Annotated in this window: 46 protein-coding genes and 5 pseudogenes (2 of these 51 cut by a window edge); 29 read left to right on the plus strand and 22 right to left on the minus strand. The window is 62.3% G+C overall.

Annotated elements, in window-relative coordinates; translation table 11 throughout:
- From PQQ53_RS04195 to PQQ53_RS04215, 5 genes and pseudogenes are all read right to left on the minus strand, one after another.
- Positions 1 to 405 (minus strand): annotated as a pseudogene (locus PQQ53_RS04195) (transposase); its annotated part reaches 11 nt to the left of the window's first position; the annotation flags it as partial.
- Positions 406 to 618: 213 nt separating this feature from the next.
- Positions 619 to 2031, minus strand: coding sequence for an FAD-binding oxidoreductase (locus tag PQQ53_RS04200; RefSeq protein WP_408152238.1), 1413 nt, complete (start codon positions 2029 to 2031; stop codon positions 619 to 621).
- 116 nt (positions 2032 to 2147) lie between these two features.
- A pseudogene (locus PQQ53_RS04205) lies at positions 2148 to 3266 on the minus strand (alpha-hydroxy acid oxidase); the annotation flags it as partial.
- A gap of 37 nt (positions 3267 to 3303) precedes the next feature.
- On the minus strand, positions 3304 to 4395 hold the full coding sequence (locus PQQ53_RS04210; protein WP_408152240.1) for an ABC transporter substrate-binding protein: 1092 nt from the start codon (positions 4393 to 4395) through the stop codon (positions 3304 to 3306).
- 181 nt (positions 4396 to 4576) lie between these two features.
- Positions 4577 to 5515: a LysR substrate-binding domain-containing protein gene (locus tag PQQ53_RS04215; protein WP_408152352.1), complete on the minus strand. Its 939-nt coding sequence runs from the start codon at positions 5513 to 5515 to the stop codon at positions 4577 to 4579.
- 298 nt (positions 5516 to 5813) lie between these two features.
- Here PQQ53_RS04215 and PQQ53_RS04220 point away from each other — a divergent pair, with 298 nt between their 5' ends.
- From PQQ53_RS04220 to dapA, 6 genes are all read left to right on the plus strand, one after another.
- Complete coding sequence (locus PQQ53_RS04220) at positions 5814 to 6104, plus strand: hypothetical protein (protein WP_408141177.1); 291 nt, start codon at positions 5814 to 5816, stop codon at positions 6102 to 6104.
- Positions 6105 to 6298: 194 nt separating this feature from the next.
- Entirely contained in the window at positions 6299 to 7750 is a 1452-nt protein-coding gene (locus tag PQQ53_RS04225; RefSeq protein ID WP_408141269.1) for an FAD-binding oxidoreductase, read from the plus strand.
- Between the two features lie 49 nt (positions 7751 to 7799).
- On the plus strand, positions 7800 to 8906 hold the full coding sequence (locus PQQ53_RS04230; protein ID WP_408141178.1) for an ABC transporter substrate-binding protein: 1107 nt from the start codon (positions 7800 to 7802) through the stop codon (positions 8904 to 8906).
- Between the two features lie 33 nt (positions 8907 to 8939).
- Entirely contained in the window at positions 8940 to 10040 is a 1101-nt protein-coding gene (locus PQQ53_RS04235) for an ABC transporter ATP-binding protein (RefSeq protein ID WP_408141270.1), read from the plus strand.
- 97 nt (positions 10041 to 10137) lie between these two features.
- Positions 10138 to 11850, plus strand: a complete 1713-nt coding sequence (locus PQQ53_RS04240) for an ABC transporter permease subunit (RefSeq protein WP_408141271.1) — start codon at positions 10138 to 10140, stop codon at positions 11848 to 11850.
- A gap of 25 nt (positions 11851 to 11875) precedes the next feature.
- Complete coding sequence (dapA, locus tag PQQ53_RS04245; RefSeq protein WP_408141179.1) at positions 11876 to 12784, plus strand: 4-hydroxy-tetrahydrodipicolinate synthase; 909 nt, start codon at positions 11876 to 11878, stop codon at positions 12782 to 12784.
- Between the two features lie 32 nt (positions 12785 to 12816).
- Here the strand turns inward: dapA and PQQ53_RS04250 are convergent, their stop codons facing one another.
- Positions 12817 to 13644 (minus strand): IclR family transcriptional regulator, encoded by an 828-nt coding sequence (locus tag PQQ53_RS04250; protein ID WP_408141180.1) that lies wholly within the window; start codon positions 13642 to 13644, stop codon positions 12817 to 12819.
- A gap of 99 nt (positions 13645 to 13743) precedes the next feature.
- On the minus strand, positions 13744 to 14070 hold the full coding sequence (locus PQQ53_RS04255) for a c-type cytochrome (protein ID WP_408141272.1): 327 nt from the start codon (positions 14068 to 14070) through the stop codon (positions 13744 to 13746).
- Here PQQ53_RS04255 and PQQ53_RS04260 point away from each other — a divergent pair.
- The 8 genes from PQQ53_RS04260 (at position 13997) to PQQ53_RS04295 (ending at position 22774) form a co-directional block, all read left to right on the plus strand.
- Positions 13997 to 14272 carry a hypothetical protein gene (locus tag PQQ53_RS04260; protein WP_408141181.1) on the plus strand — a complete coding sequence of 92 codons (276 nt, stop codon included), beginning with the start codon at positions 13997 to 13999 and terminating at the stop codon, positions 14270 to 14272. The two genes, PQQ53_RS04255 and PQQ53_RS04260, sit on opposite strands and share 74 nt — an antisense overlap.
- Positions 14273 to 14451: 179 nt before the next feature.
- Complete coding sequence (gene ehuR, locus PQQ53_RS04265) at positions 14452 to 15849, plus strand: MocR-like ectoine utilization transcription factor EhuR (protein ID WP_408141182.1); 1398 nt, start codon at positions 14452 to 14454, stop codon at positions 15847 to 15849.
- A gap of 164 nt (positions 15850 to 16013) precedes the next feature.
- The gene (gene eutB / locus PQQ53_RS04270; protein WP_408141183.1) at positions 16014 to 17033 is read left to right on the plus strand and encodes a hydroxyectoine utilization dehydratase EutB; all 1020 of its coding nucleotides are present in this window, start codon (positions 16014 to 16016) and stop codon (positions 17031 to 17033) included.
- The gene (locus PQQ53_RS04275; RefSeq protein ID WP_408141184.1) at positions 17030 to 18031 is read left to right on the plus strand and encodes a cyclodeaminase; all 1002 of its coding nucleotides are present in this window, start codon (positions 17030 to 17032) and stop codon (positions 18029 to 18031) included. Before eutB ends, PQQ53_RS04275 begins: the two co-directional genes overlap by 4 nt.
- A 109-nt stretch (positions 18032 to 18140) precedes the next feature.
- The gene (gene doeB, locus PQQ53_RS04280) at positions 18141 to 19184 is read left to right on the plus strand and encodes a N(2)-acetyl-L-2,4-diaminobutanoate deacetylase DoeB (protein WP_408141185.1); all 1044 of its coding nucleotides are present in this window, start codon (positions 18141 to 18143) and stop codon (positions 19182 to 19184) included.
- Between the two features lie 7 nt (positions 19185 to 19191).
- Positions 19192 to 19683, plus strand: a complete 492-nt coding sequence (locus PQQ53_RS04285; RefSeq protein WP_408141186.1) for an Lrp/AsnC family transcriptional regulator — start codon at positions 19192 to 19194, stop codon at positions 19681 to 19683.
- A 143-nt stretch (positions 19684 to 19826) separates the two neighbouring features.
- On the plus strand, positions 19827 to 21335 hold the full coding sequence (locus PQQ53_RS04290) for an NAD-dependent succinate-semialdehyde dehydrogenase (protein ID WP_408141187.1): 1509 nt from the start codon (positions 19827 to 19829) through the stop codon (positions 21333 to 21335).
- A gap of 41 nt (positions 21336 to 21376) precedes the next feature.
- Positions 21377 to 22774, plus strand: coding sequence for an aspartate aminotransferase family protein (locus PQQ53_RS04295; protein WP_408141188.1), 1398 nt, complete (start codon positions 21377 to 21379; stop codon positions 22772 to 22774).
- A 158-nt stretch (positions 22775 to 22932) separates the two neighbouring features.
- Here the strand turns inward: PQQ53_RS04295 and PQQ53_RS04300 are convergent, their stop codons facing one another.
- Both PQQ53_RS04300 and doeA read right to left on the minus strand, forming a co-directional pair.
- Positions 22933 to 24030, minus strand: coding sequence for an alcohol dehydrogenase family protein (locus PQQ53_RS04300; RefSeq protein WP_408152242.1), 1098 nt, complete (start codon positions 24028 to 24030; stop codon positions 22933 to 22935).
- Positions 24031 to 24091: 61 nt separating this feature from the next.
- Complete coding sequence (gene doeA / locus PQQ53_RS04305; protein ID WP_408141190.1) at positions 24092 to 25312, minus strand: ectoine hydrolase DoeA; 1221 nt, start codon at positions 25310 to 25312, stop codon at positions 24092 to 24094.
- Positions 25313 to 25754: 442 nt separating this feature from the next.
- On the opposite strand from doeA, the gene ehuA reads away from it, so the two are divergent.
- From ehuA to PQQ53_RS04335, 6 genes are all read left to right on the plus strand, one after another.
- Complete coding sequence (gene ehuA / locus PQQ53_RS04310) at positions 25755 to 26657, plus strand: ectoine/hydroxyectoine ABC transporter ATP-binding protein EhuA (protein WP_408141191.1); 903 nt, start codon at positions 25755 to 25757, stop codon at positions 26655 to 26657.
- Positions 26658 to 26711: 54 nt separating this feature from the next.
- Positions 26712 to 27554 carry an ectoine/hydroxyectoine ABC transporter substrate-binding protein EhuB gene (gene ehuB / locus PQQ53_RS04315; protein ID WP_408141192.1) on the plus strand — a complete coding sequence of 281 codons (843 nt, stop codon included), beginning with the start codon at positions 26712 to 26714 and terminating at the stop codon, positions 27552 to 27554.
- A gap of 75 nt (positions 27555 to 27629) precedes the next feature.
- Positions 27630 to 28289 carry an ectoine/hydroxyectoine ABC transporter permease subunit EhuC gene (ehuC, locus tag PQQ53_RS04320; protein ID WP_408141193.1) on the plus strand — a complete coding sequence of 220 codons (660 nt, stop codon included), beginning with the start codon at positions 27630 to 27632 and terminating at the stop codon, positions 28287 to 28289.
- A 4-nt stretch (positions 28290 to 28293) separates the two neighbouring features.
- Positions 28294 to 28953: an ectoine/hydroxyectoine ABC transporter permease subunit EhuD gene (gene ehuD, locus PQQ53_RS04325; RefSeq protein WP_408141194.1), complete on the plus strand. Its 660-nt coding sequence runs from the start codon at positions 28294 to 28296 to the stop codon at positions 28951 to 28953.
- Positions 28954 to 28956: 3 nt separating this feature from the next.
- Positions 28957 to 29736: an ectoine utilization protein EutA gene (gene eutA / locus PQQ53_RS04330; RefSeq protein WP_408141195.1), complete on the plus strand. Its 780-nt coding sequence runs from the start codon at positions 28957 to 28959 to the stop codon at positions 29734 to 29736.
- Between the two features lie 81 nt (positions 29737 to 29817).
- A complete protein-coding gene (locus PQQ53_RS04335; RefSeq protein WP_408141196.1) occupies positions 29818 to 31209 on the plus strand; it encodes an MFS transporter in 1392 nt (463 codons plus the stop codon).
- A 160-nt stretch (positions 31210 to 31369) separates the two neighbouring features.
- On the opposite strand, the gene PQQ53_RS04340 is transcribed toward PQQ53_RS04335, so the two are convergent.
- Complete coding sequence (locus PQQ53_RS04340; RefSeq protein WP_408141197.1) at positions 31370 to 31771, minus strand: GFA family protein; 402 nt, start codon at positions 31769 to 31771, stop codon at positions 31370 to 31372.
- Positions 31768 to 32049: a hypothetical protein gene (locus tag PQQ53_RS04345; RefSeq protein ID WP_408141198.1), complete on the minus strand. Its 282-nt coding sequence runs from the start codon at positions 32047 to 32049 to the stop codon at positions 31768 to 31770. Before PQQ53_RS04345 ends, PQQ53_RS04340 begins: the two co-directional genes overlap by 4 nt.
- A gap of 307 nt (positions 32050 to 32356) precedes the next feature.
- Between PQQ53_RS04345 and PQQ53_RS04350 the strand changes: the two are divergent.
- Both PQQ53_RS04350 and PQQ53_RS04355 read left to right on the plus strand, forming a co-directional pair.
- Positions 32357 to 32584: pseudogene (locus PQQ53_RS04350) on the plus strand (glycosyl hydrolase family 28-related protein); the annotation flags it as partial.
- A gap of 3 nt (positions 32585 to 32587) precedes the next feature.
- Positions 32588 to 33940, plus strand: coding sequence for a glycoside hydrolase family 28 protein (locus PQQ53_RS04355; protein ID WP_408152354.1), 1353 nt, complete (start codon positions 32588 to 32590; stop codon positions 33938 to 33940).
- A 124-nt stretch (positions 33941 to 34064) separates the two neighbouring features.
- Here PQQ53_RS04355 and PQQ53_RS04360 read toward each other — a convergent pair whose 3' ends face one another.
- From PQQ53_RS04360 to PQQ53_RS04375, 4 genes are all read right to left on the minus strand, one after another.
- The gene (locus PQQ53_RS04360; protein ID WP_408141200.1) at positions 34065 to 34505 is read right to left on the minus strand and encodes a MarR family winged helix-turn-helix transcriptional regulator; all 441 of its coding nucleotides are present in this window, start codon (positions 34503 to 34505) and stop codon (positions 34065 to 34067) included.
- A gap of 21 nt (positions 34506 to 34526) precedes the next feature.
- On the minus strand, positions 34527 to 36422 hold the full coding sequence (locus PQQ53_RS04365; RefSeq protein WP_408152356.1) for an FAD-binding monooxygenase: 1896 nt from the start codon (positions 36420 to 36422) through the stop codon (positions 34527 to 34529).
- A 148-nt stretch (positions 36423 to 36570) separates the two neighbouring features.
- A complete protein-coding gene (locus PQQ53_RS04370) occupies positions 36571 to 37716 on the minus strand; it encodes an aminoacyl--tRNA ligase-related protein (protein WP_408141202.1) in 1146 nt (381 codons plus the stop codon).
- Positions 37717 to 38145: 429 nt separating this feature from the next.
- Positions 38146 to 39360: an ATP-binding protein gene (locus PQQ53_RS04375; RefSeq protein ID WP_408152358.1), complete on the minus strand. Its 1215-nt coding sequence runs from the start codon at positions 39358 to 39360 to the stop codon at positions 38146 to 38148.
- Between the two features lie 883 nt (positions 39361 to 40243).
- Between PQQ53_RS04375 and PQQ53_RS04380 the strand changes: the two genes are divergently transcribed.
- Positions 40244 to 40468, plus strand: a complete 225-nt coding sequence (locus PQQ53_RS04380; RefSeq protein ID WP_408141204.1) for a DUF3563 family protein — start codon at positions 40244 to 40246, stop codon at positions 40466 to 40468.
- 594 nt (positions 40469 to 41062) lie between these two features.
- Here PQQ53_RS04380 and PQQ53_RS04385 read toward each other — a convergent pair.
- On the minus strand, positions 41063 to 42064 hold the full coding sequence (locus PQQ53_RS04385) for a LysR substrate-binding domain-containing protein (protein ID WP_408141205.1): 1002 nt from the start codon (positions 42062 to 42064) through the stop codon (positions 41063 to 41065).
- A 235-nt stretch (positions 42065 to 42299) separates the two neighbouring features.
- Between PQQ53_RS04385 and PQQ53_RS04390 the strand changes: the two genes are divergently transcribed.
- The gene (locus PQQ53_RS04390) at positions 42300 to 43415 is read left to right on the plus strand and encodes an MFS transporter (protein ID WP_408141206.1); all 1116 of its coding nucleotides are present in this window, start codon (positions 42300 to 42302) and stop codon (positions 43413 to 43415) included.
- 322 nt (positions 43416 to 43737) lie between these two features.
- On the opposite strand, the gene PQQ53_RS04395 is transcribed toward PQQ53_RS04390, so the two are convergent.
- Both PQQ53_RS04395 and PQQ53_RS04400 read right to left on the minus strand, forming a co-directional pair.
- Positions 43738 to 46917, minus strand: a complete 3180-nt coding sequence (locus PQQ53_RS04395; RefSeq protein ID WP_408141207.1) for a bifunctional diguanylate cyclase/phosphodiesterase — start codon at positions 46915 to 46917, stop codon at positions 43738 to 43740.
- 361 nt (positions 46918 to 47278) lie between these two features.
- A complete protein-coding gene (locus PQQ53_RS04400) occupies positions 47279 to 47470 on the minus strand; it encodes a hypothetical protein (RefSeq protein ID WP_408141208.1) in 192 nt (63 codons plus the stop codon).
- Between the two features lie 572 nt (positions 47471 to 48042).
- On the opposite strand from PQQ53_RS04400, the gene PQQ53_RS04405 reads away from it, so the two are divergent.
- Together PQQ53_RS04405 and PQQ53_RS04410 are read left to right on the plus strand one after the other, a co-directional pair.
- Positions 48043 to 48435, plus strand: coding sequence for an FAD binding domain-containing protein (locus PQQ53_RS04405; RefSeq protein WP_408323333.1), 393 nt, complete (start codon positions 48043 to 48045; stop codon positions 48433 to 48435).
- Between the two features lie 95 nt (positions 48436 to 48530).
- Positions 48531 to 50661: pseudogene (locus PQQ53_RS04410) on the plus strand (xanthine dehydrogenase family protein molybdopterin-binding subunit).
- A gap of 98 nt (positions 50662 to 50759) precedes the next feature.
- On the opposite strand, the gene PQQ53_RS04415 reads toward PQQ53_RS04410, so the two are convergent.
- Positions 50760 to 51371 (minus strand): LysR substrate-binding domain-containing protein, encoded by a 612-nt coding sequence (locus PQQ53_RS04415; RefSeq protein WP_408141273.1) that lies wholly within the window; start codon positions 51369 to 51371, stop codon positions 50760 to 50762.
- Between PQQ53_RS04415 and PQQ53_RS04420 the strand changes: the two genes are divergently transcribed.
- A complete protein-coding gene (locus PQQ53_RS04420; protein ID WP_408141276.1) occupies positions 51334 to 51468 on the plus strand; it encodes a hypothetical protein in 135 nt (44 codons plus the stop codon). The two genes, PQQ53_RS04415 and PQQ53_RS04420, sit on opposite strands and share 38 nt — an antisense overlap.
- Positions 51469 to 51575: 107 nt before the next feature.
- A complete protein-coding gene (locus tag PQQ53_RS04425; protein WP_408152246.1) occupies positions 51576 to 52490 on the plus strand; it encodes a VOC family protein in 915 nt (304 codons plus the stop codon).
- Between the two features lie 33 nt (positions 52491 to 52523).
- Here PQQ53_RS04425 and PQQ53_RS04430 read toward each other — a convergent pair whose 3' ends face one another.
- Positions 52524 to 52742 carry a hypothetical protein gene (locus tag PQQ53_RS04430; RefSeq protein ID WP_408141211.1) on the minus strand — a complete coding sequence of 73 codons (219 nt, stop codon included), beginning with the start codon at positions 52740 to 52742 and terminating at the stop codon, positions 52524 to 52526.
- A 237-nt stretch (positions 52743 to 52979) separates the two neighbouring features.
- On the opposite strand from PQQ53_RS04430, the gene acnB reads away from it, so the two are divergent.
- A complete protein-coding gene (gene acnB / locus PQQ53_RS04435; RefSeq protein WP_408152247.1) occupies positions 52980 to 55565 on the plus strand; it encodes a bifunctional aconitate hydratase 2/2-methylisocitrate dehydratase in 2586 nt (861 codons plus the stop codon).
- Between the two features lie 500 nt (positions 55566 to 56065).
- Here acnB and PQQ53_RS04440 read toward each other — a convergent pair whose 3' ends face one another.
- Positions 56066 to 56833: a carbonic anhydrase family protein gene (locus PQQ53_RS04440; protein ID WP_408141213.1), complete on the minus strand. Its 768-nt coding sequence runs from the start codon at positions 56831 to 56833 to the stop codon at positions 56066 to 56068.
- 193 nt (positions 56834 to 57026) lie between these two features.
- A pseudogene (locus PQQ53_RS04445) lies at positions 57027 to 57671 on the minus strand (IlvD/Edd family dehydratase) (its annotated part continues 116 nt past the right edge of the window); the annotation flags it as partial.

Genomic DNA, 57671 nt, shown 5'->3' on the forward strand with positions numbered 1-57671 from the left:
CGGTTTCATAAGGGCTGTCGGTGTGCCGGAGGGTATGCCAGCAGATCAGGCAGCAACCGAGTTTGGGGATGGCCTCGTGAATGTCAGCACGGCGCTCGAAACGAATACGGAAGCGCGGGAAGTGATGCAGCCAGGCATGCGTGCGTTCAACAACCCACCGATATTTGGCACGGGCGCTGCCATGTTCGGTGCGATGCTCGCGATGCCGCTCGGAGTCGTAGCCGCGATCGGCGTAGATCACGCACGGGTGTTGCAGTGGATGGCCGCGCAATCCCCTAGCCGGCGGAGTCGCGTCGATCAGCGGCGCCAATTGCTGACGTCGTTGACGTTCGCGCCTGTCGGGATTGCCGCGAGTGGAGTGCCGTAGGCGTCGGTGACGATGCGGAGCCAGGAACCTCCACGGGCACAGAAGACACCTGCCTGGAAGGGCAGCGCTGCGGATAGGTGCGACGAGGCCGCTTAGTTGTGAGAGAAGCACCACTATTTGCTTACACCTCTGGGACCATCGAACCGTCAAACCGCAGCGGAAAAAAGCGGCTCAATCAGAAGTGAAATGAACCGACGCGCCGCTTTTCGTCGTAGTCGCAACGTTGCGTGAGAAAAGCGATACGCCGCAAGTCAGAGCAGCTTGCCGGGATTCATCCGGCCTTTCGGATCAAGCGCGCGCTTGACTGCACGCATCATGTCGAGCTCGACATCGCTCTTGTAATGTGACAACTCTTCGCGATGCGCCCGGCCAATGCCATGCTCCGCACTGATGCTGCCGCCGTACTGCACCGCCATGCCATTGACGATCTTGCCGATGGCATCCACTCGCGCATCTCGATCGGCAATCTGTGCCCATACCGCATGCGGAAACAGCACGATCGAATGAATGTTGCCGTCGCCCACGTGGCCGACGTACAGAAAGCGCGCACCTTCCACGAGGGCGGCGTCGAGCAGCTTCGCCTCGGTCTGCGCAAGGCACTGCGGGATCTGCGAAATGGGCACGGAGATGTCGTGCGTCACGCTGACACCGAAGCGCACGTTGGCTTCGGACACGATATGCCGGATATGCCACAGCGCGGCGGACTGCGCTTCGCTCGCGGGCAGTGCGGCATCGAGCGCGATGCCGTCTTCGAGCGCGGCGCCGATCACGTTCTCGAGCATCGTTTGCAGCGGCGCATCGTGCGACGGGTCGGCGAGTTCGATCAGCACGACCCAGGGCGAACTGCCGTCGAGCGGATCGCGCGTGTCGGGCACTTCCTGATAGACGACCTCGAGCTGGCTGCGCGACATCAGCTCGAACGAGGTCAGCGCATCGCCGCAGGCGGCGCGGCAGCGCGCCAGCAGGTCGATGGCGGCATCGGCGGATTCGAGCGCGACCCAGGCGCTCGCGTGCACGCGCAGCGCAGGAAAGAGCTTCAGCACCGCCGCGGTGACGACGCCGAGCGTGCCTTCCGCGCCGATGAACATCTGCTTCATGTCATAGCCGGTGTTGTCCTTGCGCAGCCCGCGCAGGCCGTTCCAGATGCGCCCGTCGGGCAGCACGGCTTCGAGCCCGAGCACGAGCGCGCGCATGTTGCCGTAGCGCAGCACAGCGGTGCCGCCCGCATTGGTAGAGATGTTGCCGCCGATCTGGCACGAGCCCTCGCTCGCGAGCGAGAGCGGAAACAGACGATCGACGGACGCCGCCAGCTCCTGAATCTGCTGCAGCGTGCAGCCGGCTTCGACGGTGACGGTGTCGTTGCCGATGTCGATCTCGCGGACCTTCGCCATGCGCGCGAGGCTGATGATCACGGCGTCGCCCGCTTCGGACGGCGTCGCACCGCCCACGAGACCGGTATTGCCGCCTTGCGGCACCACGCAGATGTCGTGTTGGGCGCACAGCGCCATGACCTGCGCGATCTGTTCCGTGCTCGACGGTTTGACGATCGCGCGGGCCTTGCCATGGTAGCGGCCGCGCCAGTCGTTAAGCAGCGCATCTGCGTCGGCGGGGTCGATGAGGCCGGCCGGCCCCACGATGTCGCGCAGCGATTCGATCAGATTCATGATTGGACGGCTCTGGGAACAACGGTGACGTTCGGTTTGACGGCAGGCGCCGAAGCGCCCCGCGACGTGCCGGGCTGCGTACCGGCAATGCGCTCGTGCAGGGTGTCGATGCCCGTGCAACCGAGCAGGGTCATCGTGGTGACCATCTCCTCGTACAACAGCGCAAGGACATGATTGACGCCGGCCTCGCCGCGCGCGGCGAGCCCATAAAGCGGTGCGCGGCCGAGCAGCACACCGCGCGCCCCGAGCGCGACGGCCTTGACGATATCGGCACCGCGTCGCACGCCGGAATCGAGCAGGATGGGCAGCGAATCGCCGAGCGCGTCGGCCGCCGCCGGCAGCACTTCGATCGGCGCGTGCGCGCCTTCGAGCTGGCGGCCGCCATGGTTGGAGAGCACGATGCCGTCGGCGCCGTGTTGGCGCGCAAGACATGCGTCCTCGACGGACATGATGCCTTTGACGATGAGCGGTCCTTTCCAGTGCTTGCGCAGCCACCCCATGTCGGACCAGGCGAGCGAGAGATCCATCTGGCGCGCGAGCGCCGCCGCCTGACGTTGCAGGTCCGGCGCTTCGCCAAGACTCTTCGCGAGGTTGACGAGTTGCGGCGTGCCCTGGCGCGCCATCTGCAAGGCCCAGTGCGGATGACGCAGCAGGTCCAGGATCAGTTGAGGCGTGATCGGCAGGGGCAGGCGGTAGTTGTTGTGGATGTCGTGATCGCGCTTGCCGTGCACGGGCGTATCGACCGTGACGAGCAGTGCCGTGTAGCCCGCCTCGGACGCGCGCCGCATGATGCTCTCGGCGATGCGGCGGTCCTTCTGTACGTAGAGCTGCATCCATAGTTCGCCGTGCGGCGCGGCTTCGCGCACGTCTTCGAGCAGCGAAGTGGAGGCGCTCGACAGCGCGAACGGCACGCCGCGGGCCATGGCGGCGCGCGCGAGCAGCTCGTCGGCTTTCGGCCAGAAGAGCCCGTTGAGTCCGGTCGGCCCGACGGTCATCGGCGCCGCTGCCGCATAGCCGAAAAGCGGCGCGGCGGGCGAGACGCGCGAGACGTCCACCATCGCGCGCGGCGTGAAATGCACGTCGGCGAAGGCGGAGCGGTTGCGCGCCAGCGTGTGGCCGTCCTCGGCACCGCCGTCGAGATAGTCGAAGGCGATCTTCGCCAGCCGCCGGCGTGCAGCTTGCCGATAGTCGGCGACGTTGGCGAAGCCTCGCGTGGACGAATAGAGCAGACTCATCGCGGGATCGGTTGAAGACGGACCTGTTGAACGGCGCTCAACGCAACACCCATTCGTTGAAGCGTTCGATCGCGACGTCCTGATGCGCGGGCCAGTAAGCCGGGTCGATGCGCACACCGCGGCGCAAGTTCTCAGCGTAGGTCGGCAGGTTCTTCGCACGCTTCGCGTCGATGAACTGGAACGCGTCAGGATGCGTCGGGCCGACGGCGAGCGCGCTCGCGACCTCCGCCTGGCGTTTCGGGTCGGCACAGAACGCGACGAACTGGCGGCATGCATCGACGCTGTCGCCGCCCTTCAGAATGCCGAACCCTTGCGGGCCATAAATGTGGCCGCCCCAGGAAATGGCGAGCGGCGCGCCGGCGTCGATGGCGGGCAGCACACGCGCGAGCCAGCTCGCGGCCATGGCCACTTCGCCCGAGCGCAGGATCTGCTCGCACTGGGCGCCCGTCGTCCACCAGATGTCGATGTTCGGCTTCACACGATCGAGGCTCGCGAACGCCTTGTCGAGATCGCATGGATACACGCTGCTTGTCGGCGTGCCGGCTGCCATCAGTGACTGTTCGATGGTGTCGAACGGAAACTTGCGCAGCGCGCGCCGGCCGGGGAAGTTCTTCACGTCCCATAGATCGGCCCACGACGATGGCGCCTTGCCGCCCTTGATCGCATCGGTGCGGTAGGTCATCACCGTGGTGTAGACGTTGTGGCCGACCGCATAGGTGTCGACGAACTGCGCGGGAATCTTCGAGACCGTGGCGTTGCCTTCCAGCTTGACCGGTTCCAGGTACGTCTTGCCGTTGCGCGACAACAGGTACACCGCCGGGAAGCTCAGTTCGGCCATGTCCCACGTCTTCGCCCCGGTATCGACGATGCTCCTGATCTGCGCCGTCGGCTCCGCGCCCGACGCCACGCCCACCACCTCGATGCCGGTGGCCTGCTGGAATGGCTTGTAGAGCGTGCGGGTGTAGATGTCGGTGTAGACGCCGCCGGAATCGCGGACCACGAGGCGCCGGGCAGCGGCTTTCGCCGATGTCCAGATGGCCGGCATCGCGAGCCCGGCGGCGCCGGCTACGCCAAGACGGATGAAGTCGCGGCGCGAAGCGGCGGACGGCTTGTTTCGTTCGTTTGCCATCGAAGACTCTTTCTGCGAGAAGTGGAACCGGCGCGTGCCGCAAGGCAGTGCGCTGCGAGAAGGACGGGTGAGTGAACTGTCGAGGCACGTCCGTGGGACGTGCCTCGAAGGCTGCGTCCAATGTTCGGGCCGTGCGCGCGTTGGGCCAAACGAAATAAAAACACCAGGTGATTCGGAAAACTCATGATGCTCCGCACAAAGGACTCGACGTATCGCCGATCGCCTGCGCATCATACTGGCTGGCCTGTTGCAGCAGCCACAAGCGGAACTGTTCGAGCGGCTTGCTGTGGCTCAACTCGGTGGGATAGACGAGGTAGTACGCGGAATCGACCTTGGTGGTGGCTTCGAACGGCACGATGAGTCCGAGTTGCCCGAGCTGTCCGTTCACGAAGAACTTCGGCACCAGCGCGATGCCCAGCCCCGCTGCGGCCGCGTTGATTGCCATGGTGTGCAGTTCGTAGCGCACGCCATGCATCGTGCTGGCGTCTTCGACACCGAGGTCCGCGAACCATTGGGTCCAGCCGTCGGGGCGCGTGGTGGAATGTAGGAGCGGATAGGCGAGCAGTTCGTGCGCTTTCCTGATCGGCTGATCGAGCAGCGAAGCCTTGCAGACGGGCACCACTTCCTCGCCAAACAGATAGTCCGCCGCCGTGCCGGGCCAGGTCGGCTTGCCGTAGTGGATAGCCGCTTCGAAGTGCGAATCGGCAAACGAAAACGTCTCCGTGCGCACGCCCATGTTGACGCGCACGTCGGGCGTGCAGTCGTAGAAATGCTTGATGCGCGGAATCAGCCACTGCGACGCGAAGGTGGGCAGCACCGCGAGTTCCAGATAGCCGCCGCCGCTGCCGTGCGCAATGATGGACAACGTATCGCGGTCGAGCTGTTCGAGCGAGCGCCGCACCTGCGTGCCGTAGATTCGGCCGGCGCGCGTCAGCATCACGCGTTGCCTCGCGCGCACGAACAGCCGCACACCGAGATTCGATTCGAGCGTCGCGATCTGACGCGAGATCGCGCTCTCCGTGAGGAACAACTCTTTCGCCGCGTGAGTGAAGCTCTCATGCCGCGCGGCCGCTTCAAAAGCCAGCAGCGCACCCATGTTGGGGATCTTGAATTTGCGCATGGTGATTCTGAACATTCAGTACGTGGCAATTTAATCGCGCTTCACGTGCAATACAACGATTCAAAATAGTGTCGTCCACGCTGACGCGCGTGCACCGCCGGCAGTGTGACGAAATATCAACACCTCGTGAATATTCCTGGTTTGACGTCGCGCTCGCATTGACAGACAGTTGCGTGCGTGGCGGACGGCCCGTCGACTGACTGGATACCCTACGCGGAGAGAGGCGCTTGAACGATCAGATTACGCGGCCCCTCCGTGCATCCGCAATCACCAAATGGCAGATAAGTAGGATCACGTAATGAAGAAGCGCCTCCTGACGGTGGCCTCCGTGTCGTCACTCAACGAGAAGACTGACAGGGCTGTCGGAGCAGCCGACGCGAATGCTCAGGATGCCGACCTGTGGCGCTGGTTCACGCTCCTTGTGCAGGACCGGCGTTTGCGCTGGTGTCAGGCGCAGGACCGGTGGTTCGTCAGTGTCGACAACCGGCATGTCGCGACCGAATCATCGTTCGATCAAGCGATAAGAAGTGCGAAGGCACGCGTTCAAAAGCCGGGCCGCGACGGCCGTGCGGCGTGCCTATCGCCTTGAAACAGGCTTTGCGCGGCCGCGTGAGTCAGCCCACCAGATGGCCGTGCCGACAAAATCATAGATTGCCTAAGTTGCTGATTATGAAAAATAAGTTGCCAACAGGAAAACAAACTGATTGCATTGCGATCGTTGTGATTTTATTACAATTTTGACGCTCGTATGCTTTGTTCGAACGGGGATGCATGCCCCGACTCATGGGGTTCGCCTTGACTGCTGAAACCGAATTGATTGGTCGTTTTCGAACTCTGCTAGGCGATGACGCGGTCATTGCCGCCGCTGCGGAGATGGAAGGCTTCGTCGAAGACTTTCGCGGCCGTTATCGCGGCGCGGCGCTGTGTGTCGTGCATCCGTCGTCGACGGAACAGGTAGCGGCGGTGGTGCGCGCGTGTGCCGCCGAAGGCGTGCCGATGCTCGCGCAAGGCGGCAATACCAGCCTGTGCGGCGGCGCGGTTCCCGCTGCCGATGGGACGCCGCCCGTCATCATCAGTCTTGCGCGCATGCGCCGTATCCGCCGCATCGATGCAGCCAACGGCTCGATGGAAGTGGAAGCGGGCTGTGTGCTCGAAACCGTGCAGAACGCGGCGGCGCAAGTGGCGCGGCTCTATCCCGTCAGCCTGGGCGCCGAAGGGTCATGTCAGATCGGCGGCACGCTCTCGACGAATGCCGGAGGCACCAGCGTGCTGCGCTACGGCAACACACGCGAGAACGTGCTGGGCCTCGAAGTGGTGATGGCCGACGGCACGATCTGGAACGGCCTGCGCGCGCTGCGCAAGGACAACACGGGCATCGATCTGAAACAATTGTTCATTGGCGCGGAAGGCACGCTCGGCATCGTCACCGCTGCGACGCTCAAGCTGCATCCGCTGCCGACTCATCACGCGCTGGCCTGGTTCGCCCCGACCGATCCGCAAGCCGCGCAGCGAGTCCTCGGCCTGTTCCAGGCGAATTGCGGCGCTCGCCTGACGGCATTCGAATTGATGAACGCGCGGCAACTGCAACTGGTGGTCGAGCATGTGGCCGATCGCCGTCAGCCGCTCGAAGGCGCGCACGACTGGCACGTCCTCGTGGAACTCGCGGACACGCAAGGCGCGGCCGACATGGAAGCGGCCCTGCAGGCGACGCTGGAACAGGCGGTGGAAGCAGGGCTCGTGGAGGACGCGATCGTCGCGAGCAGCGACCGGCAGCGCGCGGCGTTGTGGGACATCCGTCACAGCGTGACCGAAGCCAACAAGAAGGCGGGCGTCGGCCTGACGACGGATTGCGCGGTGCCGGTCTCCGCGGTGTCCGCGTTCATCGAACAGGCCACGCAGGCAGCGCGCGCGCTCGACCCGCAAATCGACGTCGTCATCGTCGGCCATATGGGCGACGGCAACATTCATTTCATCCCGATGTACTCGTTCGATGCCTGGCGTGCGCTTGCCGATGCGGCTGCGACGGGCGCCGCGATGCGCCGCAGCGTGAACGACGCGGCGCATGCGCTCGGCGGCACGTTCAGCGCGGAGCACGGCATCGGCCAGACCGGCTTGCCGGAGATGGCGCACTACAAGTCCGGCGCCGAACTGTCGATCATGCGCGCCGTGAAAGCGGCGCTCGATCCGCGTAACCTCATGAACCCGGGGCGTCTCATCCCCGATCCGCTCCATTGAGCCGCTGCGCCAGCCTACCGCGGCTATCCGCTTAACGCAGGAGATCACCATGAAGCCGAAGTACAAGAACGACAGCGAGAAGACGATTCTCAACCCCGCTCGCCGCTCCGCGATCAAAGCCGTTGGCGCGGGCGTCGCGGCGACGGCCTTTCCGTTCATCTGGACGCCGTCGCGCGCGGCCAGCAAACGCATCGTCGTGCGTGACGACGGCGGCATCTACACGAAGGCCTATGGCGCCGTGTACTACAAGCCGTTCTTCGAGCAGACCGGCATCGAAGTGGTGGGCGTGCAGGCCAATGCCGAGCCGACCGCGCAGATCAAGAGCATGGTGGAGTCGGGAACCTATTCGTGGGATATGGCGAAGATCAGCCAGCCCGCCATCCTGCTGCTCACCTCGGGCGGCAAGGAGTATCTGGAAAAGCACAATCTCGAATCCGATCCGACCATCGCAAGGATTCCGAAGCAGTACATGTCGCCATACGGCGTGGGCACCAACGTCTATTCGACGGTGCTCGCCTATCGCACCGATGCGTTCAAGGGCCGCAAAGCGCCCAGTTCGTGGGCGGACCTGTGGAACGTGAAGGACTTCCCCGGCCGCCGGGCGTTGCGCAAGTATCCGTTCGATACACTCGAAGAATCGATGATGGCCGACGGCGCCACGACCAGTCAGGTGTATCCGATCAACTTCGACCGCGCGTTCGCGAGCCTCGACAAAATCTCGAAGCAGGTGGACGTATGGTGGAACACCGGCGCGCAGGTCGAGCAGATGCTGAACTCGGGCGAAGTCGCGATGGTCGCGACCTGGGCATCGCGCGCGCAGTCCGCGATGGCATCGGGCGCGCCGGTGGGCATTGTCTGGAATCAGAACATCTGGGGTTGCGACAACTGGTCGATTCTCAAGGGCACGCCGAACGCCGCCGCCTGCCGCGAGTTCATCAAGTTCGCCAGCGATCCCAGGCGTCAGGCCGCGCTGGTCGAATATTTCCCGGCCGGCCTCACGCAGCCGGAAGCCTTCAGCTACGTGAAACCGGAACAGGCCAGAAATTGCCCGACGTTCCCCGACAACATGAAGACCGGCGTGCAGATCAACGCGAAGTACTGGCAGGAGAATCAAAGCGCGGCGCTTGAGCGTTTCAACCGCTGGATTCTCACCTAACGGTCGGCATTGTTCATCAAGGAAGTGACCCGTATGGCTAGTATCAATCTCCAGATCTCCGGCCTCGGCAAGCGCTACGGCGATTTCGTCGCGCTGGCCCCGACCGACCTCGACGTCGAGCAAGGCGAGTTCCTCACGCTGCTCGGGCCGAGCGGCTCGGGCAAGACCACGCTGCTCAGTCTGATCGCGGGTCTGGCCCAGGCCGACAGCGGTTCGATCCGCATCAATGGCGTCGACGTCACCGACGGTGCGCCGTATGACCGCGACATCGGCATGGTGTTCCAGAACTACGCGCTGTTTCCGCACATGACCGTGGCCGACAATATCGCGTTCCCGCTGCAGATGCGCAAGGTCGATGCGGCGAGCGTGAAGAAGCGCGTGGCCGAAGCGTTGGAGATGGTGCATTTGCCGCATGTGGCGGGCCGCTATGCGCGCGAGCTCTCGGGCGGGCAGCAGCAGCGCATCGCGCTCGCGCGCTGCATGGTCTATCGGCCGTCGATCATTCTGATGGACGAGCCACTGGGCGCGCTCGACAAGAAGCTGCGCGACCACATGCAACTCGAGATCAAACGAATTCACCGTGAACTGGGCACGACGATCATCTACGTCACGCACGACCAGGAAGAGGCGATGACGATGTCGGACCGCATCTGCCTGATGAACGCCGGCTCGATTGCCCAGCTCGGCACGCCCGCGGAGCTGTATTTCCGCCCGAAGAGCGTATTCGTCGCGGACTTCCTCGGCGAATCCAACCTGCTCGATGCGCGCGTCACGGAGCGCCAGGGCGACCAGGTACGCGTCGCGATACAGGGCATGGACAAGGGCGCGGCCATGGTCTACGACCCGCAGGTGCAGTCGGGCAAGGACATCAAACTCATGCTGCGCCCGCAGAATCTGCGCGTGAATGCCCATGACGGTTCGGGCGCCGGCGTCGAATCGATGTCGGCGGAGCTGACCGACATCATGGTCACCGGCGGCATGACCCGGCTCTACATGCAGCGTCGGCAGCATGACGCGGATGCGTCGGCGCTGATCGCCTCGTTCCCGACCCAACGCCTCGGCGCGCAGTACGAGATCGGTCAGACGCTCACGCTGTCGTGGTCGGCCGCCGACGCCGTCGCGATTGCGGGGTAAGCACATGAACCACTCCGCCATTGCCGTGCAGACCGAAGCCAGGCCGGCGCGACCCGCGCGCAGCCGGCGCTCGCGCGAGAAGCTGCGCGTCGCCGCCATGGCCGCGCCGGTCGTCGTGCTGCTCGCCGTGTTCCTGATCTATCCGGTGGGGCAGCTGCTGCTGCTGAGCATTCACAATCAGAGCGGCTTCACGCTGGCCGAATACAAGCGGCTGTTCGCTTCGTCGGTCTATGTGGACGTGTTGTGGGTGACGCTCAAGGTGTCGCTGCTCACGACCTTCTTCTCCGTGCTGATCGGCTATCCGGTCGCGTACCTGATCTCCACGCTCACGCGCGAGCGCAAAAACCGGCTGCTGTACTGGGTGCTGCTGTCGTTCTGGACCAGCTTTCTGGTGCGCACCTTCGCCTGGGTCGTCTTGCTCGGCCGCAATGGCGTGATCAACTGGGCGCTCAGGCATCTCGGTCTCGCCGACTCGCCGCTCGGGTTGCTCTACAACCTGCCGGCGGTGATCGTGGGCATGACGCACGCGCTCATGCCGATCGCGATCATGACGATGCTCTCGGTGATGGAGAACATCGATCGCCGTCTGCCGAGCGCCGCGTCGACACTCGGCGCCCGACCGGGCACCGCCTTCTGGAAGGTCTATTTCCCGCTCTCGCTGCCGGGCGTGTTCGCTTCGGCGCTGATGGTGTTCGTGACCGCGATCGGCTTCTTCATCACGCCGACGCTGCTCGGCGGGCGCCACGAAACGATGATCACGCAGCTCATCATCGATCAGGTGCTGCAGGCGCTGAACTGGGGGTTCGCGGGTGCGATCTCGGTGTTGCTGCTGGCGGTGGTGCTGGTGGTCTTCGTGGTGTACGACCGCATGGTCGGCCTCTCGACGATGACGGGCGGCAGCAGCGCGGCGCGCGCACCGAAACGCGGCGGCGGCCTGAGCCGCAAGCTCGGCAACGCGCTGCTCACGGCGCTCGGCAACGCCACCGACGCGCTCATCGGTCTGCTGCCGAAGCGCCGCAAGCGTGCGGGCGACGGTGCGAGCCGCACCTTGCGCACGGTGGTGCTGCTGATTATCGTGTTCCTGAGCGCGCCGGCATTCCTGATGATTCCGCTGTCGTTCGATTCCGCTTCGGGCCTCGCATGGCCGCCGCATGGCGTGTCGCTACAGTGGTACCAGCAGGTGATCGACTCGCCGCTGTGGATGCAGGCCGCGACGCGTTCGCTCGTCGTTGGCGTCGGCACGGGCGTGTTGTCGATGGCCATTGGCACACCGGTGGCGTTTCTTCTGGTGCGCGGCGGATTGCGCTGGAACGCGACGATGCTCGCGTTCGTGCTCGCGCCGATCGTGGTCCCGCGCATGATTCTCGCGGTGGGCATCTTCTACTTCTTCGCGAAGATCGGGCTGGTGGGCTCGTCGCTCGGGCTGGTGCTGGCGCACACCGTGGTGGCCGTGCCGTATGTGGTGATCACCATGATGGCGGTGCTGCGCAACTACGACACGCGCCTGGACCTGGCCGCGCAAAGCATGGGCGCAGGACCGTTCACGACCCTGCGGCGCGTCACGTTTCCGATTCTGAGCGCGGGGATGCTGTCTTCGTTCCTGTTCGCGTTCGCGACTTCGTTCGACGAACTGACGATTGCGCTCTTTTCGTCGGGTGGTCTCAGCACTACGCTGCCCAAGCAGTTCTGGGACGAAACCACGATGCAGATCTCGCCGGTTATCGCGGCGGTATCCACCTGCCTGTTCGTCTTCATTTCGATCCTGATCTCGGTCGCCGACCGCCTGCGGCGCCGGGGAACGGCCTCCTGAGCCCTTCAAACAAAGAGAAATCCGTATGTCGTTGACGTCTCAATCCTTGCACGGCATCTTGCCGGCGATTCCCACTCCGGTGCATCCGGACGACACGATTAACGTCGAGGCCACCCGCGCGCTGCTGGGCTATCTGCTCGCGCAGGGCATCGACGGCGTTCTGCCGCTCGGCGGCACGGGCGAGTATGGCGCGCTCTCGCGCGAGCAGCGTGTGCGCATGGTCGAAGTCACGGCGCGCGAAGCGGCAGGCCGTGTGCCCGTCATCGCGGGCGTGCTCGACCCGGGGTATCACGATGCGATCAAGGCGGCGAAAGACTTCGCCGCCGCCGGCGCCGATGGCTTGCTGGTCCTGACGCCGTACTACACCAACCCGACGCAGGCCGGCATTCGCGACTATTTCATGCGCTATGCCGATGAATCGCCGGTGCCGATCCTCCTGTACGAGATTCCGTATCGCACGCGCATTGCGATCACGCCGGAAGTGATTCATGAACTGTCGCAGCATGAACGCATCATTGGCATGAAAGCGTGCAACACCGACATGTGGCATTTCCTGCGCGTGGTGGCAGGCGTCGACGAAAGCTTCGCGGTCCTGAGCGGCGAAGACACCTTGTTCCCGCTGCATATCGCGGCAGGCGCGCGTGGCGGTATCGTCGTGACTGCTTCGCTGTTGCCGAGCGCGTGGCGCCGTATCTACGAACTCGCCAGCGCGGGAAAGACCCAGGAAGCGCTTGCCTTGCATCGCACGCTGATTCCGCTGATGAACCTGGCCTTCGCCGAAACGAACCCTGGTCCGATGAAGTCGGTGATGGATCTCATCGGCGTGAACGCGCCCGACGTGCTCGCACCGCTCGTACGTGCCGACGCGACGCTGGCGAATAACCTGCGCGCCGAGCTCAAGAAGCAGCTTGCTGTTTTCGAGGGACGCGAGTGACGCATTGAGGTTTGCCCCAACGCGTTGAGCGTCTAGCGATGGGAGGTGGGCAGACGCGACTTCGAGATCGAGGTCGCGGCCACCTGAACATGCTTGGCCAATTCCGCCTCGACGCGTTCCACTGTCCAGCGAGTCGTGGGCACGGAGATGTTGATCGCCGCAACCGCGGCGCCGCCGTGATCCGTGATGGGTGCGGCAATGGAGATATCTCCCAGCACCGTTTCGTTCTCGACGATGGCATAGCCCCGGCGGGATGCCTGCCGTATACGTTCAAGCAGTTTCTTCGGATCGATCTCCGTGTAGGGCGTCATCCGCTCGAGCCGCGTTTGCGCGATGATGGCCTTCAGTTCCTTCTCGGGCAGGCGCGAAAGAATGGCGGTGCCGGATGCGGTGAAGAGCGCGGGCAGTCTCGCCCCTAATGCAATGTCGACGTTGAAGAGATGGCGCCCGGGAAAGCGCGCGACGAACACGATTTCATTCCCGTCGATTTCCTGCAGATTCGTCGTCTCTCCAAGATGACGGCTGATGTCCAGCAGATAGGGCGAGGCCTTATCGACGAGTTCATTGGCACGGATGTAGTTGTAAGAGAACTGGAGCACCTTGGTGGTGAGCCGGTAATTGCGCGTCTCCGGTACACGCGACAGGTAACCGAGCGCTTCCAGCGTATAGACGATGCGTTGCGTGGCGCTTCGGTCGAGCGCCGACGCTTTGGCGATGTCGGCGAGCGTCATGTGGCGGCTCGCGCCATCGAACGCGTGGAGCACCCGGAATGTCTTTTCGGCGGACCCGATGAACAGGGAAGAGCGTTCGGAAGACGCGTCACGCGACGCTGGCGCCGCTGCGGAAGATGCCTTGGGCATTGAGTCGAACGATCGTATTGCGATACGTTTGATTGTAGTCCAATTGCAGCGCTCAGAATTCGCGGAATTTATTCATTGGCGAGGATGAAAGGATTTTCGCTAATGGGGCGAAGCGTGGCTATCCAGAGACGCTACATAGCGCGCGACGTCCCGCACATCGTCGGCGTTCAGAGGAGCGGGAAACAAGCTTGGCATGATGCCCGATGGTTCCCGGATGCGGGCTTCGATATCGGCTGTCTGGAAGCGGTCCGAAATGCCGATCAAAGTCGGACCCACCGCGCCTTCGCCGCTTGGCCCGTGGCATGCTGCGCAATGGGCGGCGTAGATCGTTGCGCCATGAGCGACCGGCGGAATGCTTCGGGAAACTGACGAACGGCTGTCGTGCGCGCTGGCTGATGACGGGCTGGTTGCTGCATCTCGGGGCAGCTACGCGCTGCCCGTGCCGGCGATTTTCGTGTTCCTCATGCTGGGCGCGACGAGTACGGTAGTGCTGTTGCGGCGGAAATGGGCGCCTGAAGTCAATGATTGCGGACTCGATCTGCAGCGGGGTGAAGGGGCGTTGGCACACATTGCGCTATGCGCCGACGCGCTGGGATCGGAAACCCGGCCGATGCCGCGCAGCAGGTGATGCACTACGATAACTTTCGCGCCGGGTCCGTCCACCCGATCTTCCCGACAACAACACGATACAGAGCCAATTTTTCCTCTAATGTTCTAGGACAATTGTTTCCGCACACCGTTTGGCCGCAATATTGGGGCGACGCAGACAAATGCGAAACGCGGAACCCATACATAGCGGAGGCGGCGGTGATCGAGCAGTGGCGCGAAACTCTGCGCGCGGTACACGGCGTGGAATCGAAATACAAGCGGCTGGTCAAGGCGATCGCGGGCGACATTGAAAGCGGGTCGTTGCCGGCCGGCGCGCGCCTGCCGCCGCAGCGCGACGTCGCTGCGGATCTGGCGATCAGCGTGCAAACCGTCACGAATGCATATAAAGAGCTGGAGCGGCAAGGGCTGATCCGCTGCGAAGTGGGGCGCGGCAGCTTCGTGGCAGCGCGCGTCACCGAAACGATGTCGAGCTATATGCTCGATACCGCCGAGCGCTCGGTGGTCGACTTTTCGATTGCGCGCATCATTCATACGGCGGAGCACGATGCGATGTGGCGCAACGTGTGCGCGACGCTTTCGACTATCGACGACCAGCCCTGGATTCGCGCGTTCCGGCCGATTGCGGGCTTCGAGCATCACCGGCAGGCCGGTATGGCTTGGCTCGCGTCGTTGGGCATGCCGGCTTCGGCGGATACGCTGCTCATCACGAATGGCGCGGCACACGGCATCTTTCTGGCGCTGGCCTCGCTGGTAGGACCGGGCGACACGGTGCTGTGCGAAAGCCTCACGGATCACGGCGTAATCGGCTCGGCCAACGTGCTGGGCTTTACGCTGAAGGGGCTCGAAATCGACGAGTACGGCATCCATCCCGAACACTTCGAGGAGATGTGCGATAGCGAGCGCATCACGGCTCTCGTCTGCACGCCTACGCTGAACAATCCCACGGTCGCGCTGATGCCGGACTCGCGGCGCCGGGCGATTGCAAAGATCGCAGAGCGCTATGGGGTGTACGTGATCGAAGACGATGTCTATGGTCCGTTGCCCGCGAAAACCGCCACGCCGATTTCCAGTCTGATTCCGGAATTGTCGTTCTACTGCACGAGCCTGACGAAGTCGGTCATGGCCGGTTTGCGGATCGGCTATCTCGCCACACCGCGGCGGCTCGCGCTGCGCGCCGAAAGCGTGCTGCGCGTGAGCAGCTGGATGGCGACCCCGCCAATGGCCGAGGTTGCAACGCGCTGGATTACCGATGGCACCGCCGCGCGGCTCGTGGAGATACAGCGCGAACGGTTGGGGCGGCGTCAGGCGCAACTGCAGAAAACGCTCGGCAAGTATGTGCTCGGCGCGCATCCGCAAGCGCTTTCGGCCTGGTTGCGCGTGCCCGATCACTGGCGCACGGATCGTCTGGTGAGGGAGTTGCGCAACCGCGATATCGCGGTGACGTCGCCTGATCCATTTCTGGTGCGCGGTGCGGACCGGCCCAATGCCGTGCGCGTTTGCGTGGGCGCCGAAGTCGGCGAAGAGGCCTACAACAGCGCGCTGGAGACGATGCTCGGCGTGTTCGAACAGTATCCCCAGGTGCACGATTTCGGATGACGTGGGCCCGTGTTCGCACGCTGTGCATGAAATGAACTAGGACAATGAAAATCGTTTTTTAGAACATTAGACTGGGCCGGACTGAGAACGATGCAGCCGCGCCTAACGTGACAGGACAGGCACGGCGGCATCGGAAGCGAACCCTTTCGTGCAGAGCCAGGCCCATGTCCGTTCCTTCGCAGGCCGATCTATCGTTGGCCGACATCTACCGCGCGCGTCGCCGTATCCAGGGGCATGTCCGTCATACGCCGCTGGTTGAATCGCCGAGCCTGTCGGCGATCGCGGGCGTGCCGGTCTTTCTCAAACTGGAGACCGTGCAGCCGACCGGCAGCTTCAAGGTGCGCGGCGCGACTAACGCGCTCGCCCAACTCGCGGAACAGGGCTGCCGCAAAGTCGTCACCGCCTCGACGGGCAATCACGGGCGCGCGGTTGCCCATGCGGCTCGTACGCTCGACATCGACGCGACCGTCTGCATGTCGGCACTCGTGCCGGCGAATAAAGTCGATGCCGTGCGCGCACTCGGCGCGCATGTGCGGATTGTCGGCAAAAGCCAGGATGAGGCCGAACACGATGCGTTGAGACTCGTGCGCGAAGAGCGCTTCGCCTATGTCCCGCCCTTCGACGATCCCCATGTGATCGCCGGGCAGGCGACGATCGGCCTGGAAATCGTCGAGGCGTTGCCGGAGGTAGCCAGCATCGTCGTGCCGCTATCGGGGGGCGGATTGTTCGCGGGCGTGGCGTTCGCCGCTAAAAGTGCGAACCCCGCGATCGGCGTGGCCGGCGTGACGATGGCGCGCGGCGCCGCGATGCACGCGAGCCTCGCGGCTGGCCAGCCGGTGCTGGTCGAGGAAGTCGAAACGCTCGCCGATTCGCTCGGCGGCGGCATCGGGCTCGAAAACCGCTATACGTACGCGCTCACGCGCGATCTGATCGACCAGACCGTGCTGCTCGACGAAGCGTCGATTGCGCGCGGCATCGCGCATGCCTATCGGCATGAGCGGCTCGTCGTGGAAGGCGCGGCGGCGGTGGGCATTGCCGCGTTGCTCGATGGCGTGCTGTGCGCCGGGCGGATCGCGCGCGGGCCGCTCGTGCTCATCGTGACCGGCGCCAACATCGATATGGACCTGCATCGACGGATCGTCGATGCCACTTCGACACAACCCGACCCGCAACCGACGCTATGACTTCCATCACGCTCCTCGGCGAAACCGAACTTCGTGAACTCGTGCCGCTCGATCTTGCCGCCATCGATCAGGTGGAAGCGGCCTTTCTCGCGCTCGCAACCGAAGCCGTCGCGATGCCGCCGATCCTGCGTCTCGACTTGCCCGACCACAACGGCGAAATCGACGTCAAGACGGCGTGGCTGCCACGCTTCGATAGCCTGGCGATCAAGGTGAGCCCCGGCTTTTTCGACAATCCGTCGCTCGGGTTGCCGAGCCTGAACGGGCTGATGCTGGTGTTGTCGGCGAAGACCGGCCTGACCGAGGCGGTGCTGCTCGACAACGGCTACCTGACGGCGGTGCGCACAGCCGCCGCGGGCGCGGTCGCGGCGCGTTGGCTGGCGAATCCGCACACGCCGCAAGTCGCGGTGCTGGGCGCAGGCGAGCAGGCGCGTTTGCAATTGCAGGCGCTCACGCTGGTGCGGCGCGTGGAGCAGGTGCGCGTATGGGCACGCAATGCCGCCAGCGCGCACGTTTTTGCGGAAGAGATGAGCGCGTCGCTCGGCGTGCGATGCGATGTCGCGCGCGATGTCCGCCATGCGCTCGCCGAGGCGGACGTCGCGATCACCACCACGCCAAGCCGCTCGCCGCTGATCGAAGCCGCCGACCTGCATCCCGGTTTGCACATCACGGCGATGGGTTCGGATGCGGAGCACAAGAATGAAATTGCACCGGCGGCATTGGCGGCTGCGCGCTATGTGTGCGACCGCGCGCAGCAAACGCGCGTGCTGGGCGAACTGCATCACGCGCTGGATGCCGGCGTGCTACCCGCCGACACCGCGATAACGGAACTGGGCCAGGTGATTGCGCAACAGGCCATCGGCCGCGCCAGTGAAGCCGAAATCACCCTCTGCGATCTGACCGGCACCGGCGCGCAGGACACCGCGATAGCCGCACTCGCATTGAAGCGGGCGCGCGCGGCGGACGCCGGGGCGACTTTCCGCAACGACGGGAAACGTTGAGCGGTGGCGACGCCCGGAACGATTCAACTGGAACGGCACGGGAGCGCGGCTCCGTAGCCGAAGCGTCATGAGAAACGCCGCGTGAGCGGCTCGTGAAGGAGCAGTGCAGATGCGGGCATCACCTATTCAACCAACCATCGATTTCAACGTGGACGGCGAACAGCACGGCTTTCTGAGGCTGCCCCATTCGCACGACGGATCCGCGTGGGGCGCGGAAATGATTCCGATCACCGTGGTCCGCAACGGCGCAGGACCGACCGCGCTGCTCACCGGCGGCAATCACGGCGACGAATACGAAGGTCCGATCGCGTTGTCGAAACTGGCTGCTTCGTTGAAGGCAAAAGACGTGACAGGGCGCGTGATCATCGTACCGTTCATGAATTTTCCGGCGTTCCGCGCGGGCAGCCGCACGTCGCCGATCGATCGCGGCAATCTGAATCGCAGTTTCCCGGGCAGGCCGGACGGCACGATCACCGAGAAGATCGCCGACTATTTTCAGCGCTATCTGCTGCCGCTCGCCGATTACGTGCTCGATCTGCACGCCGGCGGCCGCACGCTCGACTTCGTGCCGTTCGCCGCGATTCACCTGTTACCCGATGCGACCCAGCAGGCCCGCTGCGAAGCGGCGATGCGCGCCTTTGGCGCGCCGTATTCGATGCGGATGCTCGAACTCGATAGCGTCGGCCTGTACGACACGGCGGCCGAAGACGCGGGCAAGGTGTTCGTGTCGACGGAACTCGGCGGCGGCGGCACGGCGACGGTGCAAAGCGTGGCGGTGGCGGAGCGCGGCGTGCGGGGTTTCCTGCAGCACGCAGGAATCCTCAGCCAACGCGAAGGTGAGCAGGATGCGGTGCATGTGACCGCGCGTGCACGCACGACGACGCTGCTCGACATGCCCAACGGCACCTGCTTCACGACGAGCGAGCACGACGGTCTGCTGGAGCTGTGCAAGGATCTCGGCGAAACGGTCGAGAGCGGTGAAGTCATCGCGCGGATTTACGACGCGTCGCGCACCGGCGTCGCGCCCGTCGAATACCGCGCGCGCCGTGCGGGCATGCTCGCGGCGCGGCATTTCCCGGGCCTCGTGCGAATCGGCGATACGGTGGCGGTGGTGGCCGACGTCGTCGAACGCGGCATACCGGTGACAGTGTGAGCGTTCGATGAAACTCGACCGCTACGATCTCGCGATCTTGCGCATCCTCGCGCGCGACGGACGCATCACGAAGTCGCGTCTGGCCGAGGAGATCAATCTGTCGATATCGCCGGCGTGGGAGCGGGTCAAGCGTCTGGAAGAGGCCGGCGTGATTCGCGGTTATCGCGCCGACATCGACTGGGTGGGCGCGTTCAAGGGCAGCCGCGTGGTCGTGGAAGTCACGCTCGCGCGCCATACCGCGCACGACATGCGGCGCTTCGAGGAGCGCATTGCCGCGGCCCCGCAGGTCGTGCAATGTCACGCGACAGGCGGTGGCGTCGACTATGTGATGCACGTGATGTCGCGCGATATCGACCACTATCAGCGCTTTATCGATTCGCTGCTGACCGACGAACTGGGCATCGAGAAGTACTTTACCTACGTCGTCACGAAGGTGGTGAAAAGCGGCGTGGAAGATTTACCGGATTGGGCGGAAGAGCATATCGGCGACACCCTTTGAAGCGCTCGCGAGGCGCGCCAGAAAATCACCACACGTCGCTGCGAATTCCAGAAAAAGTCCACGCTTTACCACGCATCAACCGAAAAAAACGCAGCACCGCAGCACGTACAGTGACAGACATACATCGCAGACAGGAGGCGGTCATGTTGCTGGGTCATCCGGTTCTATTCAAATCACTGTGCTACGTCGATGGACGCTGGGTTCATAGCGCGAGCGCCGCCAGCGTCGCCGTGCAGAATCCCGCCGATCAGCAGGTGCTCGGCCACGTGCCGATGCTCGACGCCGCGCAGATCACCGAAGCAGTGGACGCGGCGCATGCCGCGTTCTCCACGTGGCGCTGGCTGCCGGTTGGCCAGCGTTCGGCATTGTTGCTGCGCTGGCACGAACTGATCTTGCGCCATCAACATGATCTGGCCGCGATTCTGTCGCTCGAACAGGGCAAGCCGCTTGCCGAGGCGCGCGGCGAAATCGCCTATGGCGCCAGTTTCGTCGAATGGTTCGCGCACGAAGCGCGCCGCCTGAATGGCCGCACGATCCCGACGCATATCGACGGCGCGCATCTCGGCACGCTGATGGAGCCTGTCGGTGTCGCGGCGCTGATCACGCCGTGGAATTTCCCGTGCGCGATGATCACGCGCAAAGCGGCGGCCGCGCTCGCGGCCGGTTGCACCGTGGTCGTGAAGCCCGCGCATGAAACGCCATTCTCGGCGCTGGCGCTCGCGCAACTGGCCGAAGAAGCGGGCTTTCCCGCCGGCGTATTCAACGTCGTGCTCGGCGAGCCGCAAATGGCGATGGAAACCCTGGTGGGCGATAGCCGGGTGCGCTCGGTGAGCTTCACAGGTTCGACTCGCGTTGGCGCATTGGTCATGCAGTGCGCGGCCCGCGCCGGCATCAAGAAGACCGCGTTGGAACTCGGCGGCAATGCGCCCTTCATCGTGACCGGCGACGCCGATCTCGATCAGGCCGTGCGCGTGGCCGTTGCGGCGAAATTTCAGACCTCCGGTCAGGACTGCTGCGCGGCCAATCGCATCTTCGTTGCGCGGCCGCTGTACGAAGCGTTCGTCACGCGATACAGCGAAGCCGTGAGAGCGCTGAAAGTCGGCGCCGCCTTCGAGAGCGAAGTGGACGTCGGCCCGTTGATGCATCAAGCCGCGTTCGACAGCACGGCGCAGCGCGTCGCCGAGGCGCAGGCAAAGGGCGCACGCATCACCGCGGGCGGCAAGGCGCACGAACGCGGCGGCTGGTTCTTCGAGCCGACCGTGGTCGCGGACGCTGCACCCGGAATGCGCATCTACGACGAAGAAAACTTCGCGCCGATCTCCGCGGTCTCGCCGTTCGATTCGCTCGATGAGGTCGTCGAACGCGCGAACGATACCGAATACGGCCTGGCCGCTTATGTCTGCGCAAAAGATCTCAACACGGTGTTTCAACTGATCCGCCGTCTCGACTTCGCGATGGTGTCGGTCAACGGTGCGAAATTCACCGGTGCGCCGATTCCGTTCGGCGGCATCAAGGCGTCGGGCCTCGGCCGTGAAGGCGGGGCCGAAGGCTTCGAGCCGTTTGTCGAAACCCGCTATTTCTGCCTCGGCCAACTTGGTTTGCCGGTTGCCGACAGCGTTCCGGCTTACCGCATGGCCGCCGCCACGGCCTGAGCCCATCCAACTCATTCATCGATCACACGAAGGAGCTTCCGATGACCCAACTCAATCAACTTTTCGACGCCGACCGCGCGCACTTCATGCATCCGTCGACGCACGCCCACGATCACGCGAGCGGAGCGCTGCCTGGGCGCATCGTGACCGGCGCGAAAGGCATCCGCATCGAAGATCATCAGGGCAAGTCGTATATCGACGCGTTCGCCGGTCTGTACTGCGTGAATATCGGCTACGGGCGCACGGAGGTCGCCGAAGCGATCTACGAGCAGGCGAAGAAGCTGGCCTACTATCACACGTATGTGGGCCACTCGACGGATACGATCATCGAATTGTCGGCGCGCATCATCGGTTGGGCGCCGCAAGGCATGAAGAAGGTGTACTACGGCATGTCCGGTTCGGATGCGAACGAAACCCAGATCAAGCTCGTCTGGTACTACAACAACGTGAAGGGCCGTCCGAACAAGAAGAAGATCATCTCGCGGCAACGAGGCTATCACGGCTCCGGCATCGTTACCGGCAGCCTGACCGGCCTGCCGAGTTTTCATCAATGCTTCGATCTGCCGATCGAGCGCGTCAAACATACCGTGTGTCCGCACTGGTACAGGCATGCACCTGCCGGAATGAACGAGGCGCAATTCGTCGCGTACTGCGTCGAGGAACTGGAAAAACTGATTGCGCAGGAAGGCGCCGATACGATCGCCGCATTCATCGCCGAACCCGTGATGGGCACGGGCGGCATCCTGCCGCCGCCAGCCGGTTACTGGCCGGCTATCCAGCAGGTGTTGAAGAAGCACGACATCCTGCTGATCTGCGACGAGGTGGTGTGCGGTTTCGGCCGGCTCGGTTCGAAGATGGGCGCACAACACTATGGCATCAGGCCGGATCTGATTACCGTCGCGAAGGGGCTGACGAGCGCGTATGCGCCGCTATCGGGCGTGATCGTGAGCGAACGCGTGTGGGACGTGATCGACAAGGCGTCGCAGGAATTCGGCGCGATGGGTCATGGCTGGACTTACTCGGGCCATCCGATCTGCGCGGCGGCGGCGCTCGCGAACCTCGATATTCTCGAGCGTGAGAACCTCACGCAGAACGCCGCGCAAACCGGTGCCTATCTGCTCGAACAACTTCACGCGGCGTTCGATTCTCATCCGCTGGTCGGCGAAGTGCGCGGCGCGGGCATGCTGGCCGCGCTCGAATTCATGGCCGACAAGGATGGCCGTCAGCCGTTCGATGCCGCGTTGAAGGTCGGGCCACGCGTCTCCGCTGCGGCGTTGGAGCGCGGCCTGATCGCGCGCGCGATGCCGCACGGCGATATTCTCGGCTTCGCGCCGCCGCTGGTCACCTCGCGCAGCGAGGTCGACGAAATCGTGAAACTGGCGCGCGCGGCGGTGGATGAAGTCGCGTCCGTCGTGCTCGCGCCGGCCGCTTCTGCCTGATGTAACGATGGGCCGGTTGGTGTCGCGGTGGATCGCGGCACCGCTGGTTACCGGCGCATCAGTCGGGCAACGGGTGGGAATGATATCGAGTGAATCGGGTGAAAGAATACAGCCGGAACCGCGCACGTTCCGGCTGCATGTCGTTGGCGCCAGCTATTTCAGGCCTGTTTCGCCGTCGTTTCGCCGTAGTGCCGGTCAGGAACCACGACGATATTGCCCACGAAGCGCTTTGCCATGAACTGCGTTTGCGCTTCATGAAACTTCGACAGCGGATAGGTGGCGGCGAGTACCGGCTTGATCGTGCCGGCCTGAATGTAGTCCAGCACGCGTTTGAACGCGCCGCGCGTACCCTGCGACGATCCGTTCAGCTGTAGCTGCTTCAGATACATCGTGCGCAAATCCAGTTGCACCACCGGTCCGGCAATTGCGCCCGCCGTCGTGTAGCGGCCTTCGGCGCGCAACACGTTCAGCAGTTTGGCGAACAGCGTGCCGCCGACCAGATCGGCCACCACGTCGACCGGGCGGCCCTCTGTCATCCGTTCCACAGCCGCGGCGAAATCCTCGCTGTCGCGGAGCATCACGCCTTGTGCGCCGAGCCTGAGCACCGCCTCTTCCTTGCCCTTGCTGACAACCGCATAAGGGATCGCGCCGCGCGCCCGGCATAGTTGAATGATTGCCGAGCCGACGCCGCCGGATGCGCCGGTGATCAGCACCGTTTCACCGCCTGCGACGGCCGCGCGCTCCAGCATCTGTTCGCCGGTGTGATACGCGCACCAGAAGGTCGCGAGTTCGGCATCGGAGCACGTGGAATCGACGCGATGGGCGCTCTGCGCGGGCACCGCCGTGTATTCCGCGTAACCGCCATCGCGGCCGTGGCCGATGTAGTCGATATCGGCAAGGCTGTCGTCGTCGCGGTTATAGATCGAAGCATCGACGACCACGCGCTCGCCGAGACGCGCATCGCTGACTCCGCTGCCGACGGCGACCACGCGACCGACGATGTCCGCGCCCTGGATGCGCGGGAACGAGAGCGTCGAGCGGCCGCGCCGCCAGGTGGAGACGGCTTGCGGGTCGTCGTCCGTGCCATAGGCGCCTTCGCGGACCCATACGTCGGTATTGTTCAGTCCGCACGCGGTGACGTCGAGCAATACCTCACCCGGGCGGCAGACAGGCACCGGTACGTCGTCGCGATAGACGAGTTTATCGAGGCCGCCGTGCGCAGTCAGCACGACGGCCTTCATGGTTTTTGGAAGCATGTTTCTCCTCTCGTGGCTCCCGTTGCGCGGCGCGCAACGGGAGCGCCTGCAGGTTGGCGTCTTATGGTTTGACGAAGAGCTTGCGCGGCGTGTTGCAGAAGGTCTCGACGCCGGTCTCGGTAATCAGGATGCTTTCGGTGATTTCGAGGCCCCAGTCGTCGAGCCACAGGCCCGGCATGAAGTGGAACGTCATGCCCGGTTCGAGGACCGTTTTGTCCCCCGGACGCAGGCTCATCGTGCGTTCGCCCCAGTCCGGCGGATAGCTCGCGCCGATCGGATAACCGCAGCGGCTGTTCTTTTCGATGCCGTATTTGTGCAGCATCGCGAAGAACGCGTTGGCGATGTCTTCGCAGGTGTTGCCCGGCTTCGCCGCAGCCAGTCCCGCCTCAATGCCTTCCACCACCGCACGCTCGCCGTCGAGGAAATGCTTCGGCGGCTTGCCGAGGTAGACGGTGCGCGACTGCGGGCAGTGGTAACGCTTGAAACAGCCGGCGATCTCGAAGAACGTGCCGGCGTCCTTCTCGAACGGTGTGTCGTCCCATGTCAGATGCGGCGCGGCGGCATCGGCGCCGGTCGGCAGCAGCGGCACGATCGCCGGGTAGTCGCCGCCGTAGCCGTCCACGCCGGTAATACCTGTCGCGTAGATTTCCGCGACCAGGTCGTTCTTGCGCATGCCGGGCTCGATCCGCTCGACGATATGCGCGTGCATCCGTTCGACGATGCGAGCGGCGACGCGCATGTATTCGATCTCGCGTGGCGATTTGACCGCACGCTGCCAGTTCACGAGCGCGGTCGCATCCTGCCATGTCGCGTTGGGCAGATGAGCGACGAGGGAACGATAGGCCGCGGCGCTGAAATAGTAGTTATCCATTTCGACGCCGATCCTCAGCGCCCCCCAACCGCGCGTCTCGATCACGTCGCGGGCGAGGTAGTCCATCGGATGCCGTACGGCGGACTGCACGTAGTGATCCGGATAACCCACGATCTGCTCGTGCTGCATGAACACCGTACGCTTTGCGCCGTTGGCGTCCTGGCCGCGGCCGAACCACACCGGCTCGCCGTCGAGCGCGAGCAGCACACACTGGTGTACGTAGAACGACCAGCCGTCGTAACCGGTGAGCCAAGCCATGTTGGTCGGATCGGACACGATCAGCAGTTCGACCCCTGCTGCCTGCATCGCCTTGCGTGTTTTGCCGATGCGGGCGGCGTATTCGGCGCGGTCGAACGGCAGGCGTAACGTCGGCGCCGCGACACGCGATTCCAGTTGCGTTGTATCTGACATCTTTCCCTCTCTCTGAGCGTGACGTCGTTGCGGAAAAGTCGCGCCTCATGCACGCAATGAGGCGCTTGCGGGTGCTTGCGAGTGTTTGTGACTATTTCTCGCCGCAGTCTAATGCGGCGAAAAAGCGCCTTTTAATGTGCTAGTTCAATCTTCGTTGCGGGCCTGAAACGGACTGCGCGGAGCGTAAAAAATTGCGTCGTACGTTCGTGCTGCGTCGCATAGGTATTGCCCCTGATACGCACCGATCCGGACGCCGGGCTGGTGCATGAAAGCCCTGTCGTGCGGCATCGTATAGCCCGTTTTTGGGCGCGGAAAAATAATTGTTCTAGAGCAATCGGATCGGGAATATGGCTTTGTATTCTGATTTGCATAGCGGCCCTGCGTGCACTGCTGCACCGCATCCAATCAAGCCCTGGTATGAGGAACGGGAACCCGAATCGAGATGAATACCGCGCGAGTCACTGACCTGCTGAGCGTTTCCGATATCGCCTCAGCGACCCTTCCGCCCGGCTTGCCGGCGGCGCCTGGCAACACCTCTCAGCCACGCGCCGAGGCGCCGGTGACCAGTCCGTTGATCAGGATCGATCGCATGACGAAGCGTTATGGCGCGCTGACCGTGCTCGACGAGTTGTCGCTCGATGTCATGCCGGGCGAGAAGCTCGCGTTGATCGGGCCATCCGGGTCAGGCAAGACCACGATCCTGCGCATCCTGATGACACTCGAGTCGATCGATGGCGGTCACGTGGAAATGGACGGCGAGCAGCTGTTTCATATGCAACGCGGCGACCGCATGGTGCCCGCGAACGAGCGGCATCTGCAGATGATGCGCGAGAAGGTCGGTATGGTCTTCCAGCACTTCAATCTGTTTCCTCATAAGAACGTGCTCGACAACGTCACGCTCGCCCCGATGCTGACCAAAGGCGAGAGCCGCGAATCGGCAGAAAAGCGCGCGCTCGAACTGCTCGACATGGTCGGTATGGCGGACAAGGCAAATAGCCGCCCGGCGCAGTTGTCCGGCGGGCAGAAGCAGCGCGTGGCGATTGCGCGGGCGCTTGCGCTCTCACCGAGGATCATGCTTTTCGATGAAGTGACGTCGGCGCTCGACCCCGAACTCGTCGAAGAAGTACTGAACGTGATGCACCGGCTCGCCAGTGAAACCGATATGACGATGTTGCTTGTGACACACGAGATGGGTTTCGCCCACGATTTCGCCGACCGCGTGTTGTTCTTTGACCGCGGCAGAATCGTGGAGGAAGGCAAGCCCGAGGATATCTTCAGTCATCCGAAGCATGAACGAACCCAGACGTTTCTGCGCAAGATCATCGCCGCGGGTCACCGGCTCTGAACGACGCCGGCCACACAGGCCGTTGAAAACTACTACGCTCGAGGAGAATAAATCATGAAATTGAAGGGAATTCTGATCACGGGGACGTTGTCGCTACTGACGCTGACCGGCATTGCAGTCGCCGCGCAGGACAAGTTGGCCCAACTCAGGGAGCAGGGTTTCGCGCGCATCGCGATTGCCAACGAGCCGCCGTTCACCGCGGTGGGCGCCGACGGCAAGGTGACGGGCGCGGCTCCCGATGTCGCGCGTGCGGTGTTCAAAAAGCTCGGCGTCAATGACATCGTCGCGTCGATCTCCGAATACGGCGCGATGATTCCAGGCCTCGCAGTGGGGCGGCATGACGCGATCGCGGCGGGTCTCTTCATGACGCCACAGCGCTGCGCCGCCGTGGCGTATTCCGAACCTGTGCTGTGCGCGGTCGAAGCATTTGCCGTCAAGAAGGGCAACACCAAAAGCATCAAGACTTACGAGGAAATCGCCAAGGACCCGAAGGCGGTGATTGGCGTGGAGGGCGGGACTACCGAACAGAAACTCGCGAGCGCCGCGAATATTCCGGCCGAGCGCGTCGTCATCGTGCCTGATGGGCAGAGCGGGCTGAAGATGCTGCAGGACGGCCGCATCGACGCATTCGCGCTACCGCTGCTGTCGATCAGCGATCTGCTTGCGAAAGCGAAAGACGCCAATCTGGAATCGATCGCACCGGTGCAGGGCACACCCGTGCAATGCGACGGCGTTGCGTTCCGCAAGCAGGACACCGCGCTGCGCGATGCGTTCGACGTCGAGTTGAAGAAGATGAAGGAATCCGGCGAGTTCGCGAAGATCGTCGAGCCGTACGGATTCTCGGCCAAGGCGGCGATGTCCACGAGCCGCGACAAGCTGTGTGCTGCGAAGAACTAAGCCCAGCCGATCCTGTTCGATGTGCAGCGCGATAGCACGTCGAACAGCCAACCCGAAGCACGACGAGGTGTGTTCATGAACGATTGGTCCGGCTATCTGCTGCTGATTCTGAAAGGCGCGCAGACAACTGTCGAACTCACGCTGATGGGCACCGCGCTTGCGCTCGTGATGGCGTTCGTGGCCGGCCTTGGGCGGCTGTCGCGCTTCGTCGTGGTGCGCTCGCTGGCGACCTCGTATATCGAGTTCTTTCGCGGCACGTCGGTATTCGTCCAGTTGTTCTGGGCGTATTTCGTCTTGCCGATGATCGGATTGACGCTCACGCCGTTGCAGGCCGGGGTGCTCGCACTTGGCTTGAACGTCGGTGCGTATGGCGCGGAAGTGGTGCGCGGTGCGGTCGTAGCGATTGGCCAGGAGCAGCGCAACGCATGCGTTGCGTTGAATCTGTCCCGCTATCAGCGCATGCGCCATGTGATCCTGCCGCAGGCGTTGCCGCTGATGCTGCCGACCTTCGGCAACAACGCCATCGAGCTGCTCAAGGGCACGGCGGTCGTATCGCTGATCTCGCTTGGCGACATGACGTTTCAGGCGCAGGTCGTACGCTCGCAAACCGGCAATACGTTGATACCGTTCGCGATGATCCTCGCGCTTTACTTCGCGATGGCGTGCCTGATTGGGTTCGGCATGCGCAAGCTGGAGCGGCGCATGAGCCTGGGTCTCGACGGAATGAGGAGATAGGCGCATGGAATGGGACTGGAGTTTCGCACGCGAGATTCTGCCGATCTTGCTGCAAGGTATGAAGATCACCGTACTCGCGACCTTGCTCGGCGCGATCGTGGCGGGGGTGGTCGGTATGGTGTTCGCGATTCTGCGCCTGTCGCCGAATCGCGCGGTGGCGAGTGCCACGACGCTGGTGGTGAGCTTCATCCGTGGCACGCCTCTGCTCGTGCAACTGTATTTCGTGTTCTATGTGTTGCCCGACATCGGCGTGCGCATGCCCGCGCTCGCGGCCGGTGTGCTCGCGCTTGGAGTGCACTATGCGACGTATACGGCGGAGGTCTATCGCAGTGGCATCGAAAACGTGCCGCGCGGGCAGTGGGAAGCAGCCAAGGCGTGCAATCTGAGCCCGTCGCAAACGTGGCAGCACATCATCCTGCCCGAAGCGGTTCCGCCGATGTTACCCGCGCTCGCAAACTATCTGATTTCGATGTTCAAGGAAACACCGCTGCTGTCAGCGATTACCGTGCTCGAACTGATGAACGAGGCGAAGATCATTGCGAACACGGACTACCGTTACCTCGAACCGATGACGCTAGTGGGCGTGCTGTTTCTGTGCATCAGTCTCATCGCGGTGACCGGTGTGCGGTTGCTCGAAAGACGCTTTCCTGATGTCGGGCATTGAGCGATGCAGACCGCCATCCAGTCCTCAGCCCACCCGCCGCGTCTTGACGAACGCGCCGTCGACAAACGTATCGGCCTCGTGATCCTGGCAACCGATCACACGACCGAGCCGGACTTTGCGGCGCTCGTGGCGAGTGAACGCATCGGTATTTACGTGAACCGCGTGCCTTACGCGAATCCGGTGACGCCGGACAATCTGCGCGCGATGCAGCCCTCGCTGACTGCCGGCGCCGCGCTGATCCTGCCGGGCGAAGCGCTCGACGTAGTGATGTATTCGTGCACGTCGGCATCAGTCGTGATCGGCGATGCGGAGATCGAGCAGGCCATTCATGCGGCGAAGCCGCGGACGCGCGTGGTCACGCCGACGGCCGCCTCGGTGGCCGCGCTGAACGCGCTTGGCGCACGGCGCATCAGCGTCCTGACGCCGTACACCGTTGAAACGAGCCAGCCAATGGCCGCGTACTTTGCCGCGCAAGGTTTTGTCATCGACCGGTTCATGTGCATGGGTCTCACCGATGACCGTGAGATGGCACGCATATCGCACGACGACATCGTGGAGTTCGCTCGTGTCGCGACGGCGGCGCAGTCCGATGCGCTTTTCATTTCGTGCACGGCGGTGCGGGCGGCGGCGGTCATTGCGCGGATCGAGGCGTCGATTGGCAAGCCCGCTGTCAGCAGTAATCTTGCGACCGCCTGGATGTGTTTGCGCCTCTGTGGCAGCAGTGACGCCAAACCCGAACGGGGACGATTGATGACACTACCGTTGCCACCGGTTCTACGTTGAGGTTCGGCGAACGGCTTACCGATATTTGTGAATTCGACGCGGTTCTGAATGCGTCGCATAGCTCGACATTCAGGAGGAACGATGGACTACGTACAGTCATGGGACAGCGACAGCGAGACAGTGCAACACGAGTCACGGAGCCTGTTGCGGCGCGCCATTGCCGCATCGGCGCTGGGTAACGCGACGGAATGGTTCGACTACGGCATCTATGCCTACGGCCTGACCTACATATCGGCCGCGCTTTTTCCCGGCAGCACGGCTCAGGCCACGCTCTTCGCGCTGGCCACCTTTGCGATTTCGTTTCTGGTTCGACCGCTGGGCGGACTCTTCTGGGGCCCGCTCGGCGACCGGCTTGGACGCAAGCACGTATTGGCGCTGACGATCATCCTGATGTCGGTGGCGACGCTGCTGGTCGGACTCGTGCCGACCTATGCGCGCATCGGGTGGTGGGCGCCGGCGCTGCTGATCGTCTTGCGGATGATCCAGGGCTTCTCGACCGGTGGAGAGTATGGCGGCGCGGCCACCTTCATGGCCGAATATGCACCGGACAAGAAGCGCGGTTTTTGCGGCAGCTTCCTTGAATTCGCGACGCTCGCAGGCTTTTCGCTCGGCGCGTTTCTGATGCTTGGCTGTTCGGTCGCACTCGGCAACGCGGCCATGCACGATTGGGGATGGCGACTGCCGTTTCTGATCGCTGCGCCGCTCGGCCTGATTGGCTTCTATCTGCGCTCGAAACTGGAAGACACGCCCGTCTTCATCGAACTGGAGCAATCGAACCACAAGGAGCCGCAGACTTGCGTCTCGCTGAAAGCCTTGCTGACCGGATACTGGAAGCCACTGGTGTTGCTCGGCGGCCTGGTCGTGGCGCTCAACGTGGTCAATTATGTGTTGCTGGCTTATATGCCGACCTTCATGCAGAAGCAACTGGGCATGAGCGACAACATGTCGTTGCTCGTCCCGCTTATCGGCATGCTGGCGATGATGGTGTTTCTTCCTTTTGCCGGCACGTTCTCGGATCGGATCGGGCGCAAGAATGTCTGGTGGTTTTCGCTGGTGGGACTCTTTGTCGCTGCCATTCCGATGTTCCTTCTGATGAAGCATGGCATTGCCGGAGCCCTCATCGGGTTTTCCGTGCTAGGTCTGCTATATGTTCCACAACTGGCAAGCATCTCGGCAATGTTCCCCGCGATGTTTCCCACGCAGGTGCGTTATGCAGGGATGGCGATTGCCTACAACGTGTCGACGTCGATTTTCGGCGGGACGGCGCCGATGGTGAACGAGTGGTTTATCGCACGCACCGGCAATGTACTCGTGCCGGCGTACTACATGATGGCCGCGTGTGTGATTGGCGCATTGGCGCTGATCTTCGTGACGGAGACATCGGGCTGCTCGTTGCGCGGGCGGGAGATACCCGGAAAGGAAAAGGGAAACCGGACTCCGAAGCGTGTCGATGCGGCGGGAAGAGGAGCCTGAGTGGCCCCGCCGGGCGACTTCAGGTGACTGTGGCAGGGCAGAAGTGGCCCCATACGACTCTTGCTTTCGACAATGCGAGCCGACGGTGACGCGGATGGATTTCCGCGTCGGGCCGGCGGAAAGCGCTCGATCACGCCGCCGAATTTGAACCGATAACCATTCAACCGAATTCTTCGTGTTGTGGCAGCTGATCGGTGATGTCATGCCACGCTGCCTTTGAACCCACAAAAATGTGAGCAGTGGGGCGAATGGTAGGCGTGTCGGCGAGCGTCCCCAACGTGACGTGCACGAACTCAGCGTTACGAACCACTGAGAACATCAGGCTTCCGCATGTCTTGCAGTGAACATCGTGCGACGCTCGTTCGTCACCGAAAATCAACAGGTTGTCTTTGCCCTGAGTGATACACAACTTGTCGCGCTCGATCCCCGCGAATGGTTTGAATGCTGAGCCGGTCGCACGCCGACAGCTTGAACAGTGGCAGTTCAACGCATAGATAAACTCGTCTTTTACCGAGTAATGGACAGCACCGCAAAGGCATCCGCCAGCGAGTAATGGTTTCATGACTGTTTTTCAGGCAGTAGGCACATCGCAAATGGATTGGGGAATAGCACATCCATGATTATTGATGGGCCGAAGGTCGATGTCCAATAGCCTGAATCGGCCGCGAATCCTGCTCCAATGCCAAAACGATAATTGAAATCATCTGGGCTCGACCTGTTCTGCGGGAGCGATGCATCCACCGCGTTGACGCTCGAAATAGGGAGGTTTTCCTGGTGGTCGAGCTTTTTGATCTTGCGGATTCCGTGGTTTGAGTCTGCCGCGTCCGACGTCGTTGTCATGCGACGTCATATCACAAAGTTGAATGAAGAACCACGTCGCGCGACGCCGCGATTGCACCATTCGGCTAAAGAAGAAATCAGATTCCAGATTCGCTCACAGTATGGGATCCGGCACGCTATCTATCAAAATTGCCGTAGTTTTGAGCGTGGATTCGAGCTGAACGTAACAAATTGTTTGTCGAGGGTAAACTCTATTGTCTGACATCGCACCAATACCGAGAATGGCCTCCAACAAAATTTCGAGTTCTAACTTGGAAAGACAGGAGGGGGCATGAAAACAAGGTTGTTGGCGATTGCGTGTGCGTGCATGGTTCTGGCAGGGTGCGGTGGGGATGGGAAGCTGAGCAATGATCCAGGGACGCCGGCCGCGTCGGCGCCTCCGGTTACGCCCGCGGATCCAGGCATTAGCCAGACGTACAACGTCAAAGACTTCGGCGCCAAGGGCGACGGTACGACTGACGACACTGCAGCGATTCAGAAAGCGCTCAATGCGGCGAGCGCCGCGAAGGGGACGGTCGTGTTCCCGCAGGGCACGTTCATGACCGGCGCATTGTTCGTCGGTTCGGATACGACGTTGCAAGTCGATGAAGGCGTGACGCTGAAGGCCATCCAGGCTCAGACCTGGTGGAACATCGAAACGACCATCGCTTCCGGTGCAACGAATGGCTTTTACCCGGATGGCCTGTCTCTCTACCCACAGGTGCCGACCCGAGTGCAGGGCATCGAGATGAACTGGGCGTCGGCGATCATCAATGTTCGCAATGCCAACAATGTGACTATTACTGGTAAAGGCGTGGTCGACGGCAATGGGCAAGCGTGGTGGTCGCACTATTATGCCGATGGTACGTCGTTTCACAAGACGCTCGGCGTGACATGGGCGCTCAACTGGGACGAGCAGCGCCCACGCGGCATCGAGACGTTCAATTCGACGAATGTCACCATCAAGGACGTGACCGTTCAGAACTCGCCGTTCTGGACCGTGCACATCTGCTACTCGGATCAGGTGCATCTGGATGGCGTCAAAGTCTACAATTTCCCGAGCGCTGCGACCGGGATCATGCCGAGTACCGATGGTATCGATCTGGATTCGTCGACGAACGTGCTTGTGGAGAACGCGGATATCGTCGCAAACGATGATGGCTTCGTCATCAAGTCCGGGCGTGACGGCGACGGGCTTCGCGTCAACAAGCCGACCGCGAACGTGGTGATCCGCAATTCTGTGGTTCGGGCCGGTGCGACCGCATTTACCATCGGCAGCGAAACGTCCGGTGGCGCGAACAACATTGAAGTGTCCAACATTCAGGTCACGCCGCTTACCGGGCAGATCAACAGCAACGTCGGATACAAGGCGGGCGGACCGGCTGTCTATAGCGCGTTCGTATTCAAATCGGCGCCGACGCGCGGCGGCACGATGGAAAATGTCTATATCCATGACATTACCGTCGACGATGCGTACTACTTCATGCAAGGAAACGAAGCATGGCCGGCCGGCGGCACGGTTCCAGCCACGTTTGGTTCGACGTACATGGAGCCTTCGTACTGGCCGCCGATTCTCGTGATGCCGGCCACGCCCGAAGATGGATATCCGATTTTCCGGAACTTCAGATTCGAGAACATCACGATGAAGCGTGTCGAAACGGCTGTGTTCGGCGTGGCGGGCTATACGCTTGCGGGTGAAGCAGAGAAGGGCCGGTTCACGAATTTCACGTTCAATAACGTGAATATCACAGCCGTCAATTCAGCGGGCGCGTCGGTGGGGGCCGGGTCGATCGCCAATGGCGGGAATTGGGTGTTCACTAACAGCACGATCAAGAATGCAGGCGGTGCGAACATCGTTCCGACTTTGTCCTCTACCACGACAAGCAATATCACCGGCCTGCCAACGCAATAGGTCATGCAGCGAAGGGCGATCGCGGCCGCCTGGATGGGGGCGCGATCGCCTGGTTGATCTCGTTCTGAGCGAGTTCGGGACGACGGTGTTTTGATTGAAAGAGATGCCGTGGGGGAACTCGACGTTACGCGCGCTCCGACAGCAAAACCGCGAGCAGTCGCCGCAACTCAGCACTTTCCAGCGGAGAAAGCGCAGCGGTGAGGATGCGATCGACATTGTCGACGCGAGGGCGCAAAGTGGCGAGCTGCTTTTTCCCCGCCGAGGTCAGGAACAGGATATAGCTGCGCTTGTCGGCGGGGTCGTCCTGCCGCTCGATCAGGCCGTTTCGCACCATGCGTGCAACCAGATCGGCAATCGTCGAGCGGTCTACATCCAACTCGTCGCCAAGCTGTCGCTGGTTGACGCCCGGCGTCTCGTGAAGGACGACGAGCGCCGCGTACTGCACGCTCGTGACCTCAGCCGAAACCTCGCGAAGCCATACCGCTAGGTGTCGCTGCTGAGCGCGGCGTACCAGGCTGCCCGTGTGTCGGGCAAGCCCTTTGAGGTCATCGGATTTTGTTGGCAATTTCGCAGTGTTCCGCGCAGGTTAATTGATTCGGAAAATGGGCTGCAGGAAGCTGCTCAACTCCGCATAGGCGTTCAGCGGTAGAACGTGAGCAACGTATTGATCCGGGCGGACCACCACCACTGCGCCCCGCTCGCGGTCGATACCGCGTTCGTCGAAGATATCAGTCACCGCGTCGCTCGTAAATGCCTTCTCGTAGTCGATGAGCCCGTAGCGTCCCTTGCATGGCAGCAGCAGGTCGGGCAGTTCCTCCAGACGCACCTCCCGATGGTCTTGCTGAAGCACCGCGCGCAGATCGAGCACGCTGTCCGGGTCGGCGTCGGTAGACGTAATTTGCCGCAGGATGGAATCGGACGAGTTGGAGAGATGGTCGCACAACGCATCAAGCGCTTTTCGGCCGGCATCGGCGAAAACGTACAGACGCCAACGGCCGTCCGCCTGTGCGGCGTGTCCGAGATGGACCGGCTTGGCGTCGGCGACGCGAACCACGGGAGATGAGTGGAACCGGGTGCCGATCGTGAAGCCGCTCGCGAGCGTTTGATAAGTCGACTCGCCCGTGAGCATGCCGGGGCGGTAGCGGGTGGCGACGCCCGCGGTGTATCTGCCGGCGCGCACGAAGTACGCCTGCAATTCAGCCGGATCGACTCCGCCTGCTTCCGGCCGGGCTGGATCCTTGGGGGGCGCCGCCATCATCGCCGACCACTCCTTGTCGAACTCGATCAACTCCTTCGCGATGGGTTGCCGCTCGCCAGAATAGGTGCGCAGCAGATCGACGTTGCTGCGTCCCTGAAGAACCGCGGCGAGTTTCCAGCCGAGATTGAACCCGTCCTGCATTGAGACGTTCATTCCCTGGCCCGCTTTGGCGCTATGCGTATGACAGGCGTCTCCGGCGATGAACACGCGAGGGTCACGATCGACTCGATCTGCGCTGACGGAATCGTCGAAACGGTCGGTCAGGCGCTGTCCCACTTCGTACACCGAGAACCATGCGACCTCTTTCACGTCGAGCGTGTAGGGATGCAGAATCCGTTGTGCGGTAGCGATGATGCGGTCAACCGTAATCTGTTTGATCGCTTCACGATTTTCAGGCGTTACGTCGCCGAGGTCGACATAGAAACGCACGAGATGGCCACCTTCGCGCGGAATGATGAGCAGATTGCCTTCGCGGGCGGACTGAATGGCGACCTTCAACCGGATGTCGGGGAAGTTAGTGACGGCAAGCGCGTCCATGACGCCCCACGCGTGATTGGCTGCGTCGCCGCGCAACGTTTGCCCGATTGCGGCGCGCACCCGACTGCGCGCGCCGTCGCAGCCTACGACATAGCGGGCGCGCACGCATATTTCCTCGCCGAGCCGCGCTGCAGCGGTGCGGCGCAACGTGACCCGCACCGGGTACTCGCCGACATCGTCGCGTTCGACGGCCACGACTTCGAGATCGTAGTCCGGTTCCATTCGCCGCGGGGATAGCCGCATCACGTCCAGCAGATAGTCCTGAATACGCGCCTGATTGACGATGACGTGCGGAAACTCGGAAAGGCCTGGTTCGGTATCCTGAACACGTCCGGTACGCTGGATCGCGCCTTGGTCATCTGCGTCAGGACGCCAGAAGACAGTTTCGTTGACCCAGTATGCTTCGCGCAGCAAGCGTTCAGCGAGACCGAACGCGTTGAACATCTCAACGGTCCGGCAAGCGACGCCGTCTGCCTGGCCCATCAAAAGCGGCCCTGACCGGCGCTCGACGATACGGGTCTTAATACCCTGAAATTTCGATAGCTGAGCGGCGAGGACGAGCCCCGCGGGTCCCGTGCCGGCGATGAGCACGTCGACCTGGTCGGGCACCCCGGGGCCGTGCATGTTCTCGGCGACGGGTTCGATCCCTGGGTCGCCGACCCGAAAACCGTTGAGATGAAATTGCATGATGTCTTCCTCCATGTTGGTGCTTATCGCGTTGGAGGGAATATACTCCGTATACCAACTATTTCAATAGTTCTGTGTATCATCTGGGTTTACCCTTATAAAAACGAGGTCTGTGTGATGCCGAGTTCCCAGCGAGGCCAACACGGTCTCACTGTCTCGAACAAAGCTCCGCGATTTCCGCCCGCGCTACACTTTTGCGTTCGAGCGTTTGCCGGTTCATCCACTCGAAACGATCCGACTCGAGCGCCTGTTTGCCGATGACCACGCGCTGCCGGCAGGCGATCAACTCAGCGTCGGCAAGCTTCTTTCCGGCTTGCGTCAGGCGGTCGTCCACCAGCACGCTCAAGCCCCTTGCCTGTAGTTCGTGTTGCAGCGCCTTAGCAGCCTCCTGGCGTTCCAATCGATCCCACTCGATGACCGTCAGAGCCACATCAAAGGTATTGAATGCCTCGGTGCCCCAAAAGCCTCGCTCGTCGCGCTGGCGACTAAGCAGAAGCATTGCGAGCCGAGAAATGCCCACGCCAAAACAGCCCATTCTGACGAATTTGCCTTTGGCATTCACAAGCCCGAGAACCTTCGAATAGCGATCGCCCAGATCGAAAATGTGCGCGCATTCGAGCGCTTTCTGACCGTCGATCTCGTCCTCGCCGAGATCGCTGAGTACATGAAATTCCTCGGAGCTTTGCCCACCGATCTCTCCGTTGTCGCTGGACTTAACTACCGCGTCCAGCCCCAGCCGTCTGAAGACGCGCAGATAGGCTTCGCGAACGGACTCATACGCTGCGCGTGAGCCGGATTCCGTGGCATTGAAGGAGTACGCGTCTTTCATGATGAATTCTTTGGCCCGGGCCAATCCGCCACGGGTTCTTAACTCATCACGATATTTGTTGCCGAACTGATATAGGCCAAGACTCATGTCGGTCCTGTTGTAGTGCGTCTTGACCATGTTGGTGGTCAACTCCTCGCACGTCGCTCCGAGGCAAAACAGCCGGCCGGAGCGGCTCTTCACCCGCATCAGTTCGTCACCGTAGATATCGAGCCGCCCGCTTTGCTGCCACAGGTCTGCGTCATGCAGCAGGCTCATCTGGACCTCGCAGAAGCCGGCGCGGTCCATCTCCTCGCGCACGATGCTCTCGATGCGTCGCTGCGCCCTCAGGCCAAGCGACATCCACGAGTAAAGCCCTGCAGCGTCCTGATGAATAAAGCATGCCTTGCGGGCGAGGTCCGTCAGCTCCAGCCGGGAGTTGTCCTGTTCAAAGAAGCCGTTTGAGAAAAGTTGCTGCGAGAATTTCATGATCTGCTCCGGATTTCGAATTCAGCTAAAAACAACGCCTGAAATGAAAAACGCCCGCAAGCGGGCGTCCGGATCGTCGATTCTGAGGCAGCGCGTAGGCAATCAGCCTTCTTCGCGCGCACCTTGAGGACTCGAGCAGACTCCGGCCGCCATTGCGGGCACCGGAGGTCGTTGCAGGAGGGTCCTCGAAAAATTCATGATGTGTTGCTTCTCGTTTGAAATCTGTTTCAAAGCGGAACGCCGCGCTGAGTAGCTCAAGTGCTCACGGTGGCATTCACAGCCAATGTTCGTCCGTCAGCGTCAGTATGTTTGAAAATAGGCTCGATCGCAACCCGGCACGATACCGGCATCGCGTTCGCACATTGGGAAGCAATCACTCCCTTTTGTCCTTTGCCGACCATCGAGCGCGATTGCAAGTTGGTGGGGTCATCAGGTCCAACTGGACCCGCGCGACGCGGAAAACACCATGCGCACAAATAGTCCTCCATCAGAATGATTGCCCAGAATAAGACGACCTTCAGCATCCGAGACGAGTTTTTTGACCAACGCCAATCCTAGTCCCCAATGGCGACCGTTGTTTTCAGTGCGAGCCAGGCGCACGAATGTCGAAGTTGCATTCGATAGCTCGGACGGTTTGATGCCGGCACCATGATCCCGGATGCTCAGGATCCACTCATCGCGCACTCGGGACGTTTTTATTTCAATCGGCGGGACCCCATGGTCCAGCGCATTGTCGACGAGATTCGACATGACGCGCTCCAGAAGCGTGCGCGGCAATCTGAACTCCGCGCCTGCTCCGAACGTGCAACTGAAGAGTGCCGCATCCAGTGAACTTGTCATCATGAACCGATCGCGTATGAATGCTTCCACCGATAAATCGGTGGCCTGCTTCGGCGAGCACCCGGCTACCTCGACGAACTGCCTGGCGATATGCGAGAACAGATCAACATCTTCTACCAGCGCAACACGTTTCTGCCATTCTTTTACCAGCAGCGAAGTTTCACGAAGGCGGATCGCCTGGGATTCAAGGTGCGTGGCGAGGGCGGCAAGTGTCTCCGACTGTGCCTTTCTCGCGTGGCAGCGTCGCGTCAGCATTTCATTGAATGTCCGGGCGAGTCTTCGCAATGCTTCGGGGCCGGTCTCAGGAATGGCATTGGAAGGATCGCAATCGCCGGAAATCTCGCGGAAGGCCGCCGCCAGATTCCGCAGTGGCCGACCGGCTACCCAACTTCCGGTTAGTCCGAGCGCAACTGCTAGCAGGACAATCATCCAGGCGGAGATCGCCGTGTTGTCTTCTGATAGAGATCCGGGGTTGTCCTCGAACGCAGGCGAATCATTTCTTGAGATGCCGCGCGAGGGCAAGAAAGGTTGCGCCGGGAAACTGGACCACGTGCGAGCGAATAACGTTTCATCGATCTCCTCGCGGAGGTTAACCAGCGTTGCCCGCTCGACAACCAGCACAGCGGGCGGCGCGATGGTGAAGGGCATCAGCGGTTCGGAGCCAGACAGGTGCCCGGTGTGGTCTCGCTGAGACTCCGGCCATGCGAGAGGACGTTGCGACACGTAGGCCTGAGAAATGCCCGTAGGGCTGGCCTGCTGCGAAGTCCTTGCCATGACGTTCGAATCGATGCTCGATATCAGCATCGCGGTCAATACGATGACTCGTTGAAGCAATCTAATCAATCGTTCCTCTTCGGCTCTAATCGGCAATAGGTGGATCCGACGAATGCATACAGACGGCGAGCATGACATCAATCCGTTCGAGCTATAGGGTATGCGATCGCCGCTACTTTTTCAGGCATCGACCTGCTGAAGGACGCTCCCCGGATGACACGGCCGACCAATCATCAATGGCGCAGACATTCTCGTTGGTCTTCCCTGTGGGGCAAAGTGAACGCCGAGGCGAGGCCGGGCTACGAACCGCAGGCTGAGCCGATGATGTGCGATTGGGACGGATCAGGAAGCTGCGAACACTGGCCGCATCGCCGAATTGCTTACCAAATGTTTCCTGCTGCCGTCGGCTCGACTCACTCGATGAGGAGTTCTTTTGCTGCATGGATACGTGACTGTGAATTCCAGCCGTGGGACGGGCACATCTCTTATATTTTCCTGTCAGGTAGTGGCCGCGTTGCTCGTAGGTAGCAGAGGGCTTTTATGGGGGAAGAAATGCTTTCCGGCCGTGTGATACGAACGGCGCCTATTTTATCGAATGATCGCTCCCGGCAAGTTCGATCGAACACACGCATCGTCAATTGATGGGCATGTGAGTGTGGCTGCGATGCGTGCCCGTCTCCATGACGGAGCGCTTTAGCTCGCGCGACGTACATGAACACATGTTCGTCGCGGCCCGACTTCCACTGAATATTTGTCGGCCACGCGCCGACACTTTGCCCGATCCGCCTCCCCGAAAGACTATTGAAAGTCCCGTCCCGCAAGGGATACGTAAGCATGGCATGGACTCTGCGCTACAACGCGTCCAGCCGTAGCACGACCCGCCCATCTGTCCGAACCCGGATACCCGCACCGGATGCACGCCTGGAATCCTCGTGTCGCGCCCCGTTCGTGCGTGACACGCAATCGACCAGGTCGCCTCCCGGAGGACGTTGTGTTCATCTTGCTCATCTATCTGTTCCCGCTCTTGAGAAAGGCGCTTGACCGCGCTGAATACAGTCGCCGTGACGCGTACCTCGCGTCCGCCGCTGACATGGGCGAACTCGAACGCCGAATGAATTCGATGGAGATCGATCGCTGAGGGGACAAAGCCGATGCGCCGTCCATCGATCAGTCCGGATGCCGGAGCATGCGCACCCGCGAGCCGAGCCCCGCCGTCCTTCACGTGACTCTTTCGCTTGCCGCCATCAAATTCAAAAGAGGTGAGGGGCGAGCGCGTCGATGGGCTGGGGAGCGGCAGGGCCGTCGTGGATGAGTTAAAGAGTGCGCGGGCATCGAAATGCACTTGCTCGCCTAAGTTTCCACACTATTCACAACGTCAGATTAACTAGCGGGTTGCGTTGCATATGTTGCATCAACGTTGTGTTACCAATCGGTCTTCGACGCTTACACCAGTTGAGTTGCTGCATTCCGGCCCTCGATGTCGTCTTCCGGGGCGGCGGCGTTAAGCCACCGTAGCCGCTCGCACAAGTGGGGGGTGAATTGGCGAGGACGACGTCGATGCAGGCATCAGGTCTGACATTTCTGTGGGCTCGACAACCGCCACCCCATGTTCCCTGGTCGACCCGGATAAATCGCACGCACTAATAGTGCGGATTGAAATTCGCGAGTGTTGCCGGTTTCCATTGAAGAGGACCGGAGCGCTCTCAACGGATCATCCACGTCGCTATCACAACTAGCGCCCGGATCGCTTCGTGCGCGGTGTAGTTCGACGAACTTTCTGTGCAGATTCGCTTCGAGCCGGCTCCAACGGATGTTGCACCGCCGCCGCCATGATCCACTTGCTGAACGCCATGACTGCGTCATCGTCCGCGCGATCAGCGTTCACGACCAACGTGTAATCGGGTCCGCGCCACGCCGGCTCGGATATTGGACACACGAGGCGCCCCGTTGCGATCTCGCGTTCAATGAGCGGCAACGACGCCAACGTCACGCCAAGCCCTTCAGCCGCTGCGCCGAGTTGGAGAAAAACATGATCGAAGTCGAAATGGCGGGCACCCCGTAGGCCTGGCGCACCGGCCTCCCGTAACCAATCGGACCAGGCTGTGCGAGTGCTCGTGGAGTGAAGGAGCGTGTGATTTCGCAAATCGGCGACCGTCCTGATCGGGTGGCTCAGCAGCACCGCTGGATGACAAGCGGGCAGGCGCAAGTCGGGCATCAGCGTCGTTGAGATGAGGCCTGCCGCGTCCTCGGGTCCCGAGCGCACACCGACGTCGAATGCATCACCGATATAGCGCAACTTGCGTGAAGTTGTCGAGAGCCGTACATCAATGTCCGGGTAGCGAGTCTGGAAATCTGCCAGGCGCGGTATTAGCCAGCACAAAGCGAAGCTCGCCAGCGCATTCACGCGCACAACACCCGTAATACGACGCGTAATGGATTCGTGGCGCAGCCGGGTGACCGAGCTGCTTAAGCGCGCAAACGCACCGTTGACATCATTGAGTAGAGCCGCGCCTTCGTCAGTAGGAACGACGCCGCGTGAGCGGCGCTCAAAGAGCGGAACGCCGAACCAGTCTTCCAGCAATCGAATCTGTTTGCCGACTGCCCAATGCGTGACATGCAGATCGCTCGCCGCAGCCGCGAAACTCCCCAGGCGGGCGACCGCCTCGAAGTGCCGCAGCGCATTCAATGGGGGCAACTTTTCCGCGTCTTTGCCCGTGCGTTTGTCCATGCTCATACGGTGACTTTTTCTCCCGTCCGACTCAATTTTACGTCAGTTGTGGCGCGTTCTGGACGAATCTAGACTGTGGGTGTCCTGTAACACAACGCCCGAGCTGTCGCCAATGCCTGCGTTCCCACGATTCGGTTGAACCATGAGACGTTTCTCTCTCTCCTCTCCAAACACAGGGGTAGCCGACGGACCCGGCCGGCCGACCTCCGTTTCACGCACGCGTGTATTGTGGCTCTCCTGCATGGCGCACGCGCTGCACGATGGGTACACCGACATGATCTACGCCTTGCTGCCCGTCTGGCAGGCGGACTTTGGACTCAATTTCGGTGCCCTGGCTATTTTGCGCGGCATCTATGCGGGCACGATGGCGATGCTGCAATTGCCCGCAGGACGCCTCGCTCGTGCATTGGGCACGCGCGCGACGCTTGCGTTCGGCACGTTTATGGCCGCGCTCGGCTACGCTGTCGCAGGCATGTCAGGAACCCTGCTGGGCTTATGCGTCGCACTCGCCATCTCGGGAAGCGGTTCGAGCACGCAGCATCCCCTAGCTTCGGGAGCAGTCTCGCGCGTGTATGGACGCAAGGCGCGAGGGCCGCTCAGCATCTACAATTTTTCAGGCGACCTCGGAAAATCTGCGCTTCCGGCGGCTATCTCGCTTCTGATTACCATCATGCCGTGGCGCCATGCACTTTGGGCCATGTCGACCGTTGGCGTTTTAGTCGCGACGGCGATTGCACTTTTTCTCCCATCGGTGCCGAGAAACGAGTCTTCGTTAGAGGAAACGCCTGGCCAGAACAGCAACGGTTCGCGCGCGGGCTTCTCACTGCTGCTCACGATCGGCGTGCTCGACACAGCCGTGCGTATGGGGTTATTGACCTTCCTGCCATTTCTCCTGAAAGCAAAAGGCATCTCGACACCGATGATGGGCACGGCGCTCGCGCTCGTCTTCATCGGCGGCGCCGCCGGCAAGTTCGTGTGTGCCTGGCTCGGCGCGCGCGTGGGCGTAATCGGCACTGTGCTCGCCACTGAAGGCGGTACGGCAGCGTTGATCCTTGCTGTGATCTGCCTGCCACTGACGCCCGCTGTGATCTTGTTGCCGCTGCTTGGCGTGATGCTCAACGGCACATCGTCCGTTCTTTACGGAACCGTACCCGAACTGACTTCGGTCGAGCGTACCGAGCGAGCGTTTGCGCTCTTTTATACCGGCACTATCGCTTCGGGGGCGCTTTCTCCGGTTGCCTACGGTCTTCTGGGTGACCGAATCGGCGCGCACGGTGCCACTATCGCGACTGCGGCCACGGCGCTGGCCGTCTTGCCACTGGCGCTTCTTCTTCGTCCGCATCTGCGCATGACATGAGCTTCATTCGGGACACGCTCCCTCTGTTATTCGGCTCCGCTAAGGCGGATTTCAACAAGGGTCGCAGTTGAGGGTCGTTGAAGCTGCGTCGAAGTGGCCCAAGGTGTACCGGTTGCGGCAATTGCGAACGAACTCGGCTGTACGAGTTCGAGCGCTTGAATTACGATGTTCAGGAAGGCATCAGGCGAGACACCGCAGCGTTATTTGAAGAGTGAGTCTACCTAGTTTAGTCGCGTACCGCCGGTACCGGCACCTGTGCGGAAGGTCTTCCGCACCACCGAAAAACATCATTAAAGCGGGATATTGTACGGTACAGTCCCCCTCAGGCCGCCAACCTCGCGCTGCTCCACGACCACAAATCCGAAGGCGACAGCGCCTTCGAGAAAAGAAAACCCTGCAGCTCATCGCACCCGATATCACGCAGGATGCGAGCCTGGTGCTCGCTCTCGACACCTTCGGCGACTACCCGTAGACCCAATTCGTGGCCCAGATCGATGATTGCCCGGATGATAGCGAGGTCGGCCGGCGCCTCAAGCATGTCCTGTACGAACGCGCGATCGATCTTGAGCCGATCGAGCGGAAAGCGGTTCAGATAGCTGAGGCTGGAGTAACCGATGCCGAAATCGTCGAGGGACAGCTTGACGCCGAGCTTGCGAATCGCGTTGATCGTCGTGAGATAGTCTTCCGCACTGTCCATGAGCACTGTCTCGGTGATCTCGAGTTCGAGCCGCTCGGGGGCGACGCGATGCGAGGCGAGACTGTGTGCGAGTGTGTCGATCAGGTCCGGGTCGCGCAACTGGACCGCCGACAGATTGATCGACACGCGCAGGCGCATGTCCCCTTCCATGTCCCATGCCGCGATCTGCCGGCATGCTTCGTCGATAACCCAGGCGCCGAGCGGAATGATGAGCCGCGTGTCTTCGGCAATTGGAATGAACTGCGCGGGCGACACCGTGCCGATCTGCGCGCTGTTCCACCGCAGTAATCCTTCTACCGCGACCAGTTCGCCCGTGAGCGCGTCAACGCAAGGCTGGTATTCGAGCCGGAACTCGTGCGTGGCGATCGCGGTGCGCAGGCAGGCTTCGAGCTTCAGACGGTGGCGCGCGCGTTCGGCCATCTCGGGCGCAAAGAACTTGACGAGGTTGCGTCCCGCGCTCTTCGCCTGATACATCGCCGCGTCGGCATTCTGCATCAGTGTTTCGATATCCTCGCCATCGTCGGGGAACAGTGCCACGCCGACACTGCATGACACCGGCAACGCGACGCCGCCTAGTTCGTGCGGCTGACGCACGAGCGGCAGCAAACGGTCCTCGATCGTTCGGCTGACGTCCGCCGCATTGCTCACGCCATTCAGGATCACCGTGAACTCGTCTCCGCCGAGACGGCTTACCGTGTCGTTGCTGCGCACGGCCTGCAGGAGGCGTCGCGAGACCGAGCGCAGGAGGTTGTCGCCGATGTGATGGCCCAGCGAATCGTTGATGTTCTTGAAGCGGTCGAGATCGATGAACAGTACCGCGACTCGCTGCCCCGTGCGGCGCGCGCTATCGAGCACCACGCCGAGGCGCTTGACGAAGAGCTCGCGGTTCGGCAGTTCCGTCAGCACGTCGTGTTCGGCGAGGAACTGGATGCGGGCCTCGCTCTTCTTGCGGTCCGTGATATCGATCAACGTGCAGATATAGTGCGACAGGTTCGCGCGCCGGTCGCGCACCGCGCTCACCATGAGCCATGCCGGATAGTCGCTGCCTGCGCGCCGTCGCACGTGCGCTTCGCCATGCCATGCGCTCAGTCGATCGACGGAATCGATGATGGCCGGAAAGATGTCGCCCGGCTCCTGGGCGCCGAAAAGGAAAGCGGGCTCCTTGCCCGCCACGTCGTCGGCGCGATAGCCGGTTGCGCGATAGAACGATGCGTTCGCGGTCACGAGCCGCCGCTGCGCATCCAGAATCAGAATCGCCTCGGATGATGCCTCGAACACTTTGCCCCACAGCTCGAGGCGCTGTTCCATCAGCTTGATCTGGTTGATCGGGGTGAATGCGGTCAAGACGGCGTCGCGCCCCTGGAAGTCGAGGCGCCGCGCCGACAACATCGCCCAGGTCGTTTCGCTACCGGCCTTCCAGCGCACCTCGAACTCGTCCACGGCATCGCGGTCCGAGAGTTGCTGGAAGAAACGCGCGCGCACTTCCGAGTCGAGACCGAAACCCCATGGGTCTACGGTGCAGCCATTGAGCCAGGCAAGCGCCGGTCGGTTCGCGTGCAATACCTCATGCCCCGGGATTGCCGTGACGACCATCGGCACGGGTGTCGCCTCGACGAGCGCGTACTGCGCGGCCGACGCGCGTGCTGTCGCCGCAAGTTCCTTCTGCGCGTCACGCTCGCGGTCGAGTTGCGCGAGCATGTCGTTGAAGCCTTGCACGAGCTGGCCGATCTCGTCCTGGCTATGCCAGTTGGCGCGCAGAGAGTGATCGCCTGTGCGACGCACGGTGTCCATCACGCGCGCCAGCTGGCGCAGGGGCCGCGAGATCTGCTGCGCGACGAAGTACACCATGCTCAGGATCGCGCATAGCAGGAAGAGGGCGGTCCCGAGGTGTAGCCACATCCGCTCGAAGAGGCCGCGCACGCGCTCATGCAAAAGTATTTCGAGCTGATCGCCGGTCACGCTCCACGCGTTGCTGATGTTCGTCACCACGCGCTGCTGGGCGGCATCGAGCGCGGCGAGCCTGGCCGCGTCGGGGCCGTCGTCGACGGCGGCGCCGGCCGCCCTGCGATAAGCGTCGATCGCGGCGAGCATGCGCGCGGTCGGCGGTCCGATCGTGCCGCTCAGTGCGCCGTTCGCGGCTGCGGCTTCCGAATAGTCCGAGCGCAGCCCCTGCAACACCGCGTCGAGTTGTCCCTCCAGGACGAGGTAGCGGGTACGCATCTCGTCGCGGCTCATCGGCGCGGCGCGGCGACTCGCGCCGGCATCGTGCAGGTGGCGGCCGATCCGGTTGACGTCGGCGAGCAACTCCGGATAACGCAGAATCGACAGCGACATCGAATAGTAGCTGTCGAGGTCCGGATCCAGAATCAGATTCGACTGGTTACCGACGCGCGTCACCAGTGCGCGCGTTGCCTCGAGGCCGCCGTCCACCGTCGCTGCGCTCGCATGCGGCGCCGCGCTGGCCGCGAGTGCGTCGAGTATCCGTTCATTGATCGCGGCGCTCTGCATATTCGCGCCATAGTGGCGCTCGGCATCGGCGAGTTTGCTGGCCGTGCGCTGCAATTGAGCCGCAGTCTGCGGTTGCCCGGCCCCCGCGAGTGCGAAGTCGATCAGCGCGTCGTGCACGGCGGCGACGTAGGCGTTGCCAATCAACTCCTTGTCGGAGAAGTCAATCGCGATGTACTTCTCGTGGATCAGGATGCCGCTGATGTACAGCACCGCGCTCAGGTCGAGCAGATAGATCAGCAGCAGCTTGCGGCCGACGCGAAGGCGTCCGAGAAACCGGAAGAACAGGTTGCGTTTCATGGGTGTGGTCGCTCGATCGCGAAGCTTGCGTCCCGGGGGCGATAAGCCAGACGTTTCACTGCGTTTCTCCGTGCAGGGAACGTCGGACCTCGGTCAGGCCCGACGGGGGAAAAGCCCCTGATCACGCTATCGACCAGTTGGAGAAGTTCTTTAGCTTTTGCTTAAAACGCCCCGGAAAGGTGCTGGAAATGGGACAAGTTGGTGCGAGTTTTTTCTCTGCGGGCTCTCTGTAGATGCATTTGCACCGGGTGGTTGGCAGACCGTACATGTCGGGCTGCTGCTTGAGGTAGAACAGGTTGACCTGACCGCCACTGCCGCAAGCATGGAAGTCGCGAACTCGCGCCCACTGTGTTAGCGCGCCTTAGAAACCGAGCCCAACGCCGACGCCTCCGAAGCCTGAGCCGCCGAAACTGCCTACACCGATCCCGATGCCGACACTGGGCCGGGGTGCGAAGTACCCCGGCGGGTCGCCGTATCCGTAATAGGGCGGTTGGGCCGTGACGCAGCCCGCAACACCGATCGCGAAAGCCAGGATGCCGAGTAGCCTGATCATGACGTTCTCCCTTTCATAAGAGGGGCATGGATATCGCCAGCAAGATCTGATCCCTCGTGAGCCGGCAGTCCCCTGATATTCTGACTCGATCTCCGCATCGGCGCTTCGGGACTGCGCTTCAGCAGTCGCAACGGTTGGGGGCACGTTTCGGCTGGCAGCCGCGCGAGCCTCATTAGCGCACGCGGAGTGCCTTCAGCAACGGCTTTTTATACGTTACGGCCGCGCTGGCGTGTCGAACCTATTCGCCCGGCAGGTTGAGGCGATGGCAGGATTCCAGTCGCGCTGGGCACCCGGTCGAGCATTCGTCGATTGCGGCATTCTTGAATCCGCTTCACAAGCGTATGCAGGTTCCAGCACCTGGTCACACCGTCGCTCGCACAGTAGTCTCGCGGAGGCGTGCATTCAGCTTGCAGTCGGAAGCCCAGGCCGTGACTGCGATGGCGGCTCGTCGCAACCCGACCGCAGCAGCCATCCCGACCGTGGCGATGTCGGTCGGCGTGCTTGCGACAATTCCGACCGCATAGGGCGCCGCGATGATCCAGGTGACGCACGCCTGGAGATCGCCTTCAATCGTGCCGTCGCATGCGTTGCAAGCGCATGAGTTGATCACGCACGTTACGCTCGACGCACCGCTTGCGGGCAGCCGCTCGGGCTATCTGAAGCTGCGCGACCGCGCGTCGTATCAGTTCGCGCTGGCATCCAGTGCGGTGATCGTGGCGATGGACGGGCCACGCATTCGCGAAGTACGCATCGCAATGGGCGGGGTTGGGACCAAACCCTGGCGCGCCCCGGAGGCGGAAGCGGCGCTGCGCGGTCAGACCGCTTCGATGGAAGTATTCGCGCAGGCGGCAAGCGCAGCGTTTCGTGATGCGCGGCCCTATGCACACAACGCGTACAAGGTGCCGCTCGGACAGCAGGCCATCATCAGGAATCTTCGCGACCTGACCGCCAGGGAGACCGCATGAGCGAACAGATTATCGGGACCCCGCACAAGCGTGTCGACGGCCGCCTCAAGGTGAGCGGTGCGGCGCGCTATGCCGCTGACTATCCGATGAACGGCATGCTGTACGCGTACGGCGTCTTCAGCACGGTGGCCAGCGGAAAAATCCATGCAATTCACGACGACGAAGCGCGTCGCATGCCCGGCGTCGTGAACGTGCTGCATCATGACAATTTCCTGAAGCTGCATCGAACGCCGAATGCGCCGCTCAATTTTGCGGAGATTCTGTCGTCGGCGATGGTCGACGAACATCGACTGCCCTTCGAGGACGATCAGGTTGACTATCCGGGCCAATTCGTCGCGCTGGTCGTAGCCGATACGTTCGAGCACGCCCGTGCGGCGGCGTATCGCGTGAAAGTGGACTACGTCGCGAGCGAACCCGTGAAGAGTCTCGCGCAGGCGCTCGACGCGCATGGTTCGAACAAGGGACCGCGCGGGCACGCTCGCGGCAACGTCGAGACGGGCCTCGCCGCAGCCGCGCATCGCCTCGAACAGACCTATACGACGCCCGTCGAAACTCACAATCCGATGGAGATGCATGCGACGACCGCCTACTGGGAAGGCGGTCGTCTGATCGTCTACGAATCCAGTCAGGGTGTGCTGAATCATCGCAACGTGCTGGCGAATATCTTCGATCTGACCGCGGACCAGGTCGAAGTGCGCGCGCCGTTCATCGGCTCGGGATTCGGCGGCAAACTGTGGCCCTGGCCGCATTCCATCGCGGCCTGTGCGGCGGCGCGTATGACGAACCGGCCGATGCAACTCGTGGTGCCGCGCGCGCAGATGTTCAGCACCGTCGGGCACCGGCCCGAAACGTTGCAACGGGTGCGGCTTGCTACGGATGCCAGCGGGAAGCTGGTGTCGATCAGCCATGAGTCGTACAACAGCACATCGACGATCGACGCCTACACCGAGGCGTGCGGCGGCATGACGAAGAGCCTGTACGCATGCCCCAACGTGCTCGTGACGCACAACAACAGCGCGGTCCATCGCGGAACGCCCACGTCGATGCGAGCACCGGGTGCGGCGCCGGGGCTGTTTGCACCGGAGTCGGCGGTTGACGAAATGGCGCTTGCGATCGGCATGGACCCTTTGGCGTTCCGCCAGCTCAACCTGTCCACGCGCGATGAAAGCAGCAATCTGCCGTGGTCGAGCAACCATCTGCCCGAAGCCATGACCACGGCCGCGGAGCGCTTCGGCTGGCAGCGACGCAATCCGGCGGTCGGTTCGATGCGTGAAGGCGACGAGATCATCGGTTACGGGATGGGTGCGTGCAACTGGGAAGCCTTCCGTGTGGCGACGGAAGCGCGCGTGACGTTGCGCGCCGACGGCACCGCGCTCGCGCAGTGCGGCTTGCAGGACATCGGCACCGGCACGTATACGATCGTCGCGCAGACGGTAGGCGAGCTGACCGGGCTGCCGCTCGACAAGGTCGAGGTGGAGCTAGGCAGCTCGGCGTTTCCGGCTGGGCCAGTGTCGGGCGGCTCCTGGGCGACGACCAGCGCGATGTCGGCGATTGCTGGTGCGACGCGCGAGGCGCTCAAGCGCATGAAGCAGTATGCGGTGGCCGCATCCGGACCGTTGGCCGGCGCGTCGGCCGATTCGCTCGTCGTACGCAACGGTGCGTTGTCGGCGGGTGCGAAGCAGGTTTCGTTCTGCGACGTGCTGGCCAGCCAGCGGCTCGCGCGCGGAAGGCTGGTATCGCAGCGAGGCGGCCGATATGTCGAAATTTTCATTCCGTTCGTTCGGCGTGCATTTCGTCGAAGTGCGTTGGGACCCGGGTATTTCTCGTCTGCGAGTGGCGCGGGTGGTGAGCGCGATCGACGTCGGCAAGGTGATCAACCCGTTGGCGGCACGCAATCAGGTGGAGGGCGGAATCGTAATGGGAATTGGCATGGCGCTGTTCGAAGCGGCGGAGTTCGACGCGCGCAACGGCTTGCCGGTGAACAACAACTACGCGGAGTACATGGTGCCCGTGCACGCCGATCAGCCGGAGATCGACGTGATCCTGCTCGACTATCCGGACTACAAGCTCGGCGAATTCGGTGCGCGGGGAATTGGCGAGATCGGCGTGACGGGGCTGGCCGCTGCGGTGGCGAATGCCGTCTATCACGCAACCGGCAAGCGTATTCGTAATCTGCCGATCACGCTCGACAAACTGATGGACGGCGTGCCGCCGGTGTCGGCGTAGCGGGAGCGGTTACCGCGGCATTCATGGGGACGGCGTCAGGCGCTTTTTCTGCCGCCGTCCTCAAAGCGTGCTGCCACTCAAACCTGGCGGCGTCCGCTTCATTCCCGACTCGCGCGGCCGCTAGCGCGCAAGTTGCCAACCTGCCGCCCCAACTGTTCGGCGCGATGATAAACGGCCTCCATCAGCAGCATCGCGCCTCTGGGCGGCGGCGAGAATTTCGAATACACGAACGTCGGAATCATTTCGAGTTCCTCGACGAGCGGCCGCACGGCGCAATCGATGCCGCCCGCCGCGAACTCGTCGACGATAGTCAGTCCCAGTCCGCCTTGTACCAGCGCCAGAGCCTGATCGGCGCGAGTGACGTCGACGACCGAGGTGAGTTCGACAGCGGCCTGCTGGCAAGCCCTGACGATAGCCGTGCCGAACGGAATGTCGCGCCTGAAAAGAATCATCGGTTCGGTCTTGAGATCGGCGAGTGCGATGCGCTCCTTCGCCGCAAGGGGATGCTTAGCCGGCAGCACGCACATCATGCGGCCTCGCATGAACGGCGCGACTTCAAGATATTCGTGCTCGATCGGCGTCGACGTCACCGAGAGGTCGACTGCCTTGCTTGGCACCTCCAGCGGCATGTCGGACATGAGCGTCGTGTGCCAGTCGATCCTGAGCTTCGGCATGCTGCGTTTCAATTCGACGATCGCGGGCGCGACGATCGTCGGCCCCGGCGAAGGACTGCAGGAGACACGCAACAGGCTTGCCGGACCGAGAGCGAGCGCCCGTGCGAATTCGTCGACGCGCAACGCCGACTGATAGACCTGCTCGACCTCGCGAAACAGGGCCTGGGCCTCAGCGGTCGCATCGAGTTGCCCGAGGGGCGCGTCGCGGGAGGGAGGTCGTGAGCGCCGCCCGAGTAGTGTATGTATGATCTACCGCGTCAACCCTTCGAGGACAAACAGATGGAGCGTTCCGACTACGCACGTGAAGACATCGGCAATCTTGTGCTGCTGGAACACGTCAATCTCACGATCCCGGACCAGCGTCTCGCGACCGCGTTCTATGTCAGTGCACTCGGTCTGACGCGCGATCCGTTTCTGATGACGGGCGTGACCAACATGTGGATCAACGTTGGCCGTTCGCAGATTCACTTGCCGCACGGCGACGCTCAGCGCCTTCGCGGGCATGTCGGGCTGATTGTGGGCAGGCGCGCGGCGCTCATCGAGCGGCTGCGCGCCGTTCGGCCTCTTCTGGAACAGACCCGATTCGGATGGACCGAGCGGGACGACCGCGTCGAAGTGATCTGTCCGTGGGGGAATCGTTACGACTGCCTCGATTCCGATGCGTGCGCGGCGAGCGACCCGTGGGCGGGCATCGATCTTGGTATCGCGTATGTGCAACTCGATGTGCCCGTCGGCGGCGCGGCGTCGATTGCTGCGTTCTATCGCGAGATCTTCGATGCGTCTGTCGAGGTGCGCGAGCGTAACGGTTCGCTGCAAGCGGCGGTCGCGGTCGGCAGGCATCAACAACTCGTCTATGCGGAAACGCCCGCCGCAAGCCAGGAATACGATGGACATCACATTCAGATCTATGTGGCCAATTTCTCCGGACCCTACGAGCGGCTCGCCGGCCGCGGGTTGAGTTATGGCGAGGAGGCTCACCAGTATCGCTTCGCCGAGCTCGTCGATCCTGTGAGTGGAACGCCCTGCTTCACGCTTGAACATGAAGTGCGGAGTCTGCGTCATCCGCTGTACGCGAGGCCGTTGGTGAACCGGAATCCGGATGTGACCAACCGAAATTATGGAAGGGGCAGTGAGGGGTTTGGCGGGGTGGTCTGACGGGTGAGGCGGGCCTAACAATTGTCAGCTACGTCAATGTGAACAGGCACGTATCGCCGCCGCGATTGCATCCTGCTCCGATGGCGTCTGGGAAAAGGCTGCCAGGAGGATGTGCGCGTCGTCCATTTTTGTCTGGAAACACACCCGATTGAAGCGACGCGGAGTCGTAGCGACCGACAGGCCGGCGAGGACCAGAATGGTCATCAATAAACCGGTGAGCGTCAGCGCAGCTACCCATTGTTGCGTCTCCACATCGCTAGCGGACAGGTGCTCACCGATTTCCGGCCCTCGCACATGAGCTGGCAGGGTAATGCGCGCGTCGGCAGCACCGTGATTGTCGATGATTTAACTTTCGACTCTTATATAAGACATAAGACATTTGACCGTGCAGGGGTATTGCAATTAGAATCGCGTTAGAGCAGTGCCCGGCACGGCCTTTGGCGTGCCGTAAAAGCCTTCCCCCTGAAACGCAAATACCAGCAGGTCCCCATGCTTGAAAATTTTCGTACTCACGTGGCCGCCCGCGCAGCGCTCGGCATTCCTCCTCTGCCGCTGACGGCTCAGCAGACCGCCGAGCTGGTGGAACTCCTGACGAATCCGCCCGCCGGCGAAGAGCAGACCCTGCTCGACCTGATCACTAACCGCGTGCCCGCTGGCGTGGACGAAGCCGCTCGCGTGAAGGCCGGCTTCCTCGCCGCCGTGGCCAAAGGCCAGACCACCTGCGCGCTGATCTCGCGCGCCCGCGCCACCGAACTGCTCGGCACGATGCTGGGCGGCTACAACATCCATCCGCTGATCGAGCTGCTGTCCGACGCCGAAGTGGCCACGGTAGCCGCCGAGGCGCTGAAGAAAACCCTCCTGATGTTCGACCAGTTCCACGACGTCAAGGAACTGGCGGAGAAGGGCAACGCCAACGCCCAGGCCGTGATGCAAAGCTGGGCCGACGCGGAATGGTTCACCAGCCGTCCGGAAGTGCCGCAAAGCCTGACCATCACGGTCTTCAAGGTGACGGGCGAAACCAACACCGACGACCTGTCGCCGGCCCCGGATGCAACCACGCGTCCGGACATCCCGCTGCACGCGCTGGCGATGCTGAAGAACGCCCGCCCCGGTATCACGCCGGAAGAGGACGGCAAGCGTGGCCCGGTCAAGTTCATCGAGTCGCTGAAGGAAAAGGGCCACCTGGTCGCGTACGTGGGCGACGTGGTCGGCACCGGCTCCTCGCGCAAGTCGGCCACCAACTCGGTGCTGTGGTTCACCGGTGAAGACATCCCCTTCATCCCCAACAAGCGCTTCGGCGGCGTGTGCCTGGGCAGCAAGATCGCCCCGATTTTCTACAACACGATGGAAGATGCCGGCGCCCTGCCGATCGAACTCGACGTGTCGAAGATGGATATGGGCGACGTGGTCGAACTGCGCCCGTACGAAGGCAAAGCCCTGAAGAACGGCGAAGTGATCGCCGAGTTCCAGGTCAAGTCCGACGTGCTGTTCGATGAAGTGCGCGCCGGCGGCCGCATTCCGCTGATCATCGGCCGCGGCTTGACCGCCAAGGCACGTGAAGCGCTGGGTCTGGCTCCGTCGACCCTGTTCCGCCTGCCGCAACAGCCGGCCAACAGCGGCAAGGGCTTCTCGCTCGCCCAGAAGATGGTCGGCCGCGCCTGCGGCCTGCCGGAAGGCGAGGGCGTGCGCCCCGGCACATACTGCGAACCGAAGATGACCTCGGTCGGCTCGCAGGACACCACGGGCCCGATGACCCGCGACGAACTCAAGGACCTGGCGTGCCTCGGCTTTTCGGCCGACCTCGTCATGCAGTCGTTCTGCCACACCGCCGCCTATCCGAAGCCGGTGGACGTGAAGACCCACCAGACCCTGCCGAACTTCATCAGCACGCGTGGCGGCATCGCGCTGCGCCCGGGCGACGGCGTGATCCACTCGTGGCTGAACCGCATGCTGCTGCCCGACACCGTGGGCACCGGCGGCGACTCGCACACGCGCTTCCCGATCGGCATCAGCTTCCCGGCCGGTTCGGGCCTGGTCGCCTTTGCGGCCGCTACCGGCACGATGCCGCTGGACATGCCGGAATCGGTGCTGGTCCGCTTCAAGGGCAAGATGCAGCCCGGCGTGACCCTGCGCGACCTGGTCAACGCGATTCCCTTGTACGCCATCAAGCAAGGCATGCTGACGGTTGCCAAACAAGGCAAGAAGAACATCTTCTCGGGACGTATTCTCGAAATCGAAGGCCTGCCCGAATTGAAGGTCGAGCAAGCGTTCGAATTGTCGGATGCTTCCGCCGAACGCTCGGCCGCCGGTTGCACGGTTCACCTGAACAAGGAGCCGATCATCGAGTACCTCAACAGCAACGTCACGCTGCTGAAGTGGATGATCGCCGAGGGCTACCAGGACCCGCGCAGCCTGCAGCGCCGCATCAAGGCGATGGAGCAGTGGCTGGCCGACCCGCAACTGCTGTCGCCGGATGCCGACGCCGAGTACGCAGCCGTTATCGAGATCGACCTGGCCGACATCCATGAGCCGATCGTGGCCTGCCCGAATGATCCGGACGACGTGAAGACGCTGTCGGACGTGGCCGGTGCCAAGATCGACGAAGTGTTCATCGGCTCGTGCATGACCAACATCGGACACTTCCGTGCCGCGTCGAAGCTGCTTGAAGGTAAGCGCGACATCCCGGTCAAGCTGTGGGTGGCGCCGCCGACCAAGATGGACCAGAAGCAGCTGACCGAGGAAGGCCACTACGGCGTCTTCGGCACCGCCGGTGCCCGTACGGAAATGCCGGGCTGCTCGCTGTGCATGGGCAACCAGGCACAGGTGCGCGAAGGCGCGACGGTCATGTCGACCTCGACCCGTAACTTCCCGAACCGCCTGGGCAAGAACACGAACGTGTACCTCGGCTCGGCGGAACTGGCGGCGATCTGCTCGCGTCTGGGCAAGATTCCGACCCGGGAGGAGTACATGGCCGACATGGGCGTGCTCAACGCCAACAGCGACAAGATCTACCAGTACATGAACTTCGACCAGATCGAAGACTTCAAGGAAGTGGCCGACACCGTGACGATGTAAGCGTGCTGTCGGGCTACGGCGTGTCGTTCGCGTCGTAGTATCACAGAATGGCGCTGCAAGCTGAACGCTTGCAGCGCCATTTTTTTGCGGCACCGGAGTGGTACCCCTTGGCAGGCTTTCGAAAAGGAACGTCACCGAATGACTTTCTGGGCGCTCCGCATCCGCAACGAATGGTCTGTTCGCCCTTTCGTCGGCGTGCTTGCCTATCGGCCAGTCACCGTTCTCCACATAGCGGACCGGCGTCGGCCATGGTCCGCGCAGGTGCGCGACTAAAACATGTGGACGATCCCGACGATCCCGCTCGTGATGTTCTTGCCCGCGGCGACCGTTATGCCCGCTCCCCCTGCATTGTTGACCGTGAACGACGCCTTGCTGTGATTGCGAACTTCGGCGACACCCGCCTATACGCCCGTGCGCTTCGAGAGGTGATAGTCGTAACGAATCGCATAGGATGTCGAGTCGCCATCACCATGGGTTTTGAGGAAGTACTGGCCGCAATGTCAGGTCATAAACTCGACTTTCCCGCCGCTCAGGTGATACATCGCGCCTACCATCTTTATCTTTCCCTCCTTTTCCATTGACGCCAGGATTTCGCTGCGCTTGCGTAAGTCGTTGATCGTGTTCTGGACATTCGTTCTCGCAACCTTGTCTACGAATTCAATGTTGCTGCCCGTGCGTTTCCCTTCATACTGCGTGGCATCGATGGCAGGCTTTATCTTCGCCAGCAAGCCGGTCAGATTGCCGAGCTGGACGTTGTCTATAGCGCCCTTGATCGCGCCGCAATCCGTATGACCCATGACCAGCACGACCTTGGCTCCGGCTGCGGCGCACGCGAATTCGAGACTTCCGGCCAGATCCTCATTGGCAATATTGCCCGCGATACGCGCGTTGAAGGTATCGCCGATGCCGGAATCGAGAATGAGTTCTGCGGGGGTGCGGGAGTCGATACAACTGAGAATGACGGCGGCGGGGAACTGGCCACCGGCGCTTGCCCGTTTCTGTGCGAGATAGTCGTGCTGATGCGCATTTCCCGAGCGAAAGCGTTCGTTGCCTTTCTTCATGCTTTCGATGATCTGATCGGGCGTCAGACTGTCACGCTGTTTTTGCGTGAGTGCTGCGGCGAGCGAGACAGACGACACCGAGAACGCGGCGGTGCCGACCGCTCCGGCAAGTGCGATGCCGAGGCCTGTTTTCAGCGCTGTACGTCGGCCTTTTTCAATGGAATGTGGGGAATCGGGACAGGTGCAGTGACGAGACTCGCAAGCCATAATCGGTCCTCCATCGGGCAGACTGTTGAGTGTTCAGTCTATGTTGTCTTTCATACAATTCATAGGAGTTCTTGCCGTGTGTCAGATGAGGCGGGAGTTCGCCAGTCCCCAGGCCGCGAAGGATGCCGTCGCGCAACGCAGCAACGACAATCGAGGCCCAGGGTGACAAGCGAGTGCGCCAAGGCACAACGCACTATCGCGGAACACTCACTGTCATGTGCGGCGCCTGCAGAAAATCGAAATCGCAACCTTCATCCGCCTGGGTGACCGAGCGCAATAAGCAGCTTGCGATAGCCGCGTTCGTTCGTCTCGGTCGCGATAGGCGGCAACGGCAACGCGGCGAGACGTTCGGCGATCTGCGCGTCGTCCAGTTCGAGCGCGACGACGCGTTGCGCCACGCTCAGACGGATGCGGTCGCCGTTACGCACGATCGCGAGCGGCCCGCCGACGGCTGCCTCGGGCGTGACATGCAGCACGATCGTCCCTGCGGCGGTGCCGCTCATGCGGCCATCGGAGATGCGCACCATGTCTTTCACACCCTGTCGCGCCAGCTTCTTCGGGATCGGAATGTACCCGGCCTCCGGCATGCCGGGTGCGCTGACCGGGTCGATCCGCTTGAGCACGAGCACGTCGTCGGCATGCACGTCGAGGTCGGGATCGTCGATGCGGCGCGCGAGGTCCTCGGCATCTTCGAAGACGACCGCCTGCTAGTTCTATCAGCGCCGGATTGGCCGCGGACTGTTTGATGATCGCGCCACGCAGTGCCAGATTGCCGTTCAGTACCGCGATGCCGCCTTCGGGCTAGATCGGGTTCTGCATCGAACGCACGATGTCCTGC

This window comes from Paraburkholderia strydomiana (assembly GCF_046030495.1).
Classification (GTDB): domain Bacteria; phylum Pseudomonadota; class Gammaproteobacteria; order Burkholderiales; family Burkholderiaceae; genus Paraburkholderia; species Paraburkholderia strydomiana_A.

Excerpts from the sequence above, each read along its gene's own strand:
- PQQ53_RS04200 (WP_408152238.1), bottom strand. The coding sequence starts at position 2,031 with ATGAATCTGATCGAATCGCTGCGCGACATCGTGGGGCCGGCCGGCCTC.
- PQQ53_RS04210 (WP_408152240.1), bottom strand. The coding sequence starts at position 4,395 with ATGGCAAACGAACGAAACAAGCCGTCCGCCGCTTCGCGCCGCGACTTC.
- PQQ53_RS04215 (WP_408152352.1), bottom strand. The coding sequence starts at position 5,515 with ATGCGCAAATTCAAGATCCCCAACATGGGTGCGCTGCTGGCTTTTGAA.
- PQQ53_RS04220 (WP_408141177.1), top strand. The coding sequence starts at position 5,814 with ATGAAGAAGCGCCTCCTGACGGTGGCCTCCGTGTCGTCACTCAACGAG.
- PQQ53_RS04225 (WP_408141269.1), top strand. The coding sequence starts at position 6,299 with ATGGGGTTCGCCTTGACTGCTGAAACCGAATTGATTGGTCGTTTTCGA.
- PQQ53_RS04230 (WP_408141178.1), top strand. The coding sequence starts at position 7,800 with ATGAAGCCGAAGTACAAGAACGACAGCGAGAAGACGATTCTCAACCCC.
- PQQ53_RS04235 (WP_408141270.1), top strand. The coding sequence starts at position 8,940 with ATGGCTAGTATCAATCTCCAGATCTCCGGCCTCGGCAAGCGCTACGGC.
- PQQ53_RS04240 (WP_408141271.1), top strand. The coding sequence starts at position 10,138 with ATGGCCGCGCCGGTCGTCGTGCTGCTCGCCGTGTTCCTGATCTATCCG.
- dapA (WP_408141179.1), top strand. The coding sequence starts at position 11,876 with ATGTCGTTGACGTCTCAATCCTTGCACGGCATCTTGCCGGCGATTCCC.
- PQQ53_RS04250 (WP_408141180.1), bottom strand. The coding sequence starts at position 13,644 with ATGCCCAAGGCATCTTCCGCAGCGGCGCCAGCGTCGCGTGACGCGTCT.
- PQQ53_RS04260 (WP_408141181.1), top strand. The coding sequence starts at position 13,997 with ATGCTTCGGGAAACTGACGAACGGCTGTCGTGCGCGCTGGCTGATGAC.
- eutB (WP_408141183.1), top strand. The coding sequence starts at position 16,014 with ATGTCCGTTCCTTCGCAGGCCGATCTATCGTTGGCCGACATCTACCGC.
- PQQ53_RS04275 (WP_408141184.1), top strand. The coding sequence starts at position 17,030 with ATGACTTCCATCACGCTCCTCGGCGAAACCGAACTTCGTGAACTCGTG.
- doeB (WP_408141185.1), top strand. The coding sequence starts at position 18,141 with ATGCGGGCATCACCTATTCAACCAACCATCGATTTCAACGTGGACGGC.
- PQQ53_RS04285 (WP_408141186.1), top strand. The coding sequence starts at position 19,192 with ATGAAACTCGACCGCTACGATCTCGCGATCTTGCGCATCCTCGCGCGC.
- PQQ53_RS04290 (WP_408141187.1), top strand. The coding sequence starts at position 19,827 with ATGTTGCTGGGTCATCCGGTTCTATTCAAATCACTGTGCTACGTCGAT.
- PQQ53_RS04295 (WP_408141188.1), top strand. The coding sequence starts at position 21,377 with ATGACCCAACTCAATCAACTTTTCGACGCCGACCGCGCGCACTTCATG.
- PQQ53_RS04300 (WP_408152242.1), bottom strand. The coding sequence starts at position 24,030 with ATGCTTCCAAAAACCATGAAGGCCGTCGTGCTGACTGCGCACGGCGGC.
- doeA (WP_408141190.1), bottom strand. The coding sequence starts at position 25,312 with ATGTCAGATACAACGCAACTGGAATCGCGTGTCGCGGCGCCGACGTTA.
- ehuA (WP_408141191.1), top strand. The coding sequence starts at position 25,755 with ATGAATACCGCGCGAGTCACTGACCTGCTGAGCGTTTCCGATATCGCC.
- ehuB (WP_408141192.1), top strand. The coding sequence starts at position 26,712 with ATGAAATTGAAGGGAATTCTGATCACGGGGACGTTGTCGCTACTGACG.
- ehuC (WP_408141193.1), top strand. The coding sequence starts at position 27,630 with ATGAACGATTGGTCCGGCTATCTGCTGCTGATTCTGAAAGGCGCGCAG.
- ehuD (WP_408141194.1), top strand. The coding sequence starts at position 28,294 with ATGGAATGGGACTGGAGTTTCGCACGCGAGATTCTGCCGATCTTGCTG.
- eutA (WP_408141195.1), top strand. The coding sequence starts at position 28,957 with ATGCAGACCGCCATCCAGTCCTCAGCCCACCCGCCGCGTCTTGACGAA.
- PQQ53_RS04335 (WP_408141196.1), top strand. The coding sequence starts at position 29,818 with ATGGACTACGTACAGTCATGGGACAGCGACAGCGAGACAGTGCAACAC.
- PQQ53_RS04340 (WP_408141197.1), bottom strand. The coding sequence starts at position 31,771 with ATGAAACCATTACTCGCTGGCGGATGCCTTTGCGGTGCTGTCCATTAC.
- PQQ53_RS04345 (WP_408141198.1), bottom strand. The coding sequence starts at position 32,049 with ATGACAACGACGTCGGACGCGGCAGACTCAAACCACGGAATCCGCAAG.
- PQQ53_RS04355 (WP_408152354.1), top strand. The coding sequence starts at position 32,588 with ATGACCGGCGCATTGTTCGTCGGTTCGGATACGACGTTGCAAGTCGAT.
- PQQ53_RS04365 (WP_408152356.1), bottom strand. The coding sequence starts at position 36,422 with ATGCAATTTCATCTCAACGGTTTTCGGGTCGGCGACCCAGGGATCGAA.
- PQQ53_RS04370 (WP_408141202.1), bottom strand. The coding sequence starts at position 37,716 with ATGAAATTCTCGCAGCAACTTTTCTCAAACGGCTTCTTTGAACAGGAC.
- PQQ53_RS04375 (WP_408152358.1), bottom strand. The coding sequence starts at position 39,360 with ATGCTGATATCGAGCATCGATTCGAACGTCATGGCAAGGACTTCGCAG.
- PQQ53_RS04380 (WP_408141204.1), top strand. The coding sequence starts at position 40,244 with ATGCACGCCTGGAATCCTCGTGTCGCGCCCCGTTCGTGCGTGACACGC.
- PQQ53_RS04385 (WP_408141205.1), bottom strand. The coding sequence starts at position 42,064 with ATGAGCATGGACAAACGCACGGGCAAAGACGCGGAAAAGTTGCCCCCA.
- PQQ53_RS04390 (WP_408141206.1), top strand. The coding sequence starts at position 42,300 with ATGGCGCACGCGCTGCACGATGGGTACACCGACATGATCTACGCCTTG.
- PQQ53_RS04395 (WP_408141207.1), bottom strand. The coding sequence starts at position 46,917 with ATGAAACGCAACCTGTTCTTCCGGTTTCTCGGACGCCTTCGCGTCGGC.
- PQQ53_RS04400 (WP_408141208.1), bottom strand. The coding sequence starts at position 47,470 with ATGATCAGGCTACTCGGCATCCTGGCTTTCGCGATCGGTGTTGCGGGC.
- PQQ53_RS04420 (WP_408141276.1), top strand. The coding sequence starts at position 51,334 with ATGCTGCGTTTCAATTCGACGATCGCGGGCGCGACGATCGTCGGCCCC.
- PQQ53_RS04425 (WP_408152246.1), top strand. The coding sequence starts at position 51,576 with ATGTATGATCTACCGCGTCAACCCTTCGAGGACAAACAGATGGAGCGT.
- acnB (WP_408152247.1), top strand. The coding sequence starts at position 52,980 with ATGCTTGAAAATTTTCGTACTCACGTGGCCGCCCGCGCAGCGCTCGGC.
- PQQ53_RS04440 (WP_408141213.1), bottom strand. The coding sequence starts at position 56,833 with ATGGCTTGCGAGTCTCGTCACTGCACCTGTCCCGATTCCCCACATTCC.